Origin of the sequence: Clostridium folliculivorans, assembly GCF_024341905.1 — a bacterium.
In the GTDB taxonomy this organism is placed as follows: domain Bacteria; phylum Bacillota; class Clostridia; order Clostridiales; family Clostridiaceae; genus Clostridium_AR; species Clostridium_AR folliculivorans.
The window spans coordinates 57,672-115,342 of record NZ_BQXY01000009.1; the positions used below are offsets into that span (position 1 = coordinate 57,672).

Genomic DNA, 57,671 nt, shown 5'->3' on the forward strand with positions numbered 1-57,671 from the left:
AAAAGACATGTATGAAGCTTTAGGAAAGCCAGATATGTCAACTCAAGAAGGATTCTTAAATGCTTTAAAGGCTGCTAAAGAAAAGTTTGGTACTGTAAATGGTCAACCGTTGATCCCAATAGGCTTCCATGAATTTGGAGACACAGGAAACTATTCTTTCGAAGCTTATTTACAAAACTTCTTATCTATTCCAATGGATAAGGATGGAAAGTTCTATGATAGACAAACTGACCCAGAATATGTAAGCTGGTTAAAGACTTTCAGAAAAGCTAACGAAATGGGACTTTTAGCAAAAGACATATTTGTTGATAAGAGATCACAAATGGAAGAAAAAATTGCTCAAGGCAGATATTTTGCTATGTTATATCAGAGATCAGATATGGCTACACAACAATTAGCATTATACAAAAAAGATCCTAATTCAATATATATAGCTGTAGATGGACCTAAGAACTCTAAGAAAGAACAATCAAAGCTTTCAGGAGACAGTTTAGGTGGTTGGACAGTAACACTTGTATCAAAGGCTTGTAAAGATCCAAAGAGAGCTATAAGATTCATAAGTTACTTAATCAGTGAAGAAGGTAATAAAGACTTATTCCTAGGTGAAAAAGGCGTAACTTACGATACAATAGACGGAAAAGAACAATTCAAACCAGAAGTTCTTGACTTATTAAACACAGATAGAGCTGCATTCGATAAGAAATACGGTGCATCATTCACTTACTGGATGTTAATGGATACTAACCTACAACTTAAGTGGGCTCCTCCATCATCAGCACCAATAAAGGCTATGGAAGATTGGACAAAAGGAAAGACTGTAAGCTATGCAGTATTTGATAACACTAAACCAACTGGAGATAATACAGAGGGGATAGCAAATACTAAGATAGAACAACTTTTCGGAGCTACACTTCCTAAGTTATTAATGGCTAAGTCAGACGCTGAATTCGATAGCATATTTACTGAATTCAAGAAGAAGAGAGATGAAGCTGGATTCGATAAAGTTATGGCTTACAAACAAAAACAATACGAATCTAATAAGACTAAATTAGGCGTTAAATAGTAATTATAATAAGGTGTTGTCTTGAACAATGGTTCAAGGCAGCACCATAATTTAATTTGAAATAAATTCTAATATTGAAAGAAATATGGTATAATAAGGTGAATGAATTTTTAAACTCTCCAAGAAAAGTATCTAGAATAAAGCGTATAATTAGTGATTGCATATATTTTTTGACAAAAATGAAAACCTTTAAATGGGGGGAGAGAATGCTAAGAAAGCTTATTGCCAAATTTAATAATACTACCCTTGTAAAAAAGTTCTTAATTTCTTACATAAGTGTAATTGCTATACCTATATTAGCAGTTGTATCAATATCTTATGGAACAATTCAGAATAGAAACCGTGAAGATGCACTAAAGCAAAGTGATTATAAACTAGATGCCGAGTATCAAAATATTTATAGAAATATGAGCATAATGGGCAACATCATACAAATTGTAATAAATAATAAAGAGATGTTAGCATTTATAGGTGGAACAGAAGAGTACAGCACTGAAGAGTTGGTAAAGTTCAACAATACAACTTATAAGGATATTGTAAGTCTACAGTATAACAATGCCATGATTGAAGGAATAAATATTTTTACTGACAATGAAAAGGTGAATGAAATCTGGCCTTTAATTTATAGAGAAAACAGAATAAAGGACAATCTGTGGTTTCAAAAGACACTTGAAAATAATACAAAGGTTTATTGGGACATTAATCATTTTGATAGGGATATTAATAAAGCCGTAGTAACTAACGAGGGGGAACCTAATCAAATAGTTTCGCTTAATAGAGAGTTAAGGTATCCAGAGGATAAACATATCGGGGTAGTAAGAATAAATATGGCTTCGAAAAATTTCTTCCCAAAGATGTACGAGAATCCAAATGATGATAGCAATGAAATGCTTTTGGTAAATAAGAATGGAAAAATGTATGGAAACAAAGACAATGCTTTTGAGCAAAATGCCAAGTTTAATAAGACAAAGTTCTTTAATGCATTTCAAGATAAAATTCAAGGCAATGATGGCAGATTTTCATATAAAGATGGGTTTACTGAATATACGGTGGTTTACAAGGCAGCTCCTATAGAAGACTGCTATCTGGTGAACGTGATAGATATCGGTAAGGTAAATAGCAGCATAAAGTATACTAGAAATCTATTTGTAATTGGAACTATTTTTCTCATAGTAATGCTTTCTTTAATAATATACTACATAACAAACATAATACTTAGGAGATTATATATAATTATAAAATCCTTAAAGAAAGTTCGTGGCGGAGATTTAAATGTAGAAATACCTGTTTATAGCAATGATGAAATTGGTCTTTTAGCCCATCATTTTAGACAGCTAGTAAACAAAATAAATGTACTTATAAAAGATAGTATAGATAAAAAAACTGTAACTAAAGAAGCAGAATTAAAAGCCTTAAAAAATCAGTTAGATGCTCATTTTTTATATAATACATTAGAAAACATAAGAATGATGGCAGAGATAGAAGAGAACTATACTGTATCAGATTCTTTGGCAAGTCTTGGTGAAATGATGAGATATAATATGAAGTGGGATAGAGATTATGTTCCTTTATTTGAGGAGATAAACCATATCAAAAATTATATAGCATTGATGGCAATAAGATTTGAGCATAACATAAATTTAAAAATAAATATTGATGAAAAGTTAATGGACAAGGAGGTACTTAAGTTATCTCTTCAACCATTAGTTGAAAATGCAGTAAAACACGGATTGAGTAAGAAGCTTGTAAAAGAGGATGGTACAATAGTTGTTGATGGTAAAGAGGATCAAGAGTTCACCTATATAACTATTACAGATAATGGCTGTGGAATAGATGAAGATATTCTTATAGAATTGAAAGAGTTTTTAAATAGCAATGAACAAAACACAAAGCATGGACTTGGAATGAAAAATGTATATGAAAGAATAAAGATTTATTATGGAGAGTATTATGGCATCGATATTGTCAGTAAAAGAGGTTATTTTACTAAGATAATACTAAAATTACCAAGGTAAGGTGGAGAGGCTATTTGAAAAAGGTTTTGATAGTTGATGATGAAAAGTTTATACGAAATGGACTTGAATCCATAATTAAAAGAAGATATGAAGATAAATATGAAACCATTTTATGTTCAAATGGAATTGATGCATTGGATAAAGTAAAGAATGACGAAATATTTTTTGTAATTACTGATATAAGAATGCCTGATTGTGACGGACTAGAATTTTTGAAGAAATTAAATAACGAAGAAATAAAAATTCCAACATTGATTCTTAGTGGTTATGATGATTTTAATTATGCTGTAGAAGCATTAAGATACGGTGCGAAGGATTATTTATTAAAGCCTATAAAAAAGAATGAATTATATGAGTGTATTGAAAAAATAGAAAAAGAATACGATCTAGCTATGGAAAATAGCAATAAGGAGAGTATTGAGCTAATAAATGAAGTTAGTAATAGGTTCAATATAATACTATTAAATGAAAGACTTAACGACGACTCAGTAAAAGAGGAATTAGCAAAGCTTTGTCAGGGAATTGACGAAAGTTCTTATTATTTAGCTGTTCTGTTTAAAAAAGATTTAATGATGATTCCTGAAACAGAAAGAAATGAAAAGTATGATGAGCTGTTAAAAGCAATTATACGGCAGGAAGAAAAGGTTTCTGCCTTTGTTGATAATCAAGGAAACTTGAATATAATCTATAGTGACATTAATGCAATAGCTGATATAAAAAATTGGATTAATGAAAATAAAAAATACGGATACTGCTGTGGAGTAAGTAATAATTTAATTGATTTTAATCAATTTAGATTAGGATATAATAATGCCATACTTGCTTTAAAGAGTAATCTAATATACAAGGAAAATAGACGTCTTACAACTTATGACTATGTATTAGAAAAGAGTAAAACTATTGTTCAAAATGAGATCGTTGAAAAGCTTATTAATTTAATTGGAACTAAAAGGCGTGATAAGATAATTGAATTCCTGCAGTTAATCTATGCTGAAGAAGTGGTTAGAGAGCATGGTATTGTATATCTTGAGAGATCTAATGAAAAGTTGATGAAAAACATGAAAAGTTATTTAGATCAGCAAATGTCTAGTAACTTAGAGTTGAAGCATAAGCTTGAATTTATAAGTAATATTTTAAACTTTAGTAACTATAGAGAGTTTTATTACGAGCTTAAAGAATTAGTGCTTTATGTTGATGAGTTGCTTTTTGAGATGAGAAGAGCCTTGTGCGATAAGAGCTTTATAGGAAAAGCTATTGAATATATAAATGATAACTATTCTAAAAATTTATCACTGACTGTGGTATCAAATGTAGTATCTGTTAACTACAGTTACTTCTCACAGGTATTTAAAGAGCATACTGGAGAGAACTTTATAAATTATTTAAGAAATATAAGAGTGAAAAAAGCTCAAGAACTCTTAAAAGAGCAGGAACTTAAAGTCTATGAGGTTGCTGAGGCTGTAGGATATTCTGATTCAAAGCAGTTTACGAAGGCTTTTAAGAGTGTCACTGGAATAACGCCACAAGAATTCAAAGAAAAGCAGTTTATTAATTAATATTTTTTGATGTGTGCTGAAATTTAGGTGTCACTATCTCCAATGCTTGAATGAGCTTCGCAGAGAATTAATATGACTTATTACAATAAGATAGAAGAATCCCTTCATATTAAACTTATATTTTCAAATCCTCTGCTCAGAACCCAGCAGAGTTTTGAAAATAGTTTAATTAATGAAGGGATTCTTCTTTGCTAAAACTGTATAACTCACTACGTTCGGACAATACAGTTGATTAACGCTATCTTATCTTCATAAGTCATTTAATTCTAGTTGCTTGCTCATATAGCATCTCCGTTAGTAACACCTAAAATTCAAAAGTAATATTAAAATAATACTAATTAGCATTTTAAGAGGAAAACTAAAATTAGATGGTTATATTTTTGATGAATGAGAGTTGTGAAGGATTTTATATATGTAGGAAACTAGATTATAAACAGTATTAAATATAGAACAAGCTTAATTACTTTAATGATAGCATCATAGATGGATTTACTAAAAATTATAATAAAAATAGTAATTCTATTATTACCTAATAATAGAATTACTATCAATTGATAATAAGTATCATGAATATTCAAGCAGAAAAGAAAATATATATAATGATGAAAGTATTAAAAATACCGGGGTGTAGAGAAATATCCTCGGTATTTTTGTTGATTATAATGGGTAGAAGTATTATTTAATGAAAAATTTTCTAAAAAAAGTCTTTACAATTAATAATAACTATTATATAATATGAATTGTAAACAGATTAACCAGTTATCAAATGAAATTAATATATATGATTTAAGAGGAGGATTTAGAAATGAAGAAGTTTATATGTACAATATGTGGATATGTTTATGAGGGAGATGCTGCTCCAGAGAAATGCCCAGTATGTGGAGCACCAGCTGCAAAATTTAATGAACAAAGCGGAGAACTAGTATGGGCTGATGAGCACAGAATCGGAGTTGCTCAAGGCGTTGATGAAAGAGTATTAGAAGGCTTAAGAGCTAACTTCACTGGAGAATGCACAGAAGTAGGAATGTATCTTGCTATGAGCAGACAAGCTGATAGAGAAGGTTTCCCAGAAGTTGCTGAAGCATACAAGAGAATAGCTTTTGAAGAAGCAGAACATGCTGCAAAGTTTGCTGAATTATTAGGAGAAGTTGTAGTTGCTGATACTAAGAAGAATCTTCAAGCTAGAGTAGAGGCTGAATACGGAGCAACTGCTGGTAAGAAAGAATTAGCTACATTAGCTAAGCAATTAAACTATGATGCAATCCATGATACAGTACATGAAATGTGTAAAGATGAAGCTAGACATGGAAAAGCTTTCAAGGGTTTATTAGAAAGATATTTCAATAACTAATTATGACATATCAAAGGACAGGCGCTCGCCTGTCCTTTTTAGTTTTTTGCTGTTACTAGAATTTAGATATCACTACATCCAATGCTTCAATGATCTTCACAAAGAATTAATATGATTTTTTCCGATTAAATAGCTAAAACTTTATAACTCACTATGTTCGGACAATAAAGTTTCTTAACGCTATTGAATTTCCAAAAAACATTTAATTCTAGCTGTTCGATCATATAGCATCTCCTGTAGTAATATCTAAATTTAATACATAACAGCATATATGACTAAAGATTATGTAGTGTTACATCCGATATTTCAATGAGCTTCGCATAGAATTAATATGATTTACTCCAATGAAATGACTAAAACTTTATAACTCACTACGTTCGGACAATAAGGTTTCTTAACGCTATTAAATCTCCAGAAATCATTTAATTATAACTGCTTGCTCATATGTATCTCCTGTAGTGGCATCTAAATTTAATATATAACATTGAATACAACTGAAAGTTATATAAATTGTATGTAAAGTAGATTTATTAAAGTCCTTTCTGATCTCCTTTGGCAAGGCCTCTTTCTTCTAGGATCTCGTAGATTGTCTTTGAGGTAGTGTCTGCCATTGTGTAGCCTAGAGCTTCTACAACTTCTTTAAGTTCATCTTCGTGAGCTGTTTCTATCTCTATGTAAGGGAAAGGGCAGAAGTTTTTGTCGTTGATATCTATTTCAACTAAGGTGTTTTTATATTTATAGCTTTCTCTAGATTTTTTTATAGTTTCAACTAAAGTAAGTCCTAGAGAATTAAATAGCTTTTCAGCAGTATCACCGTCATCTACTATTATCTCGTTTTCTTCCATTACCTTATATTTTTCTTGAGATAGCATCTTTTTAGTGGTCATGAAATAAACTATTTTATTATTAATTTTGTCGTCAATAGTTCTAACTCTAGCGTATCCTTTAGCTGATAAAAGTCTTCTATCTGGAAAATCAAAGATTTTATTTACTTGATCTTCATCTTTAACTTTATATCCTCCAAGATTGGTTATTTTCTCTTTTATTTCCTCTACATCGATATCTAAAATTCTTGTTTCTAATTCTTGCATAGTTTCCTCCAGGTTTTTTATTTTAATAATATCTATATGGATGTACCACTTCGTAATAAAACTTATTATTTTGGCTATGTTTAAGAATATTGTTGAAATTGATTGGTTATACAGGAGACGCTATATGAGCGAGCAACTAGAATTAAATGATTTTTTCAGATGGAATGGCGTTAAAAAACTGTACTGTTCGAACGTAGTGAGTTTACAGTTTTAGCCATGGAATATGACAAAATCATATTAATTCTCTGCGTAAGCTCATTAAGGATGAACAACTCTACTCCTAAAAATATAAATTCAATTATAGAGTTGTTCATCTAAAGAGCGTCGGATGATTAACCAATCAATTTCAACACGGTGCTTTAATAGCACCATTATTTTTAAATTCTCTCACCAGAAGCCGTGAGAGTTTTAAAAATAGATTGCGGTTCGAAGTGGTACATCTATAGTTTATCAAAGTACCTATAAACTTCAACATTTAAATTAATTAGGTTTGAGTATAAAGATATTTTTTATTCTTTGGAATCTATAACTCAATTATATCTGTGGACAAATATGAATAACTACTTAAAATATAATGTGATTTATAGAATAAAAAACAGGAATTTGTCGCCTGCCAGAATTTCTTCACTACGTTCAGAAAAGGCAGATGCGCAAAAAAATTACTGAAGAAAGTCGCTTCAGCGATTTTTTCTTATGGAATTGTATGAAACATATAAGAAGTTAAACTTATTTTAGTCAAAGTAACTAAAATGAAAATCCTTACGGAAAGGATTACATTTTATGCTATAATGATATTATTAAGGTTATTCTATAATGGAGAAAAAATGGTTAGGGGGAAGTCATATGGACCAATTTAAGGAACAATTAGTCAGAGCACAAAATCCAGGAAAATATAAGGCAGTAAAAATACTTATGTACATAGTAGGTGTACTTGCAGTACTTTGTTTACTTACCGGAAACTTTATATTAGGGTTGCTACTTGTCGTGATTGCAGGTATACTTTTTTATGTGAAACGATTCTTTTATCTTGAGTTTGAGTATGTAATAACTAACGGAGAAGTTGATGTAGATGTTATATATGAAACAACAACAAGAAAGAAGAAAATGTCCTTTAACATGAAGGAAGTTTCACTTTTAGCACCTTATGAAAGTGATGAGTATAAGGCGTTAAGTAACAAGCCTTCGAAGATAATAACTGCAATACCGGAAGGAAATAAAGATAGAGCTTATGTAGCTGTAGTTACAGAGGGAAATGATAAGGCTCAACTAATTTTTGTTCCTAATCAAGAATTTGTGAATATTTGCTTTTTATTCAATCCGAAGGTGGTAAAGAAAAATTAGTACCAGAGGTGAGTAGATGGAATACGTAAACGACATAAGTATCGTAGAAGCTGTAATTCATATATTGGATACAAATGGAGATGAACCTATATTAAATGAGTATAGGTTAGAACTAAACGAAGATATATACAAATTTTTATACAGGCATATTGAAAGAGCCTTTAAGGATGAAGAACTTAAATATGCTGTATTTAATCCTGAAAGAAATATAGTAAAAGAAGTTTCTCAAGACTATCTAGATGGAATTAACTCAGATATTGTGTCTGTTTCTAAGGAACTTGCAAGACAAATGTTTGCCGTAATGAAAGGCAACGTGAACATTCCATCCTGTGATCTTATAGTTGTGTCTATTTCAACTGATCAGGGACCAATGCTTGCAATTATGAAGATGGATTATGTAAGAAATTTTACTCATAAGATAGATTTTATTGAAGATAAGATTGGAATTGATATAATAGAACAGGCTTCAGGACTTCCTGCAAGCAGCTCAAGGCTTCAAAAGTGTGCATTTATAAAACCATTAAGAGAAGAGCATACAATTAATCTAATGGTTATAGATAAGCAAAAGAAGTCAAAAGAAGAAGAAGAATACGGAGCAAATTACTTTATAAATAATTATCTAGGCTGCTCGATTGTAACTAATGAGAGAGATATGACTAAAACCTTTGTAAAGGCTACAGAAGCATGGACTAGAAATAACATGTATGAAGATGCAGATAAAGCCGAAAAGATAAGAAGTACCATTAAAAGCAAGCTAAAAGAAGAAGATACAATAAATGTGCAAGAACTATCTCATGAGCTTTTCAAAGAAGAGCCTCAAGCTAAGGAAAGTTTCGATCAATTTGTATCTGCGCAAGGTTTAGAAGAAGAAATAGCAGTAGATAAGCAATGGGTAGAGAAAAAGCTTAAAAGGGTAAGACTTAAAATTGATAAGGATATAGACTTATATTTGACTGAAGAAGCATATAATGATCCTCAAAGATTTGAAATACAAAGAAATGGTGACGGAAGCATAAACCTTGTGGTGAAGCATGTTAAAAACTATATAGAAAAGTAAACTTATGCCTGAAATTACATATAAGTTAATGAGGAAAGACTGTGGGAGACTGCAGTCTTTTTTTGTTGTATAAGAAAGTATATAATTTTTATGTTAACTAAACCTAGTAATTTTAACTGATTTCAATAGCTTTTTAGGTTATATGGTAAAAAATAAAACTTATTTGACTGACATATTTTTCTCATATACATTCGGAAAGGCAGATGCATTAAAAAGTAGTATGGTAAATTTATGAAGATAATAGTTGTATATTGCAACTATTGCATGATACAATAATTACAAGGAGGGATTAAACATGTTTTTTATGGATGATTCAAAAAGATTAAGAGAATTAATAAGAGTACTTGAAAGAAAACTGGGAGTCCTTCAAGATAGCGGATTTTCGTGTTGCCAAATAACTATGGCACAGTGTCATGCTTTAGTAGAGATTGGTCGTGCAAAAGGCATTGCGTTAAATAAACTAGCAGAATTATTAAATTTAGAGAATAGCACTATTAGTAGGACAGTAAATAATCTGGTAGCAAATGAGCTTGTAAAAAGAGATATTGATCCACAAGATAGAAGGTACATAACTATATCACTTACTGATAAAGGGAATGAAATTTATCAAGGGATTGAGGAAGAAATGAATTTATACTTCACAAAAATATACGAAGCAATACCTGCTGATAAAAGACAACAAGTTTTGGAAAGCATTGATATTCTACTTGAATCAATAGACAAAAGTAATTGCTGTGAGTAATGAAAGAAGATTATATGGGGAGGGGTATGAGGTGAGTAGTAAAGTTTATTTTAAAGAAGTAGCTAAAGAATGGGATGTTATGAGACAAGACTTTTTTTCAGAATCCGTAAGAGATAAGGCTTACGAAGTAGCAGATGTAGAAGAAGGTAAATTAGCGGCAGATATTGGGGCTGGAACTGGATTTATAACTGAAGGGCTTTTACAAAAGGGTTTAAATGTAATAGCTGTAGATCAATCTTATGAGATGCTTGAGGAAATGAAACTAAAATTTAACGAATTTAAGTCAGTAGAATATCTTCAAGGTGATGCAGAGAAACTACCAATTGATGATGCTACAGTAGATTATGCGATGGCAAATATGTACCTACATCACGTAGAAGATCCATTGAAAGCTATTAAGGAAATGGTAAGAATACTAAAGCCTTCTGGAAAACTTGTGATTACTGATTTAGATCAGCATAATCACGAATTTTTAAGAACTGAACAGCATGATAGATGGATGGGATTTGATCGTAAAGCTATTGAGAATTGGTTTGTAGAAGCAGGTCTTTCAAATGTAGTGATTGATTGTGTAGGTGGAAACTGCTGTGCAACCTCAAACTGTGGATGTGAAAGTGCAAGTATAAGTATCTTCATAGCTTATGGTGAAAAGTAATTAATAAAAGATGTAATTTAAAAGTAAATATATATTATAAAGACAAGGGACTCTGAATATAAAGTTGCTTGTCTTTATTAGAAGGAGAGTATAAATGAAGTATAGTATAGAAGATATGAAGCCATCAGACTGGGAACAGGTTAAGGATATTTATTTGGAAGGAATTAACACTGGAATAGCAACATTTCAAAGTGAAGTACCAACTTGGGAATCATGGGATAAAGGGCATCTTGACTGCTGTAGATTGGTTGCTCGGTTGAATAATGATATATTAGGTTGGGTTGCATTAAGCCCAACTTCTACGAGAGAGTGCTATGCAGGAGTAGTGGAAGTAAGCATTTATATTGGGGAGAAATATAGAGGGAATAATATAGGATCAAGCCTTTTAACAAAAGTAGTAGAGCAGTCAGAAGAAAAGGGAATTTGGACACTATATTGTGCTATTATTAGAGAAAATATTAAAAGTATAGAGATGCATAAGAAATGTGGATTTAGAGAAATAGGTATAAGAGAAAAAGTCTCTAAGATGCCAAATGGAGTGTGGCATGATGTTGTGCTAATGGAACGAAGAAGTAAGGTGGTTGGGATAAGTTAAATAATTCATTGAGTAGTAATCCTGAAAATAAAACTATTCAGTTATTTAATTGCCATAGGTAAGCTCTGATTTTTGGACATGTTTAATTTCAACACTGTGCTTTTTTATATTATCTAATTCATAACCACCCAATCTTAAGGTAATCTTAAGACAGTATTAATAACCACTTAAACAAAAGTGGTTAGAATTAATAATGTAGGTAAACGTTGAAATAATGATTGCTACTAAAAGTAATAATGGTTTTGGGAGGACAAAGATGATTGAGATAAAGGAATTATCAAAGGTTTATAGAATGGGGAAGGAAAAAGTAATAGCCTTAAATAAAGTGTCTTTTAACATTGAAGATGGGGAGTTTGTGGCTATAGTTGGACCGTCTGGATCAGGTAAATCAACTTTGATGCATCTTGTAGGGGGACTGGATACTCCAACTAAGGGAAGTATAGAGGTTGATGGTAAGGACATTGCGAAACTTAAGGATAAAGATATGGCTAAATACAGAAATGAGAAGATAGGATTTGTATTTCAGGCCTTTAACTTAGAGAATACTCAAACTGCCTTAGAAAATGTCATGATGCCTCTTATATTTTCTGGAGTAGGAAAGAAGGAAAGAAAAGAGAGAGCACTTAAAGCTTTAGAACTTGTTGGATTAAGTGACAAGGTTAAGCATAAACCTACTGAGATGTCTGGTGGTCAGAGACAAAGGGTTTCTATTGCTAGAGCTATAGTAAATAATCCTCAGATTATCTTTGCAGATGAGCCTACAGGTAACCTAGATTCTAAAACTGGTGAGAATATAATGAATTTATTCCAAGAGTTAAATGATAAGGGCTATACCATAATAATGGTTACACATAATCAGGTTGAAGCTCAAAAGGCAAAGAGAATGATCAAGATAATGGATGGTGTTATAACTGATGATTTGGTCACTGAAAGGGGAATAGAAAATGCGATTTAGGGACAATATAGGCATGGCCCTTCAGGACCTAAAAAGAAGAAAAGGAAGAACCTTTTTAACTTCATTAGGTATAGCTATCGGCACAATGTTAGTACTTATAATGGTAGGACTTGGTTTTACCTTAAAGAATTTTATAGTTGATGCTATGAATGGAGAGTTAAGCTCTAAGGTTATTACTGTATCTTCTATAAAGAAAGATGCAGAAGAGTTAGATAATGTTGCAGATTACGAAGAATGGAATGAAAAGAATTTTAAAAAGATTGATAGCAGCATGTTAGACAAGTTCAGTGCTATAAGTGGTGTTAAAGAATTAAAGGCTTCTATGTCTACTATGGTGGAAAAGATTAAGATAAATGACAGTACAAAGGAAGGTGCTTTTAGCATACAAGGTTTTGATTTAAACCACTCAATATTCTTCCAAGATGAGATAGAAAACAAGAAGAAAGTTGAGAAGGATGATAATCTAAAAACTATAGTGAGCGGAAGTATATTAAATAAAGATTCTAAAGCAGAAGCTATTATAAGTGAAGATATGCTTTCTACTTTAGGTTTTAGCAAAGCTGAAGATGCTGTAGGTAAAAATATATCAATAATAGTTGATAAAGCTAAGGCTATCTCTATAAAACCTGTAGAGAAGAATCTAAAGATTGTTGGAGTTGTAAATAAAAAGTTATTACCTGGAAACAGTATAATAACCTCCTCTAAAGATGCAGCTGAGATAATAGGTTTAACAAATTTAGTAGAAAACTACGAAAAAGAAAAGGGCTTTAGCTCTGTTCAGATTTCAGCAGATGAAATTAACAATGTTGAAAAAGTAAAAAATGCAGTACTTGCAGAAGGATACCAAGCAGTTTCTAATCAAGATATGATAAAAGAGATAACTAAGGCTTTTGACAATATAAGCTTAGCTTTATCAGTACTAGGAATAATAGTATTATTTGTTGCTGCCTTAGGTATAGTCAATACAATGGTAATGGCAATATACGAAAGAACTAGAAGTATTGGAGTAATGAAATCTGTAGGAGCAAACAATTTGAGCATAAGAAATATATTCTTAGTTCAATCAGGAACCATAGGCTTTTTAGGTGGAATTACTGGTATTGTTCTAAGTCTAGGAATATTTAAGATAATAGAGTTTGGGTTGGAAGCTTATTTGAAATCTAAGGAAATAAGTATGAGTTTGAATTTTAGCATACCACTATGGCTGATAGGTGCTACTTTAGGCTTCTCTATCATTATTGCAGTGTTAGCAGGATTATACCCAGCTATGAGAGCATCAAGATTAGATCCTATCGATGCACTTAAGGGTTAGGAGGGGAAGATAAATGAAACTATCAGATGGTTTTTCAATGGCAGTAAATGATATAAGAAAAAGAAAGATTAGAACTGTTTTAACAGTAGTAGCTTTATCAGTTGGAAGTTTTTTAATGGTTACTATGATGGGTGTAGGAGATTCGATTAATAAAGGAGCTTCTAATTTATTTTCAAGTTTTGGAGATACGAAGCAGATTAGTGTGCAACCAGAGAAATATGATAAGGTGTCTTCTCCAGTAAATGTTACAGTGAATACAGGAAATAGTAGTACCTCAACAACTACTGAAAAGAAAGAAGATAAATTTAAGAAAATTGATAAAGATACTTTAACAAAAATGTCAAAGCTTGATGGTGTTGATAAGCTTTATGCTTACATTAACTCACAAATAACTGGTGTTGATATTGAAGGAAACAGCGGTATAAAGAAGAAGAGTACTAATATAGTTGGAATGTCTTTTGATTTTGATTACAAAACTGATAATGAAATAACTTATGGAAATGAACTTTCTGGAAAGAATGATGAGGTTGTTGTAGGCGAAAAGTATCTAAGCAAGATAGGAATAACAGATTATAAATCGGTTATAGGTAAAAAGATAACACTAAAAGTTGAGTTCCCTAAGATTAATGGAGTGGAGATTAAGAAACCTTATGCTATTGATGGAAAGGTTGTTGGAGTAGCTAAAGGTAAAAGTGATTTTGGAAATGAAATCCTAGCTTCAGATGACCTGGTAAATAAAATCCAAGGTTATTATGAAGATAAAGATAACTACTTAAGTGAAAAAGGGTATTCAGGTGTAGCTTTGATGGCTAAGAATGAAGACGGCGTAAAGCCTATCACTGATAAGATAAGAAAAGATTTAGGTTATTCTGCGTCTAATATGGTGGAGATGCTAGATATGGTAAATTCTATGACTAAGGTTGTAAAGAGTATACTTTCGGTAGCTGGTATTATAGTGCTTCTTGTTGCAAGCTTAGGACTTATAAATACCATGACAATGACTATTCAGGAAAAGAAAAAATCCATTGGAGTTATGAAGGCCGTAGGAGCTTCAAAGAATCAAATACGTTATATATTTATATTCCAATGTTTAGTTTTAGGACTACTAGGAGGCTTAGTTGGATGCTTATCATCCTCAGCAGCAATATACGGAATAAACTTATATATGAAGTCAGTGGCAAGCACCTTAACCTTAACTTTAAACATCAATAATGTTTTAATAGCACTTGGAGTATCAGTTGTTGTTGCATTCTTTGCAGGGATAATACCAGCAGGTAGGGCTGCGAAGTTAAATGTAGTAGAGATATTAAGTTATGAGTAGTAGGATTTTATTTAAAGTAATCATGTGACATTGTGGATAATAGCACAATTTTATGTGAAACAATTATAATAAATCATAGATAGTTTGCTTCACCTTTAGGTGGAGCAAATTTTTCTTGTGCCTAAGACCTCAGTAAATTATAATATTTCTATAACTAGAAAAAAATGTATAGTAATAATTAAATTGGATTACTATAAATCTAATTTGGGGGTATTTATGGCAAAGAACATATTAATTGCTGATGATGAAGTTGAGATAGTTGAGTTGGTAGAACTTTATCTTGAGAAAGAAAACTACAACATAATAAAATGTTTCAACGGAATAGATGCATGGAATATTATGTGCGAAAAGAATATTGATTTGGCTATATTCGATATAATGATGCCAGGTATTGACGGATATCAGCTTATAAAAAAGGCAAGGGAAAAACTTAATATTCCAATAATATTAATATCTGCAAAAAGTGACTTTAGTGATAAGATACTTGGACTTGGACTCGGAGCAGATGACTATGTAACTAAGCCTTTTAATCCACTTGAACTAATTGCTAGAGTTCAAGCACAACTTAGAAGGTATTATCTTCTAAAAGGCGATAATGATAATGGTCAGAAGACAGAAAGAATAGTATATGGTGATATAGAACTTGATGAAGAAAGCTGTGAAGCTTTTAAAGGTGGTAAACTTTTAGAACTTACATCAACTGAGTACAAGATACTTAGTCTTTTCATAAAAAATATCGATAAGGTATTCACAAAGAAACAAATATTTGAAACTGTATGGGAAGAAGTATACTACGGTGATGACAATACCATAATGGTTCATATAAGTAACCTTAGAGATAAGATTGAAGATAATCCTAAAAAACCAGAATATCTAAAGACTGTGAGAGGATTAGGGTACAAGTTTACTGGAAAGTCAAAGGTGGACTAGATGAAAACAATTAAGAGAAAAAGAAAACCTAAGAGTATATACCTAAAAATAATGTTGGGATATTTTATATTTGGAGTTGTAACAATAGTTCTTCTTTTTACTCTTATAATAGCACTTGCTTTTTTTACTCTATTTTCAGCAAGGAGACATAATGAAAATGATTTTCCAAAGTCTACAGCAAAGGCTATTGTATGCAGTGATTATAAGAAGATTGATTCAGCCTACATAGAGAAAAATGGCGGATGGGTAGAGATACTGAAGGATAATAAAGTTGTTTTTGTAAAAGGAGATAAGAAGGATAATATAAATGAATACACAGAAGATCAACTTATTAATTATACTTCTACTGATTTAAAATCAAGCTTTGATTTTAACAGAGTAACTTACTCAGCTGCAGCCTTTAAAGGGCAGGATGGTAATAACTATATTTGTCTTGTTAAGTTTCCGCCGAAAAATGGTGAGATGACATTCGGAGGTCAGATGAGTGGTTCTCCACTTGAAAAGGAAATAGAAATGTTTACGACCTCAATCTTTAGTGGAGCGGCACTTATACTTTTAATTATAATGTTTATACTTAGTAAGATAGTTGCAAAGCAGATAAGTAATCCTATTAAACATATAGTGAAAGGTATACAGACTATAAGTACTGGTGAGTATGATTATAGAATTAAGTGCAAAGCTGATAGTGAACTTGCTATGATAAGAGATGCACTTAATGACATGTCTAAAAGAATACAAGAGGCTGAAGCTCAGAAAAAACTTGCCGAAGAAAGTAAGCGGATGATTATAGCTGATATTTCTCATGATTTAAAAACGCCAATAACATCTATTCAGGGATATGCAAGAGCTTTAAATGATGGGCTTGTTGTAGAGGAGGAAAAGAAGAAAAAGTACTTAAATTATATATACGAAAAATCTAACAGGATGAACTATTTAATAGATGAGCTGTTTACTTTTTCAAAGATGGATACTCCATCATATAAACTTAACCTGGTAGAAGGGGATTTAGCTAATTTCTTTAGAGAAAACATAATAGGATTTATTCCTGATTTTGAAAAGTGCAATTTTAATTATAATGTGGACGTAAGAGATGAGTATATAAGGTATAGATTTGATAGAGATGAGCTGTACCGCGCCATATCAAATATAATAATAAATGCATTGAAGTATAATCCTCCAGGTACATCTTTAAACTTCTTTTTGATAAAAGAAGAAGATAGGATAACTATGTCTATAGAAGATGATGGAATTGGAATATCAGAAGAAGTTAGAAAGACTATCTTTAATGAATTTACAAGAGGAGATAGTGCTAGAAGGTCTGATGGAGGAAGTGGTCTAGGAATGGCCATTACTAAAAAGGTTATAGAACTCCATGGAGGAAATATAGGAATAGAAAGTGAACTTGGAAAAGGAACCAAATTTATAATTAATCTCCCAACTATTAATTATAATAATTAAACTTGATATAGTGATTAAATACATTAGAAAACAGTGATCAATATGATCACTGTTTTCTAAATTAATAGGAAAATTAAAAAAATCAGACGTACAAAAAAACCACTAAAGAAATACACTTCAGTGGTTTTTTATATTAAGCTTGGTTAACTGAACCGAAAAGTTCCATCTTTTCTTTAACTGTAGCTTTTATAGCTTCGAATCCTGGTCCTAAAAGTTTACGTGGGTCAAAGCCCTTTCCTTGTAGGTCTTTACCAGACTCTATATACTTACGAGTAGCTTCAGCAAATGATAATTGACATTCAGTGTTAACATTTATCTTTGCAACTCCTAAAGATATAGCTTTTTTAATCATTTCTGCAGGAATACCTGTACCACCGTGTAGAACTAGTGGAACGTCACCTGTAACATCATTGATTTGGCTTAATGCATCGAAAGCTAATCCCTTCCAGTTTGCAGGGTATTTTCCGTGGATATTACCGATACCAGCAGCAAGCATTGTTACTCCTAGATCAGATATTTGCTTACATTCGTTTGGATCAGCGATTTCTCCTGCTCCAACAACTCCGTCTTCTTCTCCACCAATTGAACCAACTTCAGCTTCTAATGAAAGACCTTTTTCACTAGTTACTTTTACTAATTCAGTTGTTTTTGCTATATTTTCATCTATTGCATAGTGTGAACCATCAAACATGATTGATGAGAACCCAGCTTCCATTGCTTTGTAAGCTCCTTCATAGCTACCGTGGTCTAAGTGTAATGCTACTGGAACAGTTATCTTTAAGTCTTCTAATAATCCATTAACCATTCCTACAACAGTCTTATATCCGCCCATGTACTTTCCAGCACCTTCAGATACACCAAGGATTACTGGTGAATTATTTTCTTGAGCAGTTAATAGTATAGCCTTAGTCCATTCTAAGTTGTTGATGTTGAATTGACCAACAGCGTATTTCCCATCTCTAGCTTTATTTAACATTTCTTTAGCACTTACTAATGACATGTTTATACCACCTTTCTTCTCTATAAAAAATCATATGGTAAGGGACTTTACGAGTCCCAGTGGGACTGTTTATCCCTTGATTACATTATATACTATTATCTTTATATTTTCTACCAGAAAATAATAAAAAATAATTTTAAAATATATTTTGTATACTAGGTGTCTGAAGAGCTTTTATTGCCTTGGTAGAGTACTTTATAAGATGTATACTTGAAAGAGCCTCGGATTTATCTTTATATTTGCTATACTGAGAGAGTTTAAGTGCTTCATTTATCAATAGGTCACCGTCTTGATGATTTATATAAACTGAAAGAGGCTCGAAACTTTCCTCTATGTATTCTTTAAGTTCAACTGAGAGTTTATATGAATCATCCCAATCATCTTTTTGAAGGCTTTTTTCAAGAACGGTACACTTTTCATTTATTACATCACATATTTTTATGAGATTACCGTGAGAATAAATAATAAAACCTAAGAGGCATAAAAAAATAAAAAGTGACGTAAGTGTATTTTTCATAAGTCATCATCTCCAAAATCAATGATATCATCTTTCTTTTGAAGAAAAAATTGCGAATTTGAATCAATCATAGCTATATAGACATTTTTTATATCTTCTACATTATTCTTTTTTAACATTTTATCAAGCCAAGAAAAGTCTTTATTGGCTCTTTGGAGCGCCTTTTTATCCAGCTTTCCATTAATAACTAGAACGAACGGCAGTTTGTCCTCTTCTCCATCTACTTTTACATCTTCTTTTGTAGCAGGAGATAATGCTTTTTTGGGAATAACCGAAACCTGCCCATTATTCTCTAATATAGCATACTGGATATCTTTAATATTAAAGTATCCACTAAGTCTGAGCTCTTCCATAAGATCGTCTATATTTATTCTCTGGCTTATAAGTGATTTAAAATTTACTTTACCTTCTTTTATAAGTACACAAGGAGTACCATCTATAACCTTCCTAGCTATTTTGCTCTTAAGTTGTATTTCAGATAAAAGAGTTTTCAACATTAGTAATGTTATTATTGGTATAACTCCTAAAAGAAGTGGCAGCCTAGTATCCTGCATAGGTAATGCAGCAAGGTCTGATATCATCATGGTTATTACAAATTCATAAGGTTGAAGTTCACCTATTTGTCTTTTTCCCATAAGTCTCATAACTAAAACCACCACAGAGTAAAGTATTACTGTCCTTATAAGTACTATTAGCAATTAAATCACCTCTCCAAAGTTATAGTTTGTTATACTAGTTTAAATTATTCAAATATTAGGATTTTTTTAAATTTAAAGATGTATAATATTATTAGAAAAATATTATTTTGAAATGATATTGAAACTTTTAAAGCAACGTGTTGAAATTAAGAGGTCAGCCATCCAATGCTTTAATGAGCTTGCGCAAAGAATTAATATGATTTTGTCATATTCCATGACTAAAACTGTAAACTCACTACGTTCGAACAGTACAGTTTTACTCTTTAGTAATCCATGCTTTTTATAAGTCTTTCATATTTTAGATATTATGAAACTAAAAAGGTTGTTTATATAAAGAGTAAAAAGTGAGCATATATCGCCTGCCAGAATTTCTTCACATACGTTCAGAAAAGGCAGATGCGTAAAAAAATCACTAATAAAGAACGATTAGCGATTTTTTAGATCCATTCCATCTGAAAAAATCATTTAATTCTAATAGCTCGCTCATATAGCATCTCCTGTCTAACCACTTAATTTCAATAATATTTTTAAACATAGCTTGAATAAAAAGATATAAATTAAGCTTCTTAAATAAAATTGAAAGTTCTAGGAGTGGATACGTGATGGTATTGAGACTTGAGATTAATAATCAAATTATCGAGGTGGAAAAAGGTACTACATTTAATGAGCTTGTTAATACTTATTACCAAGGGAATAATGTACCTATAGTGTTAGGAAAGTTGAACAATAAATACTATGAACTTAGTTGTTCTATAGAAGAGTCAGGGAAGGTACAATTTATAGCAGCTGATGACAGAATTGGCAATAGAGCTTATGCAAGAACTTTACAATTTCTATTTATAAAAGCAACTTTAGACTTATTTCCAGGGGCTAAAATCACAATAGAACATTCTTTGAGTAAAGGTATATTTGGAGAAGTTCATATGGAAAAAGCTTTGGATGCAGAAGATATCATTCTGATCAAGAAGAAAATGAATGAACTTATTGAAAAGGATATTCAAATTAAAACTCTAAAAGTAAAAAAAGAAGAAGCAATTAAGATTTTTTCTTCATATGGTATGGAGGATAAATTAAAGCTTCTTAAGAATCTTAGAAACAATGAACTTAGATTATACGAGTTAGATGGAAGATACGATTATTTTTATGGTAAATTAGGCTATTCTACTGGGGTTATTAAGTATTATGAACTTACTTACCATGAACCTGGTTTTCTGCTTAGGTTTCCTGAAGAAGGAAAAGGTGTAGAAATTCCTGTTTTTGAACCTCAAGAAAAGCTTGAGAAGATATTTCAAGAAACAGAGCAGTGGCTCAATATATTAGATATTGCGGATGTAGGTTCACTAAATGAAAAGGTGATTAGAAAGGAATTTGATGAAATAATAAGAGTTTCAGAGGCACTGCATGAAAAGAAAATAGCTTATATTGCAGATATGATTCATGATAGAAACGAAGTGAAGATAGTACTCATTGCCGGTCCGTCATCTTCTGGAAAGACTACCTTTTCAAAGAGATTAGCTATACAATTGCGAGTTAATGGATTAATTCCAATTCCTATTTCCCTTGATGATTATTTTATTGATAGAGATAAAACAAAACTTGATGAAGAAGGGAAACCGGACTTTGAATCAATTTACGCACTAGACCTAGAGCTATTTAATAAACAATTAAATCTTTTGCTTGAGGGAGAAAAGGTCACTATACCATCCTATAATTTTAAAACTGGAACAAGGGATGAAGAAGGTCATGATATGCAGCTTCCTCAAAATGGTGTGTTGATTATTGAGGGTATACATGGATTAAATGATATGTTGACTTCAACTATACCTGATCACAATAAATTTAAAATTTATATAAGTGCCTTGACACAACTTAACGTAGACAATCATAATAGAATTGCAACAGCGGATGTAAGAAAAATAAGAAGAATTGTAAGAGATTTTCTATCTAGAGGTTACGGTGGAGATGAAACACTCAAAATGTGGCCTTCTATAAAGCGCGGAGAAGAAAGAAATATATTTGTATATCAGGAGCAGGCAGATGTAATGTTCAATTCAACTTTAGTGTATGAATTATCAGTTCTAAAAAACTGCGCTATTGAGGAACTATCTAAAATATCTCAAGATAGTGAAGTGTACAATGAGGCTGAAAGGCTTATAGATTTTCTAAAACTTTTTGAAGCTATAGATAGTGATATGGTTCCTGAAAATTCTATACTTAGAGAATTCATAGGCGGCAGTTGTTTTTATAAATATTGATTTTAAATATGGAGTGTGACAAATGAAAAAATACGGAGCTTTTGATATAATAGGACCTATTATGGTTGGGCCATCAAGCTCTCATACTGCAGGGGCAGCTAGGCTTGCAAAAGTTGCAGCTGCCATTGCTGGTGAGAGAGTAAAAGAGGTTACATTTCTTCTTCATGGTTCTTTCGGTAAGACTTACAAGGGACATGGGACTGATAGGGCTTTAGTTGCAGGAATACTTGGTATGGAGCCTAGTGATTTAAGACTTAGAGAATCTATCGAAATCGCTAAGGAAAAAGGCATAAAGATAGAATTTAGGGAAAAATATCTTGGAGAAGTTCATCCAAATACAGTTAAGTTTGTAATAAAGGATAAAAATGATAGAGTTTCTGAGATAACAGGTTCTTCTATTGGTGGAGGAAGTATTGTAATAACTGAAGTAAATGGGCAGGAAGTTAATTTTACAGGTCAGTATCCTACAGTAATAATATCGCATAGAGATGTTCCAGGAGCAGTATCCAAAGTCTCATCAATTCTTTATGATAATAATGTAAACATAGCTTTTATGAGCGTATTCAGAACAAAAAAAGGTAAGGCAGCTACAATGATATTTGAAGTCGATAGCTTTCTTACAGAGGAAGTTGTAAAAGAGATAAAGCAGGTAGAAGCTGTTGATAATGTTATAAGGATAAATCCAGTTAAGGTTTAAATATATATCATCGCATGATGGACTAGTAAAGAATATTTGAAATTAAGTGGTTAGTCATCCGATGCTTTAATGAGCTTACGCAAAGAATTAATATGATTTTCTCATATTCCATGGCTAAAACTGTAAACTCACTACGTTCGAACAGTACAGTTTTACTTTTTAATAATCAATACTTTTTATAAATATTTCATATCTTAAATTTAAGAAAATAAAAAGGTTAGTTGATTAAAAAGTAAAAAGTGAAAATATATCGCCTGCCAGAATTTCTTCACATACGTTCAGAAAAGGCAGATGCGTAAAAAAATCACTAATGAAGAACGATTAGCGACTTTTTAGAGCCATTCCATATGAAAAAATCATTTAATTCTAATAGCTAGCTCATATAGCATCTCCTGCATAACCACTTAATTTCAGGATGGTTCCTAACGATAATAAAATAGAAATTATGTATCCTAGTAGGGAGGTATAGAACAAAAGATGGTTAGAAACGGAGAAGAGCTCCTCAATATATGTAAAAAGAATAATTGGACTATCAGTGAATTTGCAATTCAATCAGAGATGGAGAGAAGTGAGTCTACCAGAGAAGAAATTCTTGGCGAAATGATGAAAAGCCTTAGAGTTATGATTGAAGCAACTACTGAAGGTTGTGAAAAGGAAGTACATTCAGTAAGTGGTTTAATTGGTGGAGATGGATATAAGCTTCAAAATTATTTAAAACAAGGAAAGAGCTTAACTGGAGATGTTATGGTATCTGCTATGGCAAAGGCTATATCCTGTGCTGAAGTAAATGCATCTATGGGAAGAATTGTTGCTTGTCCTACAGCTGGTTCATGTGGAATACTTCCTGCAGTACTTCTTACTGTGGGAGAAAAATTACAACTATCTAATGAGAAGTTAGTTGAGGGACTATTTGCAGCTGCAGCTATTGGTAGTATAATAGCTCAAAATGCAACAGTTGCTGGTGCAGAAGGTGGATGTCAGGCGGAATGTGGTGCTGCGGCGGCAATGAGTGCTGCGGCAGTTGTGGAACTAATGGGTGGAACCCCTGAAATGAGTTTGGATGCGGCTGCTATAGTTATAAAAAACATACTAGGACTCGTATGCGATCCTATAGCTGGACTAGTTGAAGTTCCTTGTGCAAAGAGAAACTTCGCAGGAGCAGTAAGTGCTTTAACAACAGCTGATCTAGTTATGGCAGGAGTAAATTCAAAGATACCTTTTGATGATACTGTTGATGCTATGTATAGAGTAGGCAAGAGTTTGCCAAGTGAGCTTAGAGAGACGGCACAAGGTGGATTAGCTGTTACTAAGACTGGATTAAAACTTAAGAAAAGAGTCTTTGGTGATTAATAGGAAAATTGAGGAAAGTAAGTAAAAGTCAATGTTTACGCTAGTTTTAACATTGATGAAAATAGTGACAATCTGTGGCTTTTATGTTAAGATAATTTATATTAAAAAATAAATAATAATCTGTGCTAGGGGGGCTGGTTATGCCGGCTGAGATAGAGAACGATATTCTCTGACTCTTAACACCTGAACTGGTTAAAGCCAGCGTAGGGAAGCAACAATAATTTCGTTAATTAGTGCAGCTTTCTAGCTGCACTTTTTGTGCATTTAGGATAAGAATTTTAAATAATATTTTTAGTATTTAAACTTTCAATATAGATATAATCTTTTAGAAAGTTTTTAGTACACCGAAACATTATTTTAAATGAGCTTATTCATATAAAAGCTAAATGCAGGATTTATATGACTTCTTCACAGATTAAAAGAAGGAGGATTTTTTATGAAACAAAATAGTACCAATGTAAACAATAATCAGAGTATGGTCTATAAGTTGACCTTAAGTGGTTTGTTCATAGCCTTTGGTACCGTTACTGGATCAGTTTTCTATATACCGTTTTTAGGTGGAAAGATGTTTCCAGTTCAACATTTTTTAAATGTAGTTGCAGCAGTGGTGCTTGGACCTTTCTATGGAGTAGCTAATGCTTTTTGTATCTCATTACTAAGAAACATTTTAGGGACAGGTTCTATACTTGCATTTCCAGGAAGTATGGTTGGAGCTTTTTTAGCAGGAATAGTTTATAAGAAGTTTAAAAATATATACCTTACAGCTGTAGGTGAATTTATAGGAACAGGAATACTAGGAGCTTTGATAGCATATCCAATGGCTACAATGGTATTAGGTAAAAAGGTAGCTGCTTTTGCATATGTATTCCCTTTCTCATTAAGCTGTGGTGGAGGAGCAATCCTTGCAGTAATATTATTATCAGTACCAGTTATAAGAAAAACTATCAAAAGGGAGGCTTTATAAATGATAAGAAAAGCGCTTACAATAGCAGGTTCGGATACTTGTGGCGGCGCAGGAATTCAAGCAGATATAAAATCATTTTCAGCTAATGGAGTTTATGGAATGAGTGTTATAACTGCAATAACAGTTCAAAATACTCAAGGTGTTTTTGGAATCCAGGATGTTAATCCAGATATAATAGAGAAACAAATAGAAGCCATATTTGATGATATTGAAGTTGATGCTATAAAAATAGGAATGGTATCTAAAATAGAATCAATTAATGCAATAGCATCAGCTTTAAAAAAGATAGATAAATTGCCACCAGTAATTTTAGATCCAGTAATGGTTTCAAAAAGCGGGTTTAAGCTTCTTTCTGAGGATGCAAAAGAAACTCTTATAAAAGAGTTATTTCCACTTGCAGAGGTTATTACACCAAATATACCTGAGGCAGAAGAAATTTTGGGATATCAAATAACAAACTTTGAAGAAATGTATAAGGCGGCGAAAGATTTAAAAGAATTAGGACCTAAATACGTTCTTGTGAAAGGTGGGCATCTTGAAGGAGATGCTATAGATTCCTTGTTTGATGGAGAAAGACTTATAAGTTTTAAAGAGGAAAGAATAAACACCAAAAATACGCATGGTACTGGATGCACATTATCTTCAGCTATAGCAGCCAATATCGCAAAAGGTATGAATATGGTTGAAGCTGTTGATGAAGCTAAAAAATATATAACAGTGGCTATTGAGCACAGTATAGAGCTTGGCAAAGGGGTAGGTCCAACTAATCACTTTTATGAGCTTTACAAAAAAGCTGGATTTGATGTTGAATAAAATAGGTATAGCTGAAATTAATTAGTTATTCATCCGATGCTTTAACGAGCTTACGCAAAGAATTAATATGATTTTGTCATATTCCATGGCTAAAACTGTAAACTCACTACGTTCGAACAGTACAGTTTTTTAACGCCATTCCATCTGAAAAAATCATTTAATTCTAATAGCTCGCTCATATAGCATCTCCTGTATAACTAATTAATTTCAATAGTATTATTAAATATTTAAAGTTTAATAAAAGTATAAGACAAATAATACAAGTCAATAATTAAAGATGATATGAATCAGTTTATGTACAATTAAGCTGGTTCATTTTAGTTTATATTAAAATTTATCCAAATAAAGATTCGCAGGTTCATCGAAATCTTTGTTTGGAACTGTCGTAGCTATAGTATAAATCCATACAATTATTTTCTTATAGAAATCGGATTGTATAAAAAGTATAATTAAATATATAAATGTAACGAGAGCAGAGGTATCATATGGATAATTCACTGAAGGTATTAAAAAAGGTATTTGGGTTTTCTAGTTTTAGAGAAGGACAAAGAGAAATAATACAAACCATATTAAGTGGAAGAGATGTATTTGCTGTTATGCCTACCGGTGGTGGAAAGTCTGTTTGTTATCAGATTCCAGCAGTTTTAATGGGAGGTATAACCCTAGTAATATCACCTCTTATTTCATTAATGAAAGATCAAGTAGACAGTATAAATAATGTAGGAATAAATGCTGCATTTATAAATAGCACTATAAATAAAAATGAAATAGTTGAAATAATAGAAGATGCACTTATAGGAAAATATAAGCTGATATATATTGCACCGGAAAGATTAGAGTTAGATTACTGCGTTAAGCTCATTAGGAATTTAAATATATCTCAGATTGCAGTGGATGAGGCTCATTGTGTATCTCAGTGGGGGCATGATTTTCGACAAAGCTATAGATTCATACTGCCTTTTGTAAATTCATTGTCAAAAAGGCCTGTAATAACTGCTTTTACAGCTACTGCAACTGAAGAAGTTAGAGCAGATAGTATGAAACTCTTAGGGCTAAAGGATCCATACGTACATATAAGCAGCTTTAATAGAGATAATTTATCTATGAATATACATAAGGAAGTAGATAAGCTAGAATTTGTTAAGGATATAATAAGAGAACATGAAGATCAATCGGGAATAATATATTGCTCAAGAAGAAAAGATGTTGATGGACTTTATGACTATCTAAGAGAAAGAGGGTACAGTGCTGCTAAATATCATGGAGGTCTAAAAGATGAGGAAAAGGAATTTTTCCAAGATGAATTTCTTTTTGATAGAAAAGATATTATGATAGCAACGAATGCATTTGGAATGGGCATAGATAAATCAAATGTAAGATATATTGTTCATTTCTCTTTACCTAAAAATATAGAAAACTACTACCAAGAAATTGGAAGAGGGGGAAGAGATGGCGAGAAGTGCCAATGTCACTTGCTATATTCAAGGGAAGATATACCTTCTCTGGAGTACATGATAAATACCTCCACTCTATTAAATAGAAGAGAGATTGAACTTAGAAAGCTTCAAGCAATGGTTGACTTTTGTGAGTCACATAATTGCTACAGATATTTTATATTAAAATACTTTGGAGAAAGCGATATAAAGGAGTACTGTAACAATTGTTCTAATTGCTTAAATAATGACGAACTTAGAGATATAACGGTAGAAGCACAAAAAATTCTTTCTTGTGTTTATAGGACTAAAGAACGTTATGGAATATCTGTGATGGTAGATATACTTAGAGGGTATTCAGGTCCTAAGATATTGGATAACAAATTAAATGAACTTTCAACCTACGGAATTATGAAAGAATACAGTACAAAGTTTATTAAAGATATAGTACAAACTTTAATAGATGAAGGTTTTGTAGATAAAAAAGAAGGTACCTATTCTATGCTAAAGCTTAATAAAAAGTCTATAGATATTCTTAAAGGCAAAGAAAAGGTAATGGCAAAACTTAAAGATACTAATGATGATACTGTTTTAGATGAAGAACTATTTAAAAAGCTAAGAATACTTAGACGTGATTTATCTCAAAGTGAAAATGTAAAACCATACATAATATTCTCCGATTCAACTTTGATACAGATTGCTAACCTAAGGCCTCAAACTAAAGAGGAGCTTAAAGAGATACGCGGTGTAGGAGAGAAAAAAATTGATAGATATGGAGAAAGAGTTCTTAGAGTAGTTCATAATCATATTTTGATGAAAAGCAAAGTTAATTAGTTAATTTCAATAATATTATTAAACAAAAGGAAAAATAAATTAAGTTTAGACATAGGAACTCTTTAAATACAAAAATCAAAGACTAAAAATAAAAAAATAGGTCTTTGATTTTTTTTATTTTTCTATCATAATATACTTAGACAAATAAAAAGAATACTGTAATAGAAATAAATATATCTTTATATGGCAATGTTTACAATGGAGGAGATTTTTATGAGTAAGTATGTGGTTATTGACGTTGGAGGATCAGCAATAAAGTATTCGGTTATGGATGGTGAGGGTGTTTCTTATGAAAAAGGAAGCATGCCTACTCCAAAAAGTGGGATAAGTGAATTCGTTGAAGTAGTAGGGAATTTAGTTGAAGATTTTAAGAAGACTTATGAAATTAATGGACTAGCTTGCAGTATGCCAGGAGCTGTAGAACCTAAAAGCGGAATTATTTATGGTGCTAGCGCTGTAGATTATATACATGGTCCTAATATAAAAGAATTGCTTTCACAAAGAACAGGCTTAAGAGTATCTATTGAAAATGATGCTAATTGTGCTGGGTTGGCTGAAGGATGGCTTGGAGCAGCAAAGGATTGCGAAAATTTTATGTGTGTAGTAATAGGAACAGGTATTGGTGGTTGTATTATAGTAAATAAAAAGATTCTTAGAGGAAAAAATCTCCATGGAGGAGAATTTGGATTTATGCTTGTAGATGACAGTGATGAGATAGAAGGACATACTTGGAGTAATAATGCATCTACCTTTGCTTTAGTAAAAAAGGTTTCAAAAGAAAAAGGATTAGATGCAGAAGAATTAAATGGTAAGAAAGTATTTGAAATGGCTGAAAGTGGAGACGAGGAAGTAAAGAATATCATAGATAAATGGTATAACTATTTAGTAAGAGGAATATTTAATCTGAAATATATCATAGATCCTGAGAAAATATTAATTGGTGGTGCTATAAGTAGCAGATCAGATTTCTATGATATTGTAAATGAAAGACTTAGTAAAATGAAAAGTTATTATGCAAAATTAGATATTTCTGTAGAGAAATGTGCTTTTGAAAATGATTCTAATTTAATAGGAGCTTTATACAACTTTTTGTACTGTGATAACTAAAAAGAAGTTTTACTGTATAAGAAAGTATAAAATTTCTTTGTGGATTAAACCTTGATATTTCAATAGTTTTATAAGATTAATAAGCTAGAAAGTTTTTATAACTTAATAGCTTTTTTTCTTTTAAATATAGTTAAAGTAACCTGTCAAAATTAAGTTGCTGACAACCCTATACTGCATAACCACTTGACTTTAAAAATATTCCTAAACAGTAATTTAAATATAAGATTTTCTAAATTTGAAAATATAAAATTAAAATTTTATAACTAACTGAGAAAATACAATTTTAATAGCATTAATCGAGGTTAGATAAATATATGCACGATAAAAATAATTCTTATTTAACAAATATTCAAATCAGATTAGTCATAGATGGTTTGTCCCTCTGAATATATTTTTATAAAAGGAGGGAGATGTATATGGATTTTAAGCAATTTATTGAAAGTGATAGAGAAAAACATAATAAGCATAAGTTTAAGGGGACATTTCTAGATTATTTGGAAATAGTAAAAGAAAACCCAGATGTAGCAAAGTTAGCGCACAAGAGAGTCTATGACATCATAGTTGATAAGGGTGTGAAGATATTAAAGCCTGAAGAGAATGCAAGGGTTAGAAAAATATATGGTAATGAAATGATAAAAAGGTATAACTTTTTTGAGAATGACTTCTTCGGGATTGATAAGATATTGATGAAGCTTGTTAATTATTTCTATTCAGCTTCAATGAAGGGAGAGGAAGCAAGGCAGGTACTTTATTTGGTAGGACCAGTTGGAGCTGGAAAATCCTCATTAGTTGAGGCTTTAAAGAAGGCATTAGAAATGGCAGATCCAATATATGCTATCGAAGGTTGCCCTATGCATGAAGAACCACTTCACCTTATTCCAAAGCATCTTAGACCTCAATTTGAAGAATCGCTTGGAGTTCAAATAGAAGGAGACCTTTGCCCTGTATGCAGATATAGACTAATAAATGAATTTAATGGAAGATATGAGGACTTTCCAGTAGAAACAAAAGGGTTCTCAATCAGATCAAGAAAGGGTATAGGGGTAGTTCCTCCTGTAGATCCAAATAATCAAGATACATCAATTTTAACTGGTGCAGTTGATATATCTAAGATGGATATGTATCCTGAGGATGATCCAAGAATATTCTCACTTAATGGAGCATTTAATGTAGGTAATAGAGGTCTTGTTGAATTTATAGAAGTATTCAAAAATGATGTTGAATATCTTCATACAATAATTACAGCAACTCAAGAAAAATCAGTTCCATCACCTGGTAAAGGATCTATGATATACTTTGATGGCCTCATAATAGCTCACTCAAATGAGGCTGAGTGGAATAAATTTAAATCAGATCATACTAATGAAGCAATACTTGATAGAATAGTAAAGATTGAAGTTCCATATTGTATGGAGTTAAGCGAGGAAAAGAAAATATATGAGAAGATAATAAAGAAGAGTAACTTTAACGCTCATATAGCTCCTCATACTCTAGAAATTGCAGCAATGTTTGCAATTCTTTCTAGACTAGCTCCATCAGCAAAGGTGGATCCAATAACTAAGCTTAAGATATACAACGGTGAAGATATAGTAGAAAAGGGTTCTACAAAGAGATTAGATCTATTAGAACTAAAGGAGGAAGCAGGTCCTAATGAAGGAATGAAGGGAATATCAACTAGATTTATAATTAAAGCTATTGATAATGCTCTTTCAAGTTCTGAATATCCATGTATAAATCCTTTGAGTATTATGGAAAACATAATAAAGTCAGTTAAGGATTTAGACACTTCACAGGAAGATAAGAAAAAGTATCTTGGTTTCATACAGGATACATTAAGAAAGGAATACAATAAGATACTTGAAAAAGAAATAACTAAGGCATTTATACATTCTTTCAGAGAACAAGCTGAGAGCTTATTTAACAACTATATTGATAATGCAGAAGCATATGTCAATAAAACTAAGCTTAAAGATAATTCTACTGGAGAAGAACTAAATCCAGATGAAAGCTTTATGAGAAGTATAGAAGAGCAGATTGGTATTTCAGAAAGTTCAGCTAAAGGCTTTAGATCTGATGTAACTTCATATATGTTCTATGTTGTGAGAAATGGTGGCCATATAGATTATACTGCTTACGAACCTCTGAAGGAAGCTATAGAGAAAAAGCTTACAGCTTCAGTAAAGGATCTTTCCAGAATCATAACTAAATCTAGAGTTAGAGATAAGGAACAAGATGAGAAGTATAATGCTATGGTTGAAGAAATGAAAGAGAATGGATATTGCCCTCATTGCTGCGATGTTATATTAAAATACGCTGCAAACAACTTGTGGAAGGATTGATAATATGGCAATATTCAGAGACCATGCTGAAAATCCAGTTGAACACGATAGAGCTATAGAAGATAGAAGAAGACATAGGCAGTTAGTTGAAAAGTCTATAAAAGAAAATTTAGGAGATATACTTTCAGAGGAAAGTATAATCGGAGAATCAAAAAATAAGAAGTTCAAAATCCCTATAAGGGGAATAAAAGAATATCAATTTGTATACGGAAATAATAATGGTGGAGTAGCCAATGGAACTGGCGAAGAAAAAAGAGGCGATAAGGTAGGAAAAGCTTCAGAGCAAGGGGGCAACGGCCCCGGCTCTGCTGGCAACCAAGAAGGTGAAGATGTATATGAGACTGAAATAACTTTGGAAGAGTTATTAGATTATATAGTAGAAGATCTTGACCTACCTAACTTAGATAGAAAGAAGTATTCTGAGATAATTGTAGAAAGTGCTGGAAGAAAAAGAGGTTATCAAAGATACGGAATAAATCCAAGACTTGCTAAAAAGAAGACAGTTATGGCCAAGATAGCTAGAAAGCAAGGCAAGAAAAGGGCACTAGCTGAAATTGGAAAAGGTGAAGAGATTGAAAGATTTCCATTTAGAGAAGAAGATATGAGATATTATAAGGTAAAGAAAAAGCCTAAAAAAGAAAGTAATGCAGTTATGATCTTTATAATGGACGTATCGGGATCAATGGATAATTCAAAGAAGTTTCTTGCTAGATCTTTTTTCTTTGTACTATCTAGGTTTATACGAAGAAAGTATAACAATATAGCTTTTGAGTTTATATCACATACCACATTATCTAAAGTTGTTAATGAATATGAGTTTTTCCACAAAGCTGAATCTGGTGGAACTTATATATCTTCAGGGCTTAACAAAGCCTTAGAGCTTATAAAGGAGAAGTATAATCCAGATATGTGGAATATATATCCTTTCTATGCTTCAGATGGTGATAACTGGAGTGAAGATAATGAAAGAGCGATAAAAGCAGTAAATGATCTATGTGAAATAAGTAATTTATTTGGTTATGCAGAACTGTTGCCTTCTACTTATTCTACAACTATGTATTATAGATTTTTGAAGGAAATAAAAAAGAAAAATTTTGCAATGGTTGTAGTGAAAGAAAAGAAAGACCTGTGGAACGCATTGAAATTTATGCTATCTAAGGAGCTTAAGGAGGAAGGGTGATGGATTATACAGTTAGAGAATTAGAAAAATGGAATGTATTAATAGAAGATATGGCAAAGGAAGTAGGTCTTGATTTCTACCCTCAAGAATTTGAAATAATAGGGTACAATGAAATGTTAAGCTACGAGGCTTATGTAGGAATGCCATCAAGATATCCTCATTGGAGTTACGGGAAAGCCTATGAGAAAAACAGAACACTATATTCACTAAATCTCACTGGATTACCTTACGAAATGGTAATAAACTCTAATCCAAGCTTGGCATATCTTATGAAGGACAACACATTACTTCTTCAAATATTAACAATGGCTCATGTATATGGACATAATGACTTTTTCAAGAATAACAGATTATTTAAGGAAGGTACTGATGCAGACCATACCTTAGAGATGTTCAAGTTAGATGCTGAGACTGTGAGAAGATATATAAATAATCCTAGCATTGGATATCAGAGGGTTGAAAGGGTTTTAGATGCAGCTCATGCAATAAGATATCAGATTAGTCGCGTTATTGGTGAGAAAAAGATATCACAGAGTGAACAGAGGAGAAGACTTATAGAGGATTATTCAAGAAAAGTTGAAAGCAAGGGAATCTTAGATAGTAATGATCCTATTGAGGAACCAAACTTATCAAAAATTCCTTTAAGTCCGGAAGATGATTTGCTGCAATTCATAATAGATTATGGTGATTTGGAAGATTGGGAGAAGAGTCTTTTAACTATAGTAAGAAGAGAAACATTATACTTCTTACCACAGATTGAAACAAAGACAATGAATGAAGGATGGGCGAGTTTTTGGCATTATAATATACTCAAAAAGCTCAATCTTCCTCAGGAATTGCATTTTGAATTCTTGAAGAGACACAATGATGTAGTTGCTCCGATGCTAGGAGGCTTAAATCCTTATTATGTTGGATTTAGAGTTCTTGAGGATATCGAAAAGAGATATGGCAGAGATAAGATTTTTGAAGTTAGAGCTATTGAAAGAGATAATTCATTTTTAAGAAAATATCTTACTGAAGAATTATGTGCTGAACTTAATTTGTTCCAGTATGCTAAAAAAGGCTTTGATTATGTAGTTGACGAAGTAGCTGATGAGTCAGGGTGGAAGAAAATAAGAGATACTATAGCCACTAACACAGGGGTCGGAAGTATACCGTATATAAGAGTTATAGATTTAAATAGAAGAGATAATACTCTTACTTTAGAACATGTATTTGACGGAAGAGAATTAGATATAGGCTATGCCAAAGAAACCTTAAAGTATGTCCAAGAATTATGGGGCTATAAAGTGGTTTTGGTTACTAAGACCAAAGAACTGCAAGATATATCCATAGTTTGCGATGAAACTAAAAAGATAACAACAAAATAAAAATCGCGGGAAACCGCGGTTTTTCATTTTGTGTTTTATGATTGAAGCAGTATGTTAGTACATCTATATAAAGTATAGTTGGTAACAATTGTAATATGTTTGAATATATTAATGTGTGTAGTATTTTTAGGAGAACTTTTATGAAAATAAAGGATAGTGAAACCTTAAAGAATTTGTTAAAGACTTTTGCAGGTGAGTCGAGGGCAAGGAACAAATATAATCTATATGCTGAAAAAGCAAGGCATGAGGGCTTTATTTGGATAGGTCAAGTTTTTGATTTAACTGCATCAAATGAGTATGCTCATGCAAGGGAAGTATGGGCAAAGTACTTAGGTATGGTGAAATCAACAGAAGAAAATCTGTTAGATGCAATGGAAGGTGAAGGCCAAGAAACTGAAAAGATCTATAAGGAATTCGAAGAAGTAGCTAGAAAAGAGGGGTTTGAAGCTATTGCAGACTTCTATAAGGAACTCAGAGAGGTAGAAGAAAGCCATAGAGAGAGATTTAAAGATGTATATGATAAGGTGAAGAGCGGAACTGTATTTAAATCTAGCACTGAATCAGTTTGGAGATGTATGAATTGCGGCTATATTTATGAAGGAAAACAAGTTCCAGAAGTGTGTCCTTTATGTAAGTTTCCTAGAGCGTATTTTGAGCCACTTCCAGAATGTTAAGATAAATAGGAGGAAAATAGCATGAAATTTTCTTACGCAGATGAATACTTTTTTCCAGTTGTTATGAAGAATATAGAGTTGTTTGATTTTGTTGACAACGAAACAGAGGAAGAACTTTTAAGAAGAAAGAAAGATGAAAATCTATATAATGAACTTTTTAAGACTGTAGATGATGAGTTTATAGATGAATTATTGCGAAGTAACATATAAAATGTACTGGCTTGTTCTTTATTGAGCAAGCCAATGCATTTTTGTAGAAATTACTATAAAGTTAGCGTTTTTTGTAAGGAATTAAATAATAAATAATTTAATATATTGTTATGATAGCAATAATAGGGTGATTGAATGGAAAGCTATAAAGAGTTATTTGATTCATATTTTATTGAGGTAAACAATTTAACTGATCTCTTAACAAAATACGTTAATTCATATAGATTGCTTATAGGTGGTGCAGGTGAACTCAATGGAATTGCACTTGCTAGAAAAAAAGAAGTAAGAGATGCCATAAAGAGGGCTAATCAGCTTGGTGATATTATAGACGTACTACTTAATGTTATTCAAAGTGTTGAGTGCTGCTATCTTGATTACATACGAATCAAAGCAGATGTAATTGCATTAAAAACTGCCCAGAAATCTATAATACTTACAGAGATAGATAATGAGTTGTTATTCCAAAATTCAAGTGGAGGTCCTGGACAAAATGGTCCTGGAGGAAGGCAACCTATTCATCCGCCAAATACGAGAAAGAAGCGCAAAAAGAAAAAAGATGAAAAAGATGATGGTAATGATCATGATGAAGATAGAGATGTTGAAAATGATGACTGCGAGCCTTGTGAAGATAATGATAGGGACCATGAAGAGGGATATTGTGAAGAACATCATGAGGATGAAGATGGTGGAAAGGATTTTGAACATGATTAAAGGACCTATTAGGTCCTCTAATCTGTTATTGTATATTAAAGTTTTTTTAGTTTAAAATTCGATATCATTAGATAAGAGAAGATTAACATTAGGATTACAGGTAAAGCCATTGGTACAGTATATCTTGTTGTAATAAGAGAGAATATAGCCATTAAACTACCTGCTATTGTTATTGGAACTCCTCTAAATACACCATCAAATTCAGCTAAATTATATCTAGCTAATCTAAAAGCTCCACAAATAGGGAATATAATAAGAGCACAATATCCTAATAAGCCTTTTGGACCAAAGCTATTGAAACTAAATTGCGAATAAATTAATATAGAAGGAGCTACTCCGAAAGATACTAAATCTGCTAAAGAATCTAGTTCTTTACCTAGCTCACTAGATACATTAAGAAAACGCGCAACTCTTCCATCATATCTATCAATAAGTGCAGCTATAATTACAAATATTGCTGCTAAAAAATAATCTTCATTTAGCGTTGCAAGTATTGAGAATACTCCAAAAGATAAATTTGCAAATGTAAAGAAATTGGGTATACTACTTTTTCTCATATAATCACTCCTAGTAAAATAAATATAATTCCATCATCAATAAATAATTATAACTCATTTTTAATAAAAGTATAAGAGGTAAAATATCATATATTCATCATTAAATGTAGATATTTAATGATTTTTACTTGTTTTACTAACAAAATACCATTTGCACACTGTGTAAATCTATAATAATCTTGAAATTGGCTATAATATATTATGATATATCAAAAGTTCAAAAATATTTACTTTGAAAATATAAATTATATAATGAATAACTATATATGAAAATTAATTATTTCCATAAGCACTTGGTTATAAATTAAATTAAATTAGTTAATAACACATTAGTACATAAAAATTGTTAATTAAACAGTTTGATATTTGATATTTGGAATAAATAACTAATATATTATAATTAAAATCAAAATCTCAGGCTGGTAGGACAACCTCGACATAAGTTTATAATTCTGCTATAATGTTTAATGATTGATTTTAAAAAGAATATGATGTAAAAAATGCAATAATTTTACATAGTGTTATTATGGAGGTATTCTATGAGAAAGGTGAAATTTATATATAATCCATTTTCAGGTGAAAATGTTATTCTAGATGAATTAGATAAAGTTATAAGTATACATCAAGAATATGGATATATAATTGTTCCCTACAGAATAAATAAAGAATCGGATATATCAGAAGCTCTAGCTGATATTAATGAAGAATATTACTACATTTTGGTAGCTGGTGGAGATGGAACTGTGGACTCACTAGTGAACGCTATGAAGTCTAAAAATATAGATTTGCCAATTGGAATATTACCAGTGGGAACTGCAAATGATTTTGCAAAATTTTTAGATATACCATCAGATGTAGGAGCTGCTTGTAAGAAAATATTAGATAGTTCTCCTAAGCCTGTAGATATAGGCAAAATAAATGACAAGTATTTTATAAATGTAGCAAGCACAGGTCTATTTACTGATGTTTCTCAAAAAACTGATGAAAACTTAAAAAATATGATAGGTAAGCTTGCCTATTACTTAAAAGGTTTTGAACAATTGCCTAATTTCAGAAAACTTAAGGTTAAAATTTCATCTAAAGAATTAGAGTATGATGGACATATGTATCTGATGTTAGTGTTTAATGGTCAAACAGCAGGAAATTTCAAATTAGCTGCTAGAGCTGATGTTATGGATGGTTACTTAGATGTAATAGTATTTAAAGCTGTATCTATAAAGGATTTAATACCTTTATTTATAAGAGTTATAAGAGGGGAACATTTAGATGATCCTAATGTCATATATTATAAGACTAAAGAAGTTACCATAGAGACAGATGAAGATATCGTTACTGATATAGACGGTGAAAAAGGTCCGGGATTTCCGTTACGCTTAGAATGTGTTGAAGGTGGCATAAAGGTTTTAGGAATAAATTAAATAATACATTAATAAATTATAAGTAAGAGTTTCTTTAAGCTTTGTAGGTAATATCATAAATAAAAAGCTATATTAGCTTCTCTTTTATTACTTGTAGTAATGAGAGCGATAAATTAAGATTTATGAATACTTAAGGCTAAGAACCAAAATATTAAGAGGTGTGATATGGTAGGGGTATATCTATACTTTGTAATATTATTACTTATAATTTTTTTATGCATGTTTATATTAGACAAGCTGTTAAGATGGGCGCCTATAAAAATTAAAATAGTATCAATCTTTATGATCCTATTTGTTGTGTTAAGGTATATTACTTTAATATTACTTGCAATATTGGAAGACCAGAAATATGTATATTATATTAAGTACTTAGTTTTTCTACAGTATGTTTATATTCCAGTGATTTTGTATATTATATATTATATTTGTAGAAGAAATGATAAGATTAAATTTTCTACTACTTACGGAATTATAGCAGCCTTAACGATATTTTACTCTATACTTTTGGCTGTTTACGAGCCTAAAATAAGTATATCGTTAAGATTTGGATATATAATTATGTTAAAATCAGAATATATCTTTACATTAGCGTTTATTGTTATTCCAACAATAATTTTAGTCCTATCTATTTTGGCTTTAGATACAAACTTTGTAAATAAGCCTGGAATTAGAATGACTATAATTGCAACCGTATTTATAATATTAGATAACTTAGTAAAGCTTTTCGGAGTAAGCTTGTATCCTTATACCATTATAAGTGAACTAGTGACTTTGCTAGTATTTAATTATTGTATTGGGTTGTTTAAGAAGTTATATTGATATAGTTAATTTTAAAACAAGTACTATGTTTAAAGCATCGGATGTATAACAACTTAATTTAAACACATTTTTTAACAGCACTAAAATAAAAAAGAACCAATATTGATAAAAAACATATTTAAAGTATGTTTTTTATCAATATTAAGGTTCTTTTTTCAATTCTAATGTACTCTTTTGTTTTTTACATTTGTAGAATTGCTTCTTGTATTAGTATTTTTGTCAGATTTCTTACTAAAACTTTTCACATCATTACTATGACCTTTTTCAGAAGTTTTAGTACTATGTGCTACGTTAGATGACTTATTATTGTTTTTTATGTTAGAAGAATCAGGTCTATTTGGTTTTTTACCACTACTTTTATGGTTTCTTTCCTTAGCTGGAGTCCAATCTATTAGACAGTTCTTATCTTTACCAATGAGATCTTCTCTTCCAGCTTTAAGTAATGCTTTTTTTACTAGAGAATGGTTTTTTGGAACTGCAAACTGCAACAATGCTCTCTGCATACTTTTTTCTTCTTGAGTCTTTGGTGTATACACAGTTTCACCAGTAAAAGGATTCACTCCAGTATGATATATTGTTGTTGATATACTTCCTGGTGTTGGGTAAAAATCCTGTACCTGCTCTGGAGTATAACCCATTTCTTTTATATAAAGAGATAATTCTATGGCAGCTTTTAGGTCACTTCCAGGATGCGAGCTCATAAGATAAGGAACTAAAAATTGTTTCTTTCCTATCTTCTCATTTACTTGATAGTATTTCTTTACAAATCTATCATAGACTTCTCTTGTAGGTTTTCCCATTTGAGCCAATACCTTATCGCTAACATGCTCAGGAGCAACTTTTAGTTGTCCGCTTATATGATGTTTGCAAAGTTCGGAGAAAAACTCGTTATTTTTGTCGTGAATTAAATAGTCATATCTTATTCCAGAACGGATAAATACCTTCTTAATGCCTGGCAAAGTTCTAACTCGTCTAAGCACTCCTAAGTATTCGCTATGATCGGTGATAAGATTGCTACAAGGTTTTGGGAACATACACTGCTTATCTTTACAAGTTCCAAATTTCTCTTGCTTCTTACAGGATTTATGCCTAAAGTTAGCAGTAGGACCACCTATGTCATGTATGTATCCTTTAAAGTCATCTAGAGTAGTAAGAAGCTTTGCTTCATCTACTATTGAGTTTCCACTTCTATTCTGTATTATTCTTCCCTGATGGAAGGTTAAAGCACAGAAAGAACATGAACCATAACAGCCACGATGACTTGTAATTGAAAATTTAACTTCATTTATAGCTGGGATACCACCTTTTGCTTCATATATAGGATGATACGTTCTAGTGTATGGAAGATTATATGTTATATCCATCTCTTCTTCAGTTAAAGGAAGCTGAGGAGGATTTTGGACTAGATATCTATCTCCATGGGGTTGAATAACGGTCTTGCCTATTATTGGATCTTGTTCGTAAGATTCTAATTTGTAGCTTTCACCATAGGCTTCCTTACTATTAGCAGTTTCTTCAAAGGAAGGAACTAATACATACCCGTTAAGATCGTTTATGTCTTTAGTTAGATAGCATGTTCCTCTTACATCGGTAATCTTTTTTACATCCATACCGTAAGACAAAAGATTAGCTATTTGGACTATGGTCTTTTCACCCATGCCATAGCTCAATAAATCAGCCTTTGAGTCTAGAAGTATGCTTCTTCTTACTTTGTTGTCCCAGTAATCATAGTGAGAGAATCTTCTAAGTGATGCTTCAATTCCTCCAATAACTATAGGAATATCTTTAAATGCTTCTCTTATTCTGTTGCAATAAACAATAACTGCTCTATCCGGTCTATGATCTGCTTCACCACCTGGTGAGTAGAGGTCATCTCTTCTTTTTTTCTTTGCAGCAGTATAGTGGTTTACCATAGAATCAATATTTCCTGAGTTTACTAAAAAACCATATTTGGGTCTGCCTAATCTCTTAAAGTCCTCAGAATCGTGCCAATTTGGTTGAGGTATTATTCCAACTGTAAAGCCATTTGCCTCTAAGGTTCTTCCAATTATAGCAGTACCAAAGGAAGGATGGTCTACATAAGCGTCACCAGTAACTATTATAAAATCCAATTGCTCTATATTACGTCTTTTTAAATCTTCTCTACTAATAGGTAAAAATTCTTTTGATAAATTCATTATAAGACTCCTTAGATTAATATTATAAATGATATATTTTGAATCTATACTCAAATCATATATATTAACGATAGACTAAATGTTGTCAATAGATTTAATTTTGTTCAATTTATGTATAATTATATCTTTGTCACTAAGTTATATTATCATAACAAAGCATAAAAGAAAAGAAACGAATTATGGTATAAAGCTGAATCATTTTAGTCTTAAAATATAAATTCTATTATGAAGGGGACAACCATACATATTTATATAAAGTATTTAGAGGGAAAAAGAAATTGATGTAGAAGTAAAGAGGTATCACTTCAGCGGAAAGCTATTTTTTATAGTTGATAAACTGCTGAAATAAAGACGAAACACTTCAATCCATATATATTAATAGAAATTTATGTACAATCAAATGTAAACCTTTAAACTGGAGGTAAATTATGCTTATTAAGACAAAGTTGTTCAAAAGATTATTTTTTGTATATTCGATAATAATATTCGCATCTCTTTCTAGTCTCTCTATATTTTTCATTAATAAGATTACTAAAAATATTAAACAACAGCAGCAGTATTTAAATAGGAAGGTAGTAGAGGATACAAATCAGTACCTAAATAGTCAGATAGAAAATACAAGAACTCAAATAAATGAGCTTTACAGTGATAATCAAGAGATGGGGGATATAATATTCTATTTAAATAATCCTCTTGATATTTATATAAAAAATAAGCTAGATACATATGCTAAAAGTGATAAATTGACTTATAGCGGTGTGGATTCATTTGTCAAAGGTTGTTACGCTAATAATGCCAATATTGATAAGATATGTTTGATAAGCTTTAAACAAAATTTAGCAAGCATTTATGATTCCAAAGGCTATGTAAATAACTATAACATTATGGATAATAACTATGGGTTAATACATTGGGAAGAAAGTGAAAATAGTGTAATTGAGATATTAAAAAGTAAAAGTAAAGCGTTAAATTCCTATTATTATTCGGTTAATTATGTTATAAACCCAGATAACTTACAGAAAGTTGGAATGATAGTAGCTACTTATAGAATGGATGAATTAGATCAAATATACAAAGGATATGATATTGATCAGAATGAACTAATTGTAATGAACAATGAAGGAGAGGTCATATATGATTCTTCTCAGAAGTATGTGAATAAATTTTATCCTTATTTCTCTAAGATAGGAAGTGGTAGTGAAAGTATCAAATTAGATACCCCTTCTTATGTTGATTTTAAACCAAATACAGCAGGTTTGATAATTTTGAGTATTATACCTGAAAATGCAATTCTAAATAAAACAAAGATATTCATAGAAACAATCATTATTGCAGTTACAGCTTTAATAATATTAAGTGAAATAATAGTGTATTTGAAAATTAAAAAACTAGAAAGAAGAACTATGAATATTGTTAATGCAATAGATAATGTAAAACAAGGAGATTTTAAAACAAGCATTCCAATTGAAAAAGAAGATGATGAGATTAACTTGATAGCTCAAAGTTTTAACACAATGTGTTGTACATTAGATGAGTATATTAAAAAAGTATATCTTTCTGAAATAAAGCAAAAAAATACAGAAATTATTGCACTGCAAAATCAGATAAATCCACATTTTTTATATAATACCTTAGAGTCAATCAGAATGAAAGCTATTATTAATGGTGATAAAGAAGTTGGTAGAATGCTTTATAATCTTGCAACATTGTTTAGAAGCGTAGTAAAAGCCAAAAACATTGTTACAATTGGACAAGAAATTGAGTATTGCAAAATGTATCTAGATTTATACAAGTTTAGATATGAGGATAAGTTTCAGTATGAAATTGATTTTGAGTTTGAATTATTAAATAAGCAGATTATTAAATTTATTTTTCAACCAATAATTGAAAATTTTCTTATTCATGGGATGGATCTAGGAATCACAGATAATTTTTTAATGATTAAAGGTAGAAAATCTCAAGAAGATATTATTATAACTATAGAGGATAACGGTAAAGGATTAGAAGAAGAACAAATAAGAAAATTGAATGAGAGTATAAAATCACCTAGTGAAACGAAAAACTCCATAGGTTTAGCTAATGTACATGAAAGGATTGTACTAGTCTATGGTGAGAAATATGGCTTAGAAGTTATGGAAGGCATGGAAAGAGGAATAAAGGTTATGATTAAGATACCTGATAAGGAGGTAGAAGAATTTGTACAAGGTAATGTTGGTTGATGATGAAAAGCTTATAGTAGATGGGCTAGAATGTATAATTGATTGGGGAAAATTGGGGCTTGAGGTTGCCTGCAAAGCTGCAAGTGGCACTGAGGCTCTGGAAATGTTTAATAAGAGAAATGTAGAAGTTATAATAACTGATATTACTATGCCTAATATGGATGGATTAAAATTAATTGAGGAAATAAAAAAAGTAAATTCAAAAACAAAGTTTATTATGCTGAGTGGATATGATGATTTTCAATATGCTAAGAAGGCAATTTCAATAGGAGTAGAAAACTATATATTAAAACCCATAAATGAAGAAGAATTAGAAGCTTCACTGAAAATGACAGTAGAAAAGATAAAGCGAGAAAAGGAAAGCCCAAGGTTCAAAAACCAAGAGATAGAGACTATAAAAGAAAACATATACAATAGATGGGTTACAAATAAGATAAGTGGATATGAACTTGAAGAGAGAGGATTCATTTTAGAGTTGAATCTTAAATATGAGAATTATTGTGCGGCATTAATCAAATTAAGAAATAACAAAAAAAGAAACTGTACCATGTTGCTAAATATAATTAAAAAGCGAATGAAGTTTGATAATATTGATTTCTTTAAAGATTTTGAGGATAACATTGTTATTTTATCAGGATGGAATGATAGTGAATCATCACAAGAAGATTTTGAGCAGATTTTAGTGAGAATTAGGGAGTATATAAAGAATGAATTAAATGAAGATGTGTTCATAACTGTTGGGGAAGTGGAGAGATTTAGTTGGAATGCTTATAAGTCCTATGAAAGAGCAAAAAAGCTTCAAAGCTATTTATTGATATATGGTTTTAATAAGATAATTAATGGAGCAAGTCTGTTACAAAGGTATAATAATCCTGAACATATATCGAAAGTTAATCTAGAGGATTTCTCAAAGGTTCTTATGAAAAAGGATAGGAATGATCTTGAAACCTATATAACAGAAATATTTAAGCGCATTGAAGGTAATGAAACTTTTGCGCCAGCTTTAGTTCAGGATGTAGCTGTGACAATGATGATGATTATAAGTAGAACTATGAAAGAACTCAATATTGGACATGAATATGACTATAATAGCATAAGCAGGATGGTGCTTTCAGTATGTAATATGGAAACACTTGAAGAGGTTACAGAGTGCATAAAAGAGGAGAGCTTAAAAGCTTTGGATATTATTGATGCAAATAGTTTTAAATTTAGTCCAGTAATTCAGCAAATAATAGACTATATCAAACATAATTTTGCAAAGGAGCTTTCCTTAAAAATCTTAGCAGATCAGTTTAATATAAATACTTCTTATCTTGGTCAATTGTTTTCAAAAGAAGTTGGCATAAGTTTTTCTGATTACTTAAATAAGATAAGAAACGAAAAAGCCAAGGAACTGCTTTTAAACACAAATATGAAAATAAATGAAATTGCTGAAACTATAGGATATTTAGATACAAGCTATTTTTATAAGAAATTTAAGAAGTATTATGGCGTTTGTCCTAATACCTTAAGAAGTAGTAAAAATTATTTTATTAGCTAATAAGTAAACTGAAATAAGTACAATAAATCTATAGATTATCAACTATAAACCATATTTATGGCATGTTATATTTAACTCAAAGCCTAGTTCTTTATAGATTTTAAGGAGGTTATGAGTATGCGGAGGTTTTTTAGGCGGTTAAAGACTAACAAAGAACTTTTGCTATTAGCTATGCCAGGAGCGATATGGTTTATTGTTTTTTCTTATATTCCAATGGCAGGTGCAGTTATAGCATTTAAGAGATTTAAAATTAGTGGAGGCTTTATAGAAAGTCTTATCAAAAGTAAGTGGGTAGGCTTTGATAATTTTAAGTTCTTATTTAAGAGCAGTGATGCATGGATTATAACGAGAAATACAGTGTTGTACAACTTGGTGTTCATTTTTTTAGGAATAATTTTACCAATTTGTATAGCCATAGCTCTAAATGAACTTACGAGAAAAAGATTAGCTAAGTTTTATCAAAGCTCGATGTTTCTGCCATATTTTTTATCATGGGTTGTTGTAAGCTATTGCTTATTTACATTTCTCAGTCCAGAACAGGGATATATAAATGGTTTAATGAAGCAGTTCGGAAAGGATGGAGTTTCGTGGTATAGCCAAGCGAAGTATTGGCCATTGATTCTGATACTTGTAAGTCAATGGAAAGGTATTGGTTACAATACAGTTGTTTATATGGCTTCCATTTGTAGTATAGATAAAACTTACTATGAGGCAGCTATGATTGATGGTGCATCAAAAGCACAACAAATAAGATATATCACAATTCCGTTACTTAAACCAGTTATAACAATTTTATTTATACTTGCAATTGGAAAGGTATTCAATGCTGATTTTGGATTGTTTTATCAAGTGCCAATGAACTCAGGAGCATTGTATCCAGTAACCAATGTAATAGATACTTATGTATATAGAGCTCTAATGAACATGGGAGATATAGGAATGAGTTCAGCAGCAGCATTATATCAATCTTTTGTTGGGTTAATCCTTATCGTTGTTACTAATAAAATAGTTAAAAAAATAGATAGTGAAAATGCACTATTTTAGGGGGTGGGATTGATGTTAAAAAGTATACTAAAGGTAGAGAGTAGTCCAGAGGAGTTAAAGTTTAACCGTATTAAGAATAGTACAAGCATAATTATTCATATAATTATGATTATTCTCGCGGTTATTTGCATTCTTCCATTTGTATTTGTAGTTATTATTTCACTTACAAGTGAAAAATCTTTGCAACATAATGGTTATAGGTTTATTCCGAAGGAGTGGAGTTTCAATGCATATCAATATTTGATGGGTGCAGGAAGTCAGCTTATGAAATCTTATGGAGTAACAATTTTAGTTACTATACTTGGAACTGTAATCGGTTTAATAATGATTTCTTCTTATGCATACGTCCTTTCAAGGAGAACCTTTGTATTCAAGGGCTTTTTTACAAAATTGGCCTTTATTCCAATGCTCTTTAGTGGAGGGATGGTATCTTCTTATCTTGTAATGGTAAGGTTTCTTCATTTAAAAAACACCATATGGGCACTTATTTTACCACTTGCTATGAATACTTGGTACGTAATTATATTAAGAACCTTTTTTAAGACTTCTGTTCCAGAGGCAATTATTGAATCAGCTAAAATTGATGGAGCAAGTGAGTTTAGAACCTTCTTCCAAATTGTATTACCAATGTCTTTACCAGGAATAGCAACCATAAGTCTTTTCTTAACCTTAGGTTATTGGAATGATTGGTTTAACGCAATGTTGTACATTGACAAAGAGAGCTTAATACCACTTCAATATTTACTTATTCGTATAGAGAATAGTATGGAATTCTTAACGAGTACTAAGATGTTAGGGGTGAATGCTATTGGCATAACTCAAAATCTACCAAAAGAAACGGCAAAGATGGCAATGGTGGTATTGTCAACTTTACCGATAGTATGTGCTTATCCATTCTTCCAAAGGTATTTTGTAAAAGGATTAACTATTGGAGCTGTAAAAGAATAGTAAAAATATAAATAAAGGAGAATTAATATGTATTACGTTTTTGAGAGAATTCAGAAGATATGCAATGAGTTAAAAAGTCATGTTTATAAAAATAAAGTATCAATAAATAGTTATAAAATGTTAGAAGGAAAATACTTGAACATAGAAGCGGTTGAGAAGGCTCAGGGACAATGGAGAAATTTTGAAACCGGAGATTTATGGGGAGGGAGAGATCGTCACTGTTGGTTTAGGACAAAGGTACAGGTACCAGTAGAATTTCAAGGACAAACTATCGCCTTAAATTTAAAAACCTTTGATGAAGGTTGGGATGCTGTGAATCCTCAATTTATTCTATATATTGATGGAGAGCATATTCAAGGGTTAGACATAAATCATAGAGAAGTTATACTGACTGATAGTGCTGAAGCTGGAAAAGTATACAATGTAGATCTACATGCCTATGGTGGAATGGTGGCAGATAGAAAAGCTAGCTTATACGGAGAGTTGGTATTGGTAGATAAGCTTATAAGAGAGTTATATTTCAATATTCAGGTTCCTATTTGGGTTTGTGAGAAGCTTAGTAAAGAGGATAAACGAAGAATAGATATGTTAAACGTGCTTAACGAGGCAGTAAATATTCTAGATCTTAGAAAAGTTTATTCTAATGAATATTATAAATCTGTCAGTGAAGCTAATGAGTTTTTGAAAATAGAGTTTTACGAAAAGCTTTGTGGTAAAGAAGATGTAATTGCGACTTGTGTAGGGCACACACATATCGATGTAGCTTGGCAATGGACTGTGGCACAAACAAGAGAAAAGGCAGCGAGAAGTTTTTCTACAGTGCTTAAGCTTATGGAACAATATCCAGAGTATAAGTTTATGTCAAGTCAACCAGTGCTATATAAGTTTTTAAAGGAAGACTATCCTAAAGTGTATGAAAAGGTAAAGGAAAAAGTGAAAGAAGGAGTTTGGGAACCAGAAGGAGCGATGTGGCTTGAAGCAGATTGTAATGTAACTTCAGGTGAATCGTTGGTAAGACAAATTTTATTTGGAAAGAGATTTTTTGAAAAAGAGTTTGGTGTGAAAAATGAAATTTTGTGGCTTCCAGATGTATTTGGTTACAGTGCGGCTCTTCCACAGATCTTGAAAAAATCTGATATTAACTATTTTATGACCACAAAGATCTCATGGAATCAATTTAACAAAATGCCTTATGATACTTTTATGTGGAAAGGGATAGATGGAACAGAAGTATTAACCCACTTTATTACTACAAAAGACCCATATCAAGATCCAAACATGCACTTTACCACATATAATGGACAAATTCATCCAGGAGCAATAATGGGTGCTTGGGAGAGATATCAGCAAAAAAATATTAATGATGATGTATTAGTTTGCTATGGATTTGGAGATGGTGGTGGTGGAGCCACTTATGAAATGCTTGAGGTTGGAAGAAGGCTTAATAAGGGAATACCTGGTTGTCCAAAAGTTGAAATGGGAACTGCAAAAGATTATTTTAGAAATATGGAGGAAAAAGTTAAGGGGAATAGATATCTTCCTAAATGGTCAGGTGAATTATATCTTGAATATCATAGAGGAACGTATACATCTATGGCAAGAAATAAAAGAGATAATAGACTTTGTGAAAATCTATACGAAGCTAGTGAAAAATTCAATTCCTTTAATACAGTTTTAGGAGGCAGTTACCCACAGGAAGCACTAAACAAGGGATGGGAAAATATACTTCTAAATCAATTTCATGATATACTGCCAGGTTCTTCAATTCAAGAAGTATATGAAGTTACTAAGGAAGAGTATAGAGATTTGCTGGAAAATGGAACATGTACATTAAATAAAGCACTTTCTTCGATAGCAGGAAGAATCAACTTGGATAGGAATGCAGTGGTTGTGTTTAATTCATTATCTTATGAGAGAAATGACATAACAAAATTTTCTGTACCTGAGAATATAGTAAATCCTGTTCTATTTGATGAAGAAGGAAAAAAGGTAATCTGTCAGAGGATTGAAGGTGGAAAGGCAGTATTCTTTGCAAATGGAATTCCAGCTCAAGGTTATAAGACTTATTATATAGTAGATGAGCAAGTGAAGTATTCTGATAGTTTAATTAACATAAATAGTAGTTGTATAGAGAATGATTTTTTCGAAATCTGTTTGGATGAAAAAGGACAAATTGAATGCTTTTATGATAAGAGAAATAATAGAGAATTATTGAAGTCAGGAGAAAAAGGTAATGTGCTTCAGGCGTTTGAAGATAAACCTATGAATTTTGACAATTGGGATATAGACATATTCTATAAAGAAAAAATGTGGAATGTAGATGATATTCAAAAAATTGAAGTAGTTGAAGATGGTCCAGTAAGAGCAGCTTTAAAGGTAGAAAAAAGGTTTTTAGATTCAACAATAATTCAAAAAATATTTGTATATAGAGATATTGATAGAGTTGATTTCGAAACTTATGTGGATTGGAAACAATCGCAGGTATTACTTAAAGTGGCATTTCCTATTGATATAAATACCAATAAAGCTACCTATGAAATTCAATATGGAAATATAGAAAGACCAACCCATAGTAATACGTCCTGGGATGTAGCTAGATTTGAAGTTTGTGGACAAAAGTGGGCAGACATATCAGAAGGCGATTTTGGTGTCAGCTTATTGAATAACTGCAAATATGGACATGATATTCAGGAAGGAACAATGAGGCTAACACTAATAAAGAGTGGAATAGAACCTAATCCTACAACAGATCAGGAAGAACACTATTTTACTTATTCAATATATCCACATAGTGGAGAGTGGAAAGACTCTGAAACTGTTAGTATGGCATATAATCTTAATGTACCACTTTATACAACATTAGAACAGGCACATAAAGGAGAGCTTCCATTAAAATTATCATTCATCAATGTAGATAAAAATAATGTAATGATTGAAGCTGTGAAAAAAGCAGAAGATGGTGATGAATTCATTGTTAGAATGTATGAGTTCCATAATAAAAGAAGTAAAGTAACTATGGAATTCTTTAAGGATATAGTGAGCGTTAATGAATGTAGTCTTATGGAAAAAGATATAAAGGCATTTGATATCAAAGACAATAAGATTGAATTTGTAATAAAACCTTTTGAAATAAAGACTTTTAAAGTACAATTTAAATAAAGCTATAATGGTCTGCCATTGTTTTGGCAGACCATTAATTTTCAATAAGAATGTACATCTATAGTTTGAACAGTAAATATGAAATTCCTACACTTTAAACCTTTTCATGATGAAAATATAATAAGGTTGTAAAGAAAAAAATACATTTATGAGGGGGAATTTTAATGTTAAAATTTAAAAAACTAATAACTCTCACCTTGGTGACTGTGCTAGCTTCAGCCTTCTCCTTAACTGGGTGCTCTGACAAAGAAGAAGCTGCAAATACTAACACAGGACAAACTACAAACTTGATATGGTACACAATAGGTACTCCACAGAAAGATACTGAAAAAGTTCAAGCTGAACTCAATAAGTATCTAAAAGAAAAAATAAATACAACTGTAGAAATTAAGCAAGTGGACTGGGGTGATTACTCGAAGAAAATGCAGGTTGTAATTAATTCGGGAGAGGATTATGATATTTGTTTTACTTGCTCATGGGCAAATGATTATTTACCTAATGCAAGAAGGGGGGCTTTTGCTTCTCTAGATGATCTTCTTGAAAAGTATGGGAAAGAAACAAAAAGTGCAGTTGATCAGAGATTTTGGGATGGAGCAAAAATTGATGGTAAGACATATGCAATACCAACCAATAAAGAGATAGGCGTCGCACCGATGTTCGTATTTACTAAGGAGTATGTAGATAAATATAGTATACCTTATAAGGATATTCATACATTGCAGGATTTGGAACCATGGTTAAAGCTTATAAAAGAAAAGGAGCCAGATGTAGTACCATTCTATACTACAAAGGACTATAGCGTTCCTGTTAAGTTTGATAAAATAGTTGATCCTGTAGGGATTTTTTATACAGATAAATCACTTAAGGCTGCTAACCTATATGAGACAGAAGAGATGAAAAAGCAACTTGAAACTATGAGGAAATACTATCTAGCTGGATATATAAATAAAGATGCGGCAACAACAAGCGATAATAAGGCTGTAAAAAGATTTGTGACAAAGGGAGATGGACAGCCTTTTGCAGAATCTCTATGGGGAAAAGATCTTGGATATCCAGTGGTAGCATCTCCTATTATGGATACTTATATTACAAATGGATCTACAACAGGAGCTATGCAGGCTATATCTGCTAATTCGAAGAATAAAGAGAAAGCAATGCAGTTCTTGAATTTAATGAATACTGACAAGTACGTTAGAAATATTCTGAATTATGGAATTGAAGGCACTCATTATGAAAAGATATCTGACAATAAGATTAAGTTACTTCCTGAAAGTAAGCAGTATCAAGTTCCTTATTTTTCATTAGGAAATCTCTATAAGACATACTTATTGGATGGTGACCCAGATAATAAGTGGGATGAGTTCAAGAAATTTAATGATGCATCTATTCCGGCTGCAGATTTAGGGTTTAATTTTGATACTACTCCTGTGAATACAGAGGTAGCTGGATTGAAAAATGTTCTGGAAGAGTTTGGACCAGCTTTGAACACTGGTTCAGTGGATCCAAATGAATTTTTACCTAAATTGAATGAAAAATTGAATTCAGCTGGAATTGATAAGATAGTTAAGGAGATGCAGAATCAAGCTGATAAGTGGAAAAAATAGATAAGCTTATACAAAAATAAAATGGAATAGCAAGGTTTATAGATGTATCGCTTCATAATGGAATTTATATTTTCCAATTGAAGTGGTACATCTTTATTTTATAGATTTCAATATGAAGTATCTTATATATACATCTATAATATTAAGTAAAGTGTAACAACATGAAGTAAAATGAAGATTTATTGTGAGATTTTAAACTATAGCAGGGTAAATAAATAAATATTCGAAATTTGAGGCTATTAAGTTGCAATTTAGGCTTAAAGTAATATAATATATTATAGAAAGTGATATTTCATTGTTAGGTGAGGCTCCTACAAGAATGCACGCTACTGCCCGGAAACATCGAGAGATGCCAATGGGTCAACAGGTTTTATCGAAGCAAGGTATAACTTAATGTAGCTAGACCATCAGGTCTTAAGTTTTGTAGTGCTAAAACTCAACGTAATGATATTAAGTTGAATTTTAGAGGCCTTAAAGGGCCTTTTTCTATTTTTGCTGTAAAGTATAAAGTTTTATGGAATATAGCCATATATTTCGATGTTTTTATAAGTTTTTATGGCATAAGTAAATTCGTAGAAATGTACTGGAATTATAACGAATACTTAACAATAAATAATTTATTATCAGGGTGGTGAAATTAAATGGAGGGTGGCCCTCATAGTAGGTCGCAAAGAAAAGTAAATAAAGTAATCTTCAATGAGTGGCTTCAGCGAAATTTATCATGAACCTTGTATATGCTCTAGCTAAGGCCCTTATTGGATATTGAGGGAGGTTAGAATGATGAAAAGATTGTCTGTATTTCTTTATAGTTCTATACTAAATAAAAAGATCTATGATGAGTTTGATGATGTACTTGGTATCTTAAAGGATGTTTATGTTACTACAGAGGATGGATATCCAAGAATTATTGGATATAAGATAAAAAGAGATGGCTCATTATTTGATTATGAATTTAGGAATGTAGATGTATATCTAAGGGATAGCAATAAGATAAGGATTGAGACCAGAGGAAGTAAGGAAATATTGCCAAGAAAATATACTTATTTGCTTACACAAAACCTTTTAGATAAAAAGATAGTTGATATAAACGGAAAAAAGGTAGTCAGGGTAAATGACTTAAGAATTGCAGAAATTGCAGGCGAATATAGGGTCGTAGCAGTTGAAGCTGGTCAAATTGCTAGATATAGAAGGATTGGATTGGAGAGTTTTGGAAAAGTAGTTCTTAAGTTCATGAAGCAAGAACCTACTGATCAAGCACTAATGTGGGATGATGTAGAAACTTTAGAACTAATAAATGATAGTTTACAGCTTTCAGTACCTTATAAAAAATTATCGAACTTACATCCAGCTGATTTGGCAGACATATTAGAAGAACTTGATGATAAGCAGAGAAAACAAGTGTTTGAAAATCTAGATGATGACTTAGTGGCTGATGCTCTTGAAGAGATAGAACCGGAATTCAAGGGTTCTATAATAAGAGATTTAAGTGTATCGAAGACGGCAGAAATACTTGAGAATATGCCTAATGATGAAATTGCAGATTTATTAGATGAACTTAATGAAGAAGAAAGAGAAAAGATTTTAGTATCTTTAGAATCAGAAGATGCTGAAGAGGTAAAAGAATTATTAGGTTATGAAGATGAAACTGTTGGAAGTATAATGAACAAAGATTTTATATCCTTTAATATAGATGTAACAATTGAAGAAACAATAGATTTATTAAGAGAAATGCAGCCTGATGAAGAAGTTATGCATTGCGTATATATAACTGATGAGAATGAAAAGCTTCAGGGGGCAGTGAATATAAGACAGTTAGTTATGAATGTTAGAGAAGTTAAGCTTCAAGATATAATGGATAGGAATACTTTAAAGTTTAAACATGATTTTCATATAGAAGATGCTATAGAGCTTATAACCAAATATGACTTATTATCTGTTCCGGTAGTGGATGAGGAGGATAAGCTTGTAGGTATAGTTTTAATTCATGATATTGTAGATGAATTCTTATTGCCTATTTGGAGAAAAAAAGCAAAAAAAGCAGTTTAATATTATAGAAAAATATTGTTGACATTTAATACAATTAGCATATAATAAAATTAAGACTAAACATATCAAAATACTCAACTTTAAATGCGAAGAAAAAGAGAAGTATCATAAATGAAGGTCTCAGAGAGGGAGAGATGGTGTGAATCTCCTACTTGGATTTTATGAGAAGTGCACTTTGGAGCAGGTAGCTGAAACTTTTAGTAGGTGATCCCGGGATGCCCGTTATAGCAAGAAAGCATGGTAGTGCTTATCGTGAGTGAGATCATTTTGATCTAAGTAGAGTGGAAACGCGAAATATCTTCGTCTCTAATAAAGAGATGAAGTTTTTTTTATTCTTTAGTGAATTTTAATACAGTAAAAATTTGTAGATAGCTAATCTTAATATAAGAGAAAAACAGTTATTGAAAAGCTAAGGAATATAAATCTAAGGATAATTTTAAAAATTAGGATAATTAATAAAATAATAAATATAATTTTTTGGAGGTTAAAGATATGTTATTTAATAATGCATTAGAATTACTTGGAAACACACCAGTACTAAAAGTGAACACTTTAACAGGAGAAAATTCAGCTGAAGTTTATGTAAAGCTTGAAAAGTTTAATCCAGGTGGAAGTGTTAAAGATAGAGCTGCTTACGGTATGATAGAAAAGGCTGAGGCTTTAGGATTATTAAAAGTAGGAGATACTATAGTAGAACCTACAAGTGGAAATACTGGAATAGCTTTAGCTATGATTGGAAAGTTAAAAGGATATAAAGTTGTAATAGTAATGCCTGAAACAATGAGTAAGGAAAGAAGAGACTTAATAAAAGCTTATGGAGCTGAACTAGTATTAACTGAAGGCGCTAAAGGAATGAAGGGTGCTATAGCAAAGTCAGAAGAATTAGTAAAAGAAAATGGATATTTCATGCCACAACAATTCTTAAATGTAGCTAATCCAGAAAAACACTATGCAACTACAGCTGAAGAAATACTTAAGGATTTACCAGACATAGATGTATTTGTTGCTGGAGTTGGTACTGGCGGAACAATATCAGGTGTTGGTAAGAAATTAAAGGAATTAAAGAGTGATGTTGCAGTAGTAGCTGTAGAACCAGAAAAATCACCAGTAATTTCAGGTGGAGCACCTGGTCCTCATAAGATTCAAGGTATAGGAGCAGGATTTATTCCAGAAATATACGACAGTTCAGTAGTTGATAAAGTTGTTCAAGTTAAAGAAGAAGATTCGTTTGCAGCTGCTCGAAACTTCGGAGCTAACGAAGGTGTACTTATAGGCATATCTTCAGGTGGGGCACTTCATGCAGCTTTAGAATTAGCTAAAGAATATGGTCCAGGTAAAAAAATATTAGTAATAGCACCAGATGGAGGAGAAAAATATCTTTCAATGGGCCTATATGAATAATATAAAGGTGTGATAGTAGGTGTTTAAGAACCTTAGGTACGATATAAAAAAGATACTTGAAAATGATCCAGCAGCAAGAAGTTGGCTTGAAGTTTTACTACTTTACCCAAGTGTTCATGCAGTAAATGGGCACAGAGTATCTAGTTGGTTTTATAAAAGGAATATGTTCTTTATAGCAAGATTAATATCTCAGGTAGTAAGACTTTTTACAGGTATAGAGATACATCCAGGTGCACAAATAGGCAGAGGTTTGTTTATAGACCATGGTATGGGAGTAGTTATCGGAGAAACTAGTGTTATAGGTAATGATGTTGTCATATATCATGGGGTTACTCTTGGAGGTACTGGAAAAGATAAAGGTAAAAGGCACCCTACAGTTGGTGATAATGTAGTTATAGGAACAGGAGCTAAGGTTCTAGGACCTATAAATATAGGAAATGGTGTCAAAATTGGTGCTAACTCGGTGGTGCTTACAGATGTCCCTGCTGGTGCAACTGCTGTAGGTATACCAGCAAGATTTATTGTAAGAAATTTGCCGATAATTGAGATCGAAGACTTTAGGGGTAGAAGAAAAAAAATATATAATGATATGGTGATTTAGTTTATGAATCTATCAGTTGAAATAAAAAAGTATTGTATGGATTTAGGATTAGATACTGTTGGTTTTGCACAGTGCAGGACTTTCAATGAATTAAGAGAGTTCTACACTGAAAGAAAATTACAAGGTATAGAGAATGAGTTTGAAGAAGCAGATATAGAAAAAAGAATAAATCCAAATCATTATATGAATGAGGGAAAGACTATAGTATCTATAGCTTTCCCTTATCTTCATAATGTGGATTATATAGAAAATGGATTTTCTGTGTATACTAGAGGCATGGATTATCATACTGTAGTACATAGTTACTTAGAAAAAATAGTGGCTTTCATTAATGAATTAGGTGGAAGAGCAGTTGCATTTACAGACAGTAACACATTACCTGAAAGATATATTGCATATCTGTCAGGAGTTGGATTTATTGGTAAAAACAATATGATTATAACTGACAAGTATGGTTCATATGTTTTTCTAGGTGAAATAATAACAGACCTGGATATTCCGCAATCTACAAATCGTACTTTTAATGATATAAAGTATTTTACTAAGTGTGGTAGTTGTGAGATTTGCTATAAAGAATGCCCTACAAAATCAATTAATAAAAATAATAAGAACCCCAATATATGTATGTCTTACATAACGCAAAAAAAGGAAATAGATATTAAACTCGCAAAACTAATGAATGGAAGAGTGTTTGGTTGTGATAGTTGTCAAATGAAGTGTCCATTTAATGATGAAAAAGAGTTGTCGCCAATAAAAGAGTTTTATCCCATGAGTTTTATGAATAGTGATAATGTGGATAACATAATAAATATATCTAATTCAGATTTTAAAAGTAGTTTTAAAATAACATCCTGTGGCTGGAGAGGTAAAAATGTTTTAAGAAGGAATGCTCTTATACGTAAGGGGTTATTCCAAAACAAAGATATCGCAAATGAAGAACTAAATTCTCCATATTTAGAGCAGTATAAAATAATGCTTGAAAGGCTTAAGGAATAGATTACATTACAGTACTTTGCTAAAATTAATGTGTCACTCTTCCGATACTTTAATGAGTTTCACAAAGAATTAATATGATTTTCTACAATGGAATAGCTAAAACTGCATAACTCACTACGTTCGAACAATACAGTTTATTAACGCTATCCCATCTACGAAAATCATTTAATTCTAATAGCTCACTCATATAGTATCTCCAGTGTGACACATTAATTTTAACTAATATTTGATTATCTAATGATATATTTAACTTGGCACTAAATCTAGAATGATTAATAAACATAATTACAAATTACAGGTTCATAAATGGAGGTACAAAATGAAGAAAAGCACGAGAATTATACTAGAACTATTAAAAGAACAGTATCCTGATGCAAAGTGCGAACTTGATTATGGGACGCCATTTCAACTTCTTGTAGCTACCATACTTTCGGCTCAGACTACTGATAAAAAAGTAAATGAAGTAACGAAGGATTTATTTGAGAAATATCCTACAGTTGATGATTTTTTACTTATATCGCAAGAAGAATTAGAAGATAGGATAAAGCAAATAGGACTTTATAGAAATAAAGCTAAGAATATAATGATGATGTGCAGACAGCTTAAAGAGAATTTTAACGGAGAAGTACCAGATACTATGGAAGGTATAACTTCACTTGCTGGAGCTGGTAGGAAAACTGCTAATGTAGTACTTTCGAATGCGTTTGGAGTTCCATCAATTGCTGTAGATACTCATGTGTTTAGAGTTTCTAATAGAATTGGTCTTGCTAATTCAGATAATGTATATGACGTAGAGTTACAACTTCAGAAAGAGCTTCCGAAGAAAGAATGGTCTTTGGCGCATCATTTATTGATATTCCATGGTAGAAGATGTTGTACTGCTAGAAATCCTAAATGCGAAGTGTGTCCAATAAAACATATGTGTAAGTATTATAGATCTACTACTTCAATCTGAAAATATAAATTTTATTATGAAGTGGTACATCCATATGAGTATAGATAAATAGAATTTATAAGCATATAAGAATAGAAACTTAAAGTAAAAGCTAATGATCAAAATAGATCGTTAGCTTTTATTTTACCTGCCAAAAATATACACCATTAATAAAAATATGATTTTTTTTTGAATTTCTTGAGAAAAAAGTGGCTATTTTATAAGTGTTTATTCCATCCGTTATTATTTAATTAAAAACTTAGGTAAGTAAACCTAAAAAGATACAAATATATAGCGATAATTGCGATAATTAAATTTTTAAAAAATGATAATTGATAGTATAATTAATTAATAAATTACAATTTTTATAATAGGTGGATAATAATATGAGCTATTTTCTACATATATACAAGAAACTATCTAAATATGTAAAAGTTAATACAATGATAATTTTTTTGTTAATCATATTATTTACCATATCCTTAAGAATTTTAGAAAGATATCAATTTTACAATTTCTATGAAGTTATAAATAGGCTTAAACTTGTAATAGTGATACTCTCTCTCATTTTTTTGTATATATGCCTTAAATATCTTTCATACGAACATCGATCA

At 31.4% G+C, this 57,671-nt stretch carries 46 protein-coding genes, 2 riboswitches and 1 other annotated feature (1 of these 49 only partly in view); of the genes, 40 read left to right on the plus strand and 6 right to left on the minus strand.

Annotation, left to right across the window (positions count from 1 at the left end; all coding sequences use genetic code 11):
- The 4 genes from OCU55_RS19555 to OCU55_RS19570 all read left to right on the plus strand — a co-directional run.
- Window positions 1-1,063 carry the 3' portion of a type 2 periplasmic-binding domain-containing protein gene (locus OCU55_RS19555; RefSeq protein WP_261853975.1) on the plus strand. 575 nt of this gene lie to the left of the window's left edge, so only the last 1,063 of its 1,638 coding nucleotides appear in the window; its start codon lies beyond the left edge, outside the window; its stop codon occupies window positions 1,061-1,063.
- 206 nt (window positions 1,064-1,269) lie between these two features.
- Window positions 1,270-3,078, plus strand: a complete 1,809-nt coding sequence (locus OCU55_RS19560) for a cache domain-containing sensor histidine kinase (RefSeq protein WP_261853976.1) — start codon at window positions 1,270-1,272, stop codon at window positions 3,076-3,078.
- 14 nt (window positions 3,079-3,092) lie between these two features.
- The gene (locus OCU55_RS19565; protein ID WP_261853977.1) at window positions 3,093-4,634 is read left to right on the plus strand and encodes a response regulator transcription factor; all 1,542 of its coding nucleotides are present in this window, start codon (window positions 3,093-3,095) and stop codon (window positions 4,632-4,634) included.
- 805 nt (window positions 4,635-5,439) lie between these two features.
- The gene (locus OCU55_RS19570) at window positions 5,440-5,985 is read left to right on the plus strand and encodes an NADH peroxidase (protein ID WP_261853978.1); all 546 of its coding nucleotides are present in this window, start codon (window positions 5,440-5,442) and stop codon (window positions 5,983-5,985) included.
- Between the two features lie 530 nt (window positions 5,986-6,515).
- Here the strand turns inward: OCU55_RS19570 and OCU55_RS19575 are convergent.
- Window positions 6,516-7,076 carry a class IV adenylate cyclase gene (locus OCU55_RS19575; protein WP_261853979.1) on the minus strand — a complete coding sequence of 187 codons (561 nt, stop codon included), beginning with the start codon at window positions 7,074-7,076 and terminating at the stop codon, window positions 6,516-6,518.
- A gap of 843 nt (window positions 7,077-7,919) precedes the next feature.
- Here OCU55_RS19575 and OCU55_RS19580 point away from each other — a divergent pair.
- The 10 genes from OCU55_RS19580 (at window position 7,920) to OCU55_RS19625 (ending at window position 17,442) form a co-directional block, all read left to right on the plus strand.
- Window positions 7,920-8,417 (plus strand): DUF6106 family protein, encoded by a 498-nt coding sequence (locus OCU55_RS19580; RefSeq protein WP_261853980.1) that lies wholly within the window; start codon window positions 7,920-7,922, stop codon window positions 8,415-8,417.
- Window positions 8,418-8,433: 16 nt separating this feature from the next.
- Complete coding sequence (locus tag OCU55_RS19585) at window positions 8,434-9,474, plus strand: nucleoid-associated protein (RefSeq protein WP_261853981.1); 1,041 nt, start codon at window positions 8,434-8,436, stop codon at window positions 9,472-9,474.
- Window positions 9,475-9,769: 295 nt separating this feature from the next.
- Entirely contained in the window at window positions 9,770-10,216 is a 447-nt protein-coding gene (locus tag OCU55_RS19590) for a MarR family winged helix-turn-helix transcriptional regulator (protein ID WP_261853982.1), read from the plus strand.
- Window positions 10,217-10,247: 31 nt separating this feature from the next.
- Entirely contained in the window at window positions 10,248-10,871 is a 624-nt protein-coding gene (locus OCU55_RS19595) for a class I SAM-dependent methyltransferase (RefSeq protein WP_261853983.1), read from the plus strand.
- Between the two features lie 94 nt (window positions 10,872-10,965).
- Window positions 10,966-11,466, plus strand: coding sequence for a GNAT family N-acetyltransferase (locus OCU55_RS19600; RefSeq protein ID WP_261853984.1), 501 nt, complete (start codon window positions 10,966-10,968; stop codon window positions 11,464-11,466).
- Window positions 11,467-11,722: 256 nt separating this feature from the next.
- Window positions 11,723-12,421 (plus strand): ABC transporter ATP-binding protein, encoded by a 699-nt coding sequence (locus OCU55_RS19605; RefSeq protein ID WP_261853985.1) that lies wholly within the window; start codon window positions 11,723-11,725, stop codon window positions 12,419-12,421.
- Window positions 12,411-13,733: an ABC transporter permease gene (locus OCU55_RS19610; RefSeq protein ID WP_261853986.1), complete on the plus strand. Its 1,323-nt coding sequence runs from the start codon at window positions 12,411-12,413 to the stop codon at window positions 13,731-13,733. Before OCU55_RS19605 ends, OCU55_RS19610 begins: the two co-directional genes overlap by 11 nt.
- Window positions 13,734-13,746: 13 nt before the next feature.
- On the plus strand, window positions 13,747-15,054 hold the full coding sequence (locus tag OCU55_RS19615; protein WP_261853987.1) for an ABC transporter permease: 1,308 nt from the start codon (window positions 13,747-13,749) through the stop codon (window positions 15,052-15,054).
- A 216-nt stretch (window positions 15,055-15,270) separates the two neighbouring features.
- Window positions 15,271-15,984, plus strand: coding sequence for a response regulator transcription factor (locus OCU55_RS19620; protein ID WP_261853988.1), 714 nt, complete (start codon window positions 15,271-15,273; stop codon window positions 15,982-15,984).
- Entirely contained in the window at window positions 15,985-17,442 is a 1,458-nt protein-coding gene (locus tag OCU55_RS19625) for a HAMP domain-containing sensor histidine kinase (protein WP_261853989.1), read from the plus strand.
- Window positions 17,443-17,575: 133 nt separating this feature from the next.
- Here the strand turns inward: OCU55_RS19625 and fba are convergent, their stop codons facing one another.
- The 3 genes from fba to OCU55_RS19640 form a co-directional block, all read right to left on the minus strand.
- The gene (fba, locus tag OCU55_RS19630) at window positions 17,576-18,442 is read right to left on the minus strand and encodes a class II fructose-1,6-bisphosphate aldolase (protein ID WP_261853990.1); all 867 of its coding nucleotides are present in this window, start codon (window positions 18,440-18,442) and stop codon (window positions 17,576-17,578) included.
- 136 nt (window positions 18,443-18,578) lie between these two features.
- Window positions 18,579-18,959 (minus strand): DUF4363 family protein, encoded by a 381-nt coding sequence (locus OCU55_RS19635; RefSeq protein WP_261853991.1) that lies wholly within the window; start codon window positions 18,957-18,959, stop codon window positions 18,579-18,581.
- Window positions 18,956-19,657 (minus strand): DUF421 domain-containing protein, encoded by a 702-nt coding sequence (locus OCU55_RS19640; RefSeq protein WP_261853992.1) that lies wholly within the window; start codon window positions 19,655-19,657, stop codon window positions 18,956-18,958. Before OCU55_RS19640 ends, OCU55_RS19635 begins: the two co-directional genes overlap by 4 nt.
- 602 nt (window positions 19,658-20,259) lie before the next feature.
- On the opposite strand from OCU55_RS19640, the gene OCU55_RS19645 reads away from it, so the two are divergent.
- From OCU55_RS19645 to OCU55_RS19705, 13 genes are all read left to right on the plus strand, one after another.
- Entirely contained in the window at window positions 20,260-21,912 is a 1,653-nt protein-coding gene (locus tag OCU55_RS19645; protein ID WP_261853993.1) for a nucleoside kinase, read from the plus strand.
- Between the two features lie 22 nt (window positions 21,913-21,934).
- Window positions 21,935-22,609, plus strand: a complete 675-nt coding sequence (gene sdaAB, locus OCU55_RS19650; protein WP_261853994.1) for an L-serine ammonia-lyase, iron-sulfur-dependent subunit beta — start codon at window positions 21,935-21,937, stop codon at window positions 22,607-22,609.
- A 477-nt stretch (window positions 22,610-23,086) separates the two neighbouring features.
- Window positions 23,087-23,959 (plus strand): L-serine ammonia-lyase, iron-sulfur-dependent, subunit alpha, encoded by an 873-nt coding sequence (gene sdaAA / locus OCU55_RS19655; RefSeq protein WP_261853995.1) that lies wholly within the window; start codon window positions 23,087-23,089, stop codon window positions 23,957-23,959.
- 117 nt (window positions 23,960-24,076) lie between these two features.
- A riboswitch (TPP riboswitch) is annotated at window positions 24,077-24,186 on the plus strand.
- Window positions 24,187-24,395: 209 nt separating this feature from the next.
- Complete coding sequence (gene thiW, locus OCU55_RS19660; RefSeq protein ID WP_261853996.1) at window positions 24,396-24,923, plus strand: energy coupling factor transporter S component ThiW; 528 nt, start codon at window positions 24,396-24,398, stop codon at window positions 24,921-24,923.
- A gap of 3 nt (window positions 24,924-24,926) precedes the next feature.
- Window positions 24,927-25,736, plus strand: coding sequence for a bifunctional hydroxymethylpyrimidine kinase/phosphomethylpyrimidine kinase (thiD, locus tag OCU55_RS19665; RefSeq protein WP_261854041.1), 810 nt, complete (start codon window positions 24,927-24,929; stop codon window positions 25,734-25,736).
- Between the two features lie 485 nt (window positions 25,737-26,221).
- Complete coding sequence (recQ, locus tag OCU55_RS19670; protein WP_261853997.1) at window positions 26,222-28,003, plus strand: DNA helicase RecQ; 1,782 nt, start codon at window positions 26,222-26,224, stop codon at window positions 28,001-28,003.
- Between the two features lie 213 nt (window positions 28,004-28,216).
- On the plus strand, window positions 28,217-29,110 hold the full coding sequence (locus tag OCU55_RS19675) for an ROK family protein (RefSeq protein ID WP_261853998.1): 894 nt from the start codon (window positions 28,217-28,219) through the stop codon (window positions 29,108-29,110).
- 416 nt (window positions 29,111-29,526) lie between these two features.
- Window positions 29,527-31,449, plus strand: coding sequence for a PrkA family serine protein kinase (locus tag OCU55_RS19680; protein ID WP_261853999.1), 1,923 nt, complete (start codon window positions 29,527-29,529; stop codon window positions 31,447-31,449).
- A 4-nt stretch (window positions 31,450-31,453) separates the two neighbouring features.
- The gene (yhbH, locus tag OCU55_RS19685; protein ID WP_261854000.1) at window positions 31,454-32,629 is read left to right on the plus strand and encodes a sporulation protein YhbH; all 1,176 of its coding nucleotides are present in this window, start codon (window positions 31,454-31,456) and stop codon (window positions 32,627-32,629) included.
- On the plus strand, window positions 32,629-33,999 hold the full coding sequence (locus OCU55_RS19690; RefSeq protein ID WP_261854001.1) for a SpoVR family protein: 1,371 nt from the start codon (window positions 32,629-32,631) through the stop codon (window positions 33,997-33,999). The genes yhbH and OCU55_RS19690 overlap by 1 nt, the downstream gene beginning before the upstream one ends.
- A gap of 140 nt (window positions 34,000-34,139) precedes the next feature.
- Window positions 34,140-34,673 (plus strand): rubrerythrin family protein, encoded by a 534-nt coding sequence (locus tag OCU55_RS19695; protein WP_261854002.1) that lies wholly within the window; start codon window positions 34,140-34,142, stop codon window positions 34,671-34,673.
- Window positions 34,674-34,694: 21 nt separating this feature from the next.
- Complete coding sequence (locus OCU55_RS19700; RefSeq protein WP_261854003.1) at window positions 34,695-34,883, plus strand: hypothetical protein; 189 nt, start codon at window positions 34,695-34,697, stop codon at window positions 34,881-34,883.
- A gap of 135 nt (window positions 34,884-35,018) precedes the next feature.
- Window positions 35,019-35,594, plus strand: coding sequence for a hypothetical protein (locus OCU55_RS19705; RefSeq protein WP_261854004.1), 576 nt, complete (start codon window positions 35,019-35,021; stop codon window positions 35,592-35,594).
- A gap of 35 nt (window positions 35,595-35,629) precedes the next feature.
- Here the strand turns inward: OCU55_RS19705 and pssA are convergent, their stop codons facing one another.
- Window positions 35,630-36,151 carry a CDP-diacylglycerol--serine O-phosphatidyltransferase gene (gene pssA / locus OCU55_RS19710; RefSeq protein WP_261854005.1) on the minus strand — a complete coding sequence of 174 codons (522 nt, stop codon included), beginning with the start codon at window positions 36,149-36,151 and terminating at the stop codon, window positions 35,630-35,632.
- A 539-nt stretch (window positions 36,152-36,690) separates the two neighbouring features.
- Here pssA and OCU55_RS19715 point away from each other — a divergent pair.
- A complete protein-coding gene (locus OCU55_RS19715; RefSeq protein WP_261854006.1) occupies window positions 36,691-37,569 on the plus strand; it encodes a YegS/Rv2252/BmrU family lipid kinase in 879 nt (292 codons plus the stop codon).
- 165 nt (window positions 37,570-37,734) lie between these two features.
- Entirely contained in the window at window positions 37,735-38,388 is a 654-nt protein-coding gene (locus OCU55_RS19720) for a hypothetical protein (protein ID WP_261854007.1), read from the plus strand.
- 161 nt (window positions 38,389-38,549) lie between these two features.
- Here OCU55_RS19720 and OCU55_RS19725 read toward each other — a convergent pair whose 3' ends face one another.
- Window positions 38,550-40,565: a YgiQ family radical SAM protein gene (locus tag OCU55_RS19725; protein WP_261854008.1), complete on the minus strand. Its 2,016-nt coding sequence runs from the start codon at window positions 40,563-40,565 to the stop codon at window positions 38,550-38,552.
- A 428-nt stretch (window positions 40,566-40,993) separates the two neighbouring features.
- On the opposite strand from OCU55_RS19725, the gene OCU55_RS19730 reads away from it, so the two are divergent.
- From OCU55_RS19730 to nth, 11 genes are all read left to right on the plus strand, one after another.
- The gene (locus OCU55_RS19730) at window positions 40,994-42,784 is read left to right on the plus strand and encodes a sensor histidine kinase (protein WP_261854009.1); all 1,791 of its coding nucleotides are present in this window, start codon (window positions 40,994-40,996) and stop codon (window positions 42,782-42,784) included.
- Entirely contained in the window at window positions 42,762-44,324 is a 1,563-nt protein-coding gene (locus OCU55_RS19735; protein WP_261854010.1) for a response regulator transcription factor, read from the plus strand. Before OCU55_RS19730 ends, OCU55_RS19735 begins: the two co-directional genes overlap by 23 nt.
- 117 nt (window positions 44,325-44,441) lie before the next feature.
- The gene (locus OCU55_RS19740; RefSeq protein WP_261854011.1) at window positions 44,442-45,368 is read left to right on the plus strand and encodes an ABC transporter permease; all 927 of its coding nucleotides are present in this window, start codon (window positions 44,442-44,444) and stop codon (window positions 45,366-45,368) included.
- Window positions 45,369-45,380: 12 nt separating this feature from the next.
- The gene (locus tag OCU55_RS19745) at window positions 45,381-46,316 is read left to right on the plus strand and encodes a carbohydrate ABC transporter permease (protein WP_261854012.1); all 936 of its coding nucleotides are present in this window, start codon (window positions 45,381-45,383) and stop codon (window positions 46,314-46,316) included.
- A gap of 27 nt (window positions 46,317-46,343) precedes the next feature.
- Entirely contained in the window at window positions 46,344-49,475 is a 3,132-nt protein-coding gene (locus OCU55_RS19750; RefSeq protein WP_261854013.1) for an alpha-mannosidase, read from the plus strand.
- Between the two features lie 164 nt (window positions 49,476-49,639).
- On the plus strand, window positions 49,640-51,079 hold the full coding sequence (locus OCU55_RS19755; RefSeq protein ID WP_261854014.1) for an ABC transporter substrate-binding protein: 1,440 nt from the start codon (window positions 49,640-49,642) through the stop codon (window positions 51,077-51,079).
- A gap of 287 nt (window positions 51,080-51,366) precedes the next feature.
- A riboswitch (M-box (ykoK) riboswitch) is annotated at window positions 51,367-51,532 on the plus strand.
- A gap of 327 nt (window positions 51,533-51,859) precedes the next feature.
- The gene (locus tag OCU55_RS19760; protein ID WP_261854042.1) at window positions 51,860-53,125 is read left to right on the plus strand and encodes a magnesium transporter; all 1,266 of its coding nucleotides are present in this window, start codon (window positions 51,860-51,862) and stop codon (window positions 53,123-53,125) included.
- 80 nt (window positions 53,126-53,205) lie between these two features.
- Window positions 53,206-53,436 (plus strand) — a binding site (T-box leader).
- 181 nt (window positions 53,437-53,617) lie between these two features.
- Window positions 53,618-54,526 carry a cysteine synthase A gene (gene cysK / locus OCU55_RS19765; protein ID WP_261854015.1) on the plus strand — a complete coding sequence of 303 codons (909 nt, stop codon included), beginning with the start codon at window positions 53,618-53,620 and terminating at the stop codon, window positions 54,524-54,526.
- A 19-nt stretch (window positions 54,527-54,545) separates the two neighbouring features.
- Window positions 54,546-55,127, plus strand: a complete 582-nt coding sequence (epsC, locus tag OCU55_RS19770; RefSeq protein ID WP_261854016.1) for a serine O-acetyltransferase EpsC — start codon at window positions 54,546-54,548, stop codon at window positions 55,125-55,127.
- A gap of 3 nt (window positions 55,128-55,130) precedes the next feature.
- Window positions 55,131-56,123: a tRNA epoxyqueuosine(34) reductase QueG gene (gene queG / locus OCU55_RS19775; protein WP_261854017.1), complete on the plus strand. Its 993-nt coding sequence runs from the start codon at window positions 55,131-55,133 to the stop codon at window positions 56,121-56,123.
- A gap of 319 nt (window positions 56,124-56,442) precedes the next feature.
- A complete protein-coding gene (gene nth, locus OCU55_RS19780; RefSeq protein ID WP_261854018.1) occupies window positions 56,443-57,078 on the plus strand; it encodes an endonuclease III in 636 nt (211 codons plus the stop codon).
- Window positions 57,079-57,671: the final 593 nt, after the last annotated feature.

Coding starts and splice junctions, on each gene's coding strand:
- OCU55_RS19760 (WP_261854042.1), top strand. CDS start 51,860: ATGAAAAGATTGTCTGTATTTCTTTATAGTTCTATACTAAATAAAAAG.
- OCU55_RS19725 (WP_261854008.1), bottom strand. CDS start 40,565: ATGAATTTATCAAAAGAATTTTTACCTATTAGTAGAGAAGATTTAAAA.
- recQ (WP_261853997.1), top strand. CDS start 26,222: ATGGATAATTCACTGAAGGTATTAAAAAAGGTATTTGGGTTTTCTAGT.
- queG (WP_261854017.1), top strand. CDS start 55,131: ATGAATCTATCAGTTGAAATAAAAAAGTATTGTATGGATTTAGGATTA.
- OCU55_RS19645 (WP_261853993.1), top strand. CDS start 20,260: ATGGTATTGAGACTTGAGATTAATAATCAAATTATCGAGGTGGAAAAA.
- OCU55_RS19635 (WP_261853991.1), bottom strand. CDS start 18,959: ATGAAAAATACACTTACGTCACTTTTTATTTTTTTATGCCTCTTAGGT.
- OCU55_RS19720 (WP_261854007.1), top strand. CDS start 37,735: ATGGTAGGGGTATATCTATACTTTGTAATATTATTACTTATAATTTTT.
- sdaAB (WP_261853994.1), top strand. CDS start 21,935: ATGAAAAAATACGGAGCTTTTGATATAATAGGACCTATTATGGTTGGG.
- OCU55_RS19715 (WP_261854006.1), top strand. CDS start 36,691: ATGAGAAAGGTGAAATTTATATATAATCCATTTTCAGGTGAAAATGTT.
- OCU55_RS19740 (WP_261854011.1), top strand. CDS start 44,442: ATGCGGAGGTTTTTTAGGCGGTTAAAGACTAACAAAGAACTTTTGCTA.
- pssA (WP_261854005.1), bottom strand. CDS start 36,151: ATGAGAAAAAGTAGTATACCCAATTTCTTTACATTTGCAAATTTATCT.
- yhbH (WP_261854000.1), top strand. CDS start 31,454: ATGGCAATATTCAGAGACCATGCTGAAAATCCAGTTGAACACGATAGA.
- fba (WP_261853990.1), bottom strand. CDS start 18,442: ATGTCATTAGTAAGTGCTAAAGAAATGTTAAATAAAGCTAGAGATGGG.
- OCU55_RS19590 (WP_261853982.1), top strand. CDS start 9,770: ATGTTTTTTATGGATGATTCAAAAAGATTAAGAGAATTAATAAGAGTA.
- OCU55_RS19580 (WP_261853980.1), top strand. CDS start 7,920: ATGGACCAATTTAAGGAACAATTAGTCAGAGCACAAAATCCAGGAAAA.
- OCU55_RS19600 (WP_261853984.1), top strand. CDS start 10,966: ATGAAGTATAGTATAGAAGATATGAAGCCATCAGACTGGGAACAGGTT.
- thiW (WP_261853996.1), top strand. CDS start 24,396: ATGAAACAAAATAGTACCAATGTAAACAATAATCAGAGTATGGTCTAT.
- OCU55_RS19755 (WP_261854014.1), top strand. CDS start 49,640: ATGTTAAAATTTAAAAAACTAATAACTCTCACCTTGGTGACTGTGCTA.
- OCU55_RS19705 (WP_261854004.1), top strand. CDS start 35,019: ATGGAAAGCTATAAAGAGTTATTTGATTCATATTTTATTGAGGTAAAC.
- OCU55_RS19610 (WP_261853986.1), top strand. CDS start 12,411: ATGCGATTTAGGGACAATATAGGCATGGCCCTTCAGGACCTAAAAAGA.
- sdaAA (WP_261853995.1), top strand. CDS start 23,087: ATGGTTAGAAACGGAGAAGAGCTCCTCAATATATGTAAAAAGAATAAT.
- cysK (WP_261854015.1), top strand. CDS start 53,618: ATGTTATTTAATAATGCATTAGAATTACTTGGAAACACACCAGTACTA.
- OCU55_RS19700 (WP_261854003.1), top strand. CDS start 34,695: ATGAAATTTTCTTACGCAGATGAATACTTTTTTCCAGTTGTTATGAAG.
- OCU55_RS19745 (WP_261854012.1), top strand. CDS start 45,381: ATGTTAAAAAGTATACTAAAGGTAGAGAGTAGTCCAGAGGAGTTAAAG.
- OCU55_RS19680 (WP_261853999.1), top strand. CDS start 29,527: ATGGATTTTAAGCAATTTATTGAAAGTGATAGAGAAAAACATAATAAG.
- OCU55_RS19575 (WP_261853979.1), bottom strand. CDS start 7,076: ATGCAAGAATTAGAAACAAGAATTTTAGATATCGATGTAGAGGAAATA.
- OCU55_RS19570 (WP_261853978.1), top strand. CDS start 5,440: ATGAAGAAGTTTATATGTACAATATGTGGATATGTTTATGAGGGAGAT.
- OCU55_RS19560 (WP_261853976.1), top strand. CDS start 1,270: ATGCTAAGAAAGCTTATTGCCAAATTTAATAATACTACCCTTGTAAAA.
- OCU55_RS19625 (WP_261853989.1), top strand. CDS start 15,985: ATGAAAACAATTAAGAGAAAAAGAAAACCTAAGAGTATATACCTAAAA.
- OCU55_RS19620 (WP_261853988.1), top strand. CDS start 15,271: ATGGCAAAGAACATATTAATTGCTGATGATGAAGTTGAGATAGTTGAG.
- nth (WP_261854018.1), top strand. CDS start 56,443: ATGAAGAAAAGCACGAGAATTATACTAGAACTATTAAAAGAACAGTAT.
- OCU55_RS19615 (WP_261853987.1), top strand. CDS start 13,747: ATGAAACTATCAGATGGTTTTTCAATGGCAGTAAATGATATAAGAAAA.
- OCU55_RS19605 (WP_261853985.1), top strand. CDS start 11,723: ATGATTGAGATAAAGGAATTATCAAAGGTTTATAGAATGGGGAAGGAA.
- OCU55_RS19730 (WP_261854009.1), top strand. CDS start 40,994: ATGCTTATTAAGACAAAGTTGTTCAAAAGATTATTTTTTGTATATTCG.
- OCU55_RS19695 (WP_261854002.1), top strand. CDS start 34,140: ATGAAAATAAAGGATAGTGAAACCTTAAAGAATTTGTTAAAGACTTTT.
- OCU55_RS19750 (WP_261854013.1), top strand. CDS start 46,344: ATGTATTACGTTTTTGAGAGAATTCAGAAGATATGCAATGAGTTAAAA.
- OCU55_RS19585 (WP_261853981.1), top strand. CDS start 8,434: ATGGAATACGTAAACGACATAAGTATCGTAGAAGCTGTAATTCATATA.
- OCU55_RS19675 (WP_261853998.1), top strand. CDS start 28,217: ATGAGTAAGTATGTGGTTATTGACGTTGGAGGATCAGCAATAAAGTAT.
- OCU55_RS19690 (WP_261854001.1), top strand. CDS start 32,629: ATGGATTATACAGTTAGAGAATTAGAAAAATGGAATGTATTAATAGAA.